Below are 57671 nucleotides of genomic sequence, written 5' to 3' on the forward strand. Positions count from 1 at the left end.
GCGGTGCTGGCGATGTGGTACACCGGCACGCATAACCAGGAGGCTATCGAACTGGCCGAGGCCTGGGGTTTTACCGTTCGCACGATGAAGGGCTTCACCTGGGTGAAACTGAATCAGAACGCCGAGTTGCGCATCAACAAGGCGCTGGCCGAGGGTGAAATCACTGACTTTTACGACTTCCTAGATTTGCTGAATGCCGAGACGCGGATGAACGGCGGCAACCACACCCGGGCCAATACCGAAGATCTGCTAATTGCCACCCGCGGCGCCGGGCTGGAGCGAAAGCATGCCGGGATTAAGCAGGTGGTATACAGCCCGCTCGGCGCGCACAGCGAAAAGCCGTGGGAAGTTCGCCACCGGCTGGAGCTCCTTTACGGGGATGTGCCGCGGATTGAACTGTTTAGTCGCAGCGCGGCGCCAGGCTGGCATCACTGGGGAAATCAGTGCGCCACCGCCGCGGTGGAACTGCTGCCCGGCTGCGCCATCAATGTTGTTAAGACGGAGGCTGCATGACGCCAGCAAATGAAAACGCCATCCGAGCAGCCTGCCGCCGCTGCACAGAAGAAATCCAGCAGGCCATGCGCAAGAAGCCAAAGCCAAACTGGAACGAAACGGTGCCTCCCATCATCAACAAGCATCACAAGAAAATTGAAGCTCTGGGAGTTAGCCTCCTGGAGTTCGTCGTCAAAACTGGCCGCCTTAACGGGCGGTTTGGAGCTGAACAATGAATATGAACACTGAAAAAATCGTGATGATGGACAGCGATGAAGCGGCCAGCATCCAGACCGTAACTGGTTGGGTAGACCGTCAAGGTCGTTTCTGGGGCGGTGACGAGCACCAGGCGCGTTGGTGCGGTGCCACTCATCGTAAGTGCAAGAACAAACCTGACGAACATCCTATTCATAGCACTCATGGCTATTGCGAAGAATGCCACCGCGAAAGCCGCCAGGCGAAGTTCGCCACCTTTGAGCGCGCGGTATGGACCGGAGAGCCGCTCGTTATCTTTGATGATGACCAGTACTTTTTCGACGCTGAGTCGCTGGCCGACTATTGCTATGAGCACTCCCTGCTGCCGAGCGAGTTGCAGTTAATGATCTGCGAACCTAACTACCCGACGGAGTTCGATCTGGAGCAGCACTGCGAAGAGATAATGCCTGATGGTGATGACTATTACTGCTTGCCGCAAGCTGTGCGTGATGCTGCTGAGGCGCTGAATAAGGCGCTGAAAGAAAGTGCGCCAGTATCGTGGAGCGCCAGCAATCGCGTGGCGATCGTCTCTGACGACATGCTCAACGATGAGCAGAAGGCCGAAATAATGGCGGAGCGCGCTGCATGAACAGAGCCTCGCCCGTTGATTTGAGGAAAAGCCTCGAAATTGCCAACCACCTGGCGCACATCGGGATTCGCTTTGTGCCGATCCCGGTGGCGACCGAGGAAGAATTCCAGACGCTGGCCGCCGAGTTATCGCGACGGCTTGAGCAGATGGCGGTCGAAGCCGAGAAGAATGAAGGCGGTGCAGCATGAAGGCACTAATAACCAGGTCGCTAATGCGGCCTTTTTTATTGCTGGCGTTCACCTTCAACCGAATTAACCGACAGTTCCGGGAGCATTGACCATGGACATCATCGACACCGCAGCAGAGATTGAAGAGCTTCAGCGTAACGCTGCCCTTTCCGCTCACCGCATCGATCGTAACGCCGTATCAGCTGAGCGTTGTGAAGAATGCGACGAACCAATTCCCGAGCCGCGGCGAGCTGCCGTTCCCGGATGCCAGACGTGTTCCAGTTGCCAGGAAGAGATCGAACTGAAGAATAAGCAGAGTGGACTGTCATGAATAACCGACAAGCGCGTAGGCTGCTTGGTGCTCACATCAATAACACATATCGAATCAGCAATAGACGCTGGTTGGTATGGGGTAGCAATTGGCCTTTTGTTTGGGAGCACGCAAAGCCATCACCAAGGCAGAAAAGGAAAGCTAAAGAGGTTGCTGCATACCGCGAGGAATTAAAACGCAGTCAGGAGCTTACCAATGTTTCAGCTAATTCAACGGGGTCAGATTTACGCTGACCAGCACGGTTGGCCCGTCATCATCCACAGCTGCACTTCACAGATAGTCCGCTACTGGCGACAGGGCCGGATCAACACCGCTTCAATCGACCGATTCAACAATGATTTTGAGCATCTCGATCACCGTGAGTCGGCACAGATACGCACCGAGCTGGAGACGAGCGAGCACATTAAATCGCTCCGCGCCCAGCGCGCGGCATGAGGAGGGATTATGGGAAAGATGACGTTCGTCTTTGAGTATGAGGACGGTAAAGAACCGTCGGTTAACGCAGGAATGGAATTTATGGGCGGGAAAATTGTAGCGGTTGCGTTTCGCGATGCTCTCGAAGAGCCAGAAGTATGTGATGAGATCGTGCCTGACCCTGATTATCTGAAGAATACCCGTAGTCAACTATGACGCAGCTGATAGCCAGTTATGAGCTGGCTATTGGGTGCGAAAGCACTGCCACGTTATCCCTTTTGCCCGGCCCCGAGCCGGGTTCTTTTTGCCTGGAGACACTCATGAGCGATACGATCCAACTGGTGCCCAACAAATGGGTATCAGAAGAACTACTGATTGCATTAACCGGGCTGACAAAGCATGCAATCAAGTCGGCCCGTGAAAAAAGCTGGCTTGAGGGGCGCGAGTATAAGCACTATTCCGGAGACCTTCAGCCTAAAGACAACTCACCTATCCTCTACAACCGTTTCGAAGTCGATAACTGGGTTGAAAAGCAACGCCCGGCGATCCCGCGCCAGAAATCTGCTTAAATAGCCCTGCGTTTAACAACGAGGAAAAGGCATGTCTAAATATCCAACCGGGGTTGAGAATCACGGGGGCTCATTGCGCCTGTGGTTCATGTACCAGGGTGAGCGGGTGCGCGAAAGTCTTGGCGTTCCCGACACCCCCAAAAACAGAAAGATAGCTGGAGAGTTGAGGACTTCTATTTGCTACGCCATCAGGACCGGCACCTTCGACTATACCGCCCAGTTTCCTAACTCACCGCGAGCTAAGGTTAATGACGATCGTAAACTTAAGACGTCCGTTTCGGAACTGGCTTACAAATGGCTGGCCCTGAAGCAAACGGTTTTGGCGCGGAACACCCATATGCGGTATACGTCATACGTAAAAATGTGCCTTCGAATTTTGGATGATGAGAAGCCAGTATGTGCGCTTTCCCATGAGGATCTTATGTCACTCAGGCATGAGCTCCTAACTGGCTATCAGCTCATAGGGAAAACGCTTGAGCGCTCACACAAAAAAGGCAGAACTGTACGTACGGTAAACGGCTATATGGCAGTGATGCTCGAAATGCTTAAATTCGCGGAGCGTAACGGATACACAAATGGATCGGTCATATCTGATATTCGCCCACTCAGGAAATCAAAGTCAGAGCCAGACCCGCTCACCAAAGAAGAGTTTATACGTTTGCTTAATGCCGCTAATCACCAGCAGATCAGAAATCTTTGGATTCTGGCGGTGAGTACCGGCATGCGGCATGGTGAAATTTGTGCCTTAGCCTGGGAGGATGTAGACACCGTCAACTGGACGATAAACGTAAACAGAAACCTGGCGATCTCTGATCACTTTACTCCACCAAAAACGGAAAGCGGCATTAGGACAATTAACCTCACCCAGCCAGCTATAGAGGCACTGAAAAGTCAGATGCAGTTTACCCGCATGAAAGAGCAGCACGAAATTGTTGTTCATCTGAGGGAGTACGGTAAACAAAGAACTGACATATGTACCTTTGTTTTCAATCCAAACGTATCTGGTCGTTACCCATCAAAAAGCATTTGCTATATACCAGGATCGATAGCCTCGGCATGGAATCACCTGTTGAAAAGAGCAGGTATCAGGCACAGGAAAGCGTATGAATCTCGCCATACGTTTGCCTGCTGGGCATTGAGTGCGGGCGCGAACCCGAGCTTCATTGCTAACCAGATGGGGCATACAAATGCCCAGATGGTTTTCAACGTCTATGGTAAATGGATGGCGGAACAAAACGGCGACCAGGTAGCTCTGCTGAACTCAGATTTTGACTTTAATGCCCCACAGATGCCCCACAATAAAGTGGCCGGAATATAATCTATTTATATTACAGCCACTTAGTCACACATCAGTGTTTTAACATGACATGTCGGACTACCGTGTAATCCTCAAGTCCGTAGACCGACATATCTTTTCCGTAACCGGATAACTTCATCCCGCCGTGCGGCATTTCGCTCACCAGCATAAAATGGGTATTGACCCAGGTGCAGCCATACTGCAACCGTGCGCTGAGGCGATGGGCGCGTCCGACGTCTTTTGTCCAGACGGACGAGGCCAGGCCGTATTGCGAATCGTTAGCCCAGTTCAGCACCTGCGCTTCATCCTCAAATTCTGTCACGCTGACCACCGGGCCAAACACTTCTCGCTGGACGATCGCATCTTCCTGCTTCGCCCCGGCCAGCAGCGTTGGCTGGAAGTAATATCCTGCCCCCTCTTTTTTACTGCCACCGGTGACGACGCGGATATGTCCAAGGGTTTTGGCTTCGTCCACGGCAGCACAAACGCGGGAAAGATGCGCTGCGGAGCTGAGCGGGCCCAGCTCGGTTGAAGCATCGTCCGGCGCGCCCATTTTCAGGTTGGCAACGGCTGCGCCCAGCTTTTCGACCAGCGCGGGGTAAATCCCCTTCTGGGCATAGATACGACAGGCTGCGGTACAATCCTGACCAGCATTGTAGAAACCAAACGTACGCACGCCTTCAACCACGGCATCCAAATCTGCATCGTCAAAGACAATGACCGGCGCTTTTCCGCCCAATTCCATATGGGTACGTTTAACTGAAGATGCGGTATGCCCGATAATATGTTCTCCGGTAGCAATAGAGCCGGTGAGAGAAACCATACGGACTTTTTCGTGACCGGTCAGCGGATCTCCTACGGTTTTGCCGCGACCAAACAGCACGTTCAACACGCCTGGCGGGAAGATATCTTTCGCCAGTTCCGCCAGCTTCAGCGCCGTCAACGGGGTGATTTCAGACGGCTTGATGACGACACAGTTTCCCGCCGCCAGCGCGGGCGCCAGCTTCCATGCGGCCATCATCAGAGGATAGTTCCAGGGCGCAATAGAGGCGACAACGCCAACCGGGTCGCGGCGGATCATCGAAGTATGTCCTTCGAGGTATTCTCCGGCAGCCAGCCCGTTCAGGCAGCGGGCGGCCCCGGCAAAGAAGCGAAACACATCGACCACGGCCGGGATCTCGTCCCCCCGGACACAGTGCAGCGGTTTCCCGCAGTTAAGGGATTCCAGATTTGCGAACGCGTCAGCGTTGGCTTCTATCACATCAGCCAGTTTCAACAGACATTCGGCGCGCGTTTTCGGCGTCGTTTGTCCCCACTCTGTGAACGCGCGATCGGCAGCCTGGACGGCAGCGTCCACCTGTGCTTCCGACGCTTCAGCAATCTCCAGCAGCCCTTCACCCGTGGCAGGATCATAAACCGCCTGCTTCTCACCTTCGCCGGCCACCAGTTCACCATTAATCAGCAATTGATTTTGCATAGCATCGTCCTGTTGAAATCGACATTGTTTTCGCTGTCAGCACACGTTCTGGCGGACATGTACGTGACAACGTCACGTCACCAATCCGCACTCCCTTACTAAAGGTAGACCGCGCGTCATGTCGCTTCAGGAATTTTCATCAAGGTGTGACTGGGTGCAGCATCATTTCGCGGATTACCCCCGCCAGCTGGACGACCGCCTGCTCTTCCCGCTCGCCCCATCCCCATGAGGTATTGAAACGGAAAAACGGTGTCCAGATATTGGAGGTGGAAAACATCTTGCCGGGCGCAATGCTGATTTGATGGGTTAACGCCTTCTCACTCAACCGCCCCGCATCCAGCTGTTCAGGCAGTTCCAGCCATAAAAAGTAGCCGCTGTCGTTATGATGGATTTTGACGCCGGCAGGCATATGGCGCAAAAGCGATTGCCAGGCCTGCTGTTTGCGTTCAGCAAGCGTGCGTCGCAGGCGGCGAAGGTGGGCGTCGTAACGTTTTGTCGCCAGGTAATCCACCAGCGCCAGCTGCATGGGAGAACTGGTGGATAACGTACTCATCAGCTGCAACTGCTGAATACGGCGCGCATGTTTTCCCGCCGCCACCCAGCCAATACGAAAACCAGCCACCAGACACTTGGAGAATGAGGAGCAGTGCAACGTCATATCCTGCTTATCCCAGGCCTTTGCCGGAAGCGGCTTTTCGCGGCCAAAGTAGAGTTCGCTGTAAACATCGTCTTCAATCAGCGTGACGTTATGCCGGGTGAGTAAGGCCACCAGCTGAGCTTTCTTCTCTGCACTCAGCGTGAAGCCGAGCGGGTTCTGACTGTTGGTCATCAGCCAGCAGGCTTTCACCGGATAATCATTTAATGCCTGCTCAAGGGCACTGAGATCGATGCCCTCACGCACGTCAGTGGCAACCGACAGCGCTTTCAGTTTCAGACGTTCAAGCGCCTGGAGTGCGCCATAAAAACAGGGATTTTCAACGATAACCCAGTCCCCTGGTTCAGTCACAGCCTGCAAACTGAGGTTGAGCGCCTCAAGCGCACCCGCGGTGATCACAATTTCATCCGGGGAGATATTCATTCCCTGCTGAGCGTAGCGACGGGCAATGGCATGACGTAAGTCGACGTTACCCGGCGGCAGGTTTTCAATCACGCTCATGGCGGTAGCCGTTTTGCTGACGTTAGCCAGCGATCGGTTGAGTTGCTGAAGCGGGAAAAGGCGCGGATCGGGAAACGCCGAGGCAAAAGGGACAACGGAGGGGTCGCGGCTGGCCTGTAGCACGTCGAAGATATAGGTGTTGATGTCGACCACTTCATCGCGCATCACCTGCGCGGGCGGTGCAGGCTGGTGTGTGGTCGGGCGCGCGGCAACGTAATAGCCTGACTGCGGTCTGGCAACAATGCGCCCCTGACTTTCCAGCATCTGATACGCGTGGCCCACGGTCATAAAACTCATGCCGCTGCTTGCCACCTGCTCTCGCAGAGAAGGTAACTTATCGCCCGGCAACCATACGCCAAGCTCAATCTGCGAGATAATTTGTTGCGCCAGACGCTGGTATTTTTTCATCAGATTCTCCTTATTGCTGACAGTGTATATCAGCAGGAGAAAAAGAGAAGATTTTGCTAACTGTTATGGGAAACGCGGCAGATTACTTGCGGTACTCAGTAATGTGATTCTGAGCCGAACGCGCTGCGGCCAGGTGGTCGAGCGTGATCATTGGCGATTTGCAGAAAATGCATTTCGCGCCGAACGGATTTTTGTCAGACACATCAAAAGCTGAGGTGCGGTACTGCGAGCCATGACAGCATGGGCAGCGGAAATGGATATAAGAAGTCATAGGATTCTCCTGTAAACGTAAAAACGTAAATTACTCATGAGCCGATCAGGCAAAAAATGGTTCAATACAAAACTAATCGGAATGTAGATAAAGACCCAAGAGAGGCTGCGGAGAGGCACAACGTGATGAGAACTGCTTTATAAAACTACGTCAGATATTTATTTGGATTCAAAACCAGAAATCCATTAACGCATGTTGCTGGCGACAAAGCAAGCTGTTTAATGCGTAATAATCATAAAAAGAAATTTTTTATTCTTACTTGTTAGCTATATCAGCCAGGTAAAGTTCACCTTTTCACACAACTGTTATAGATAAATTATCAATTTCTGCTTCTGATATCTCATTCCCCCCCTCTTTATCATAACAGTACACCGTTTAACATTGAGGCAATGCATGTTTGGTCCAGATGCGTTTCATCTTGCGCGAATACAGTTCGCCTTTACCGTATCCTTTCATATTATTTTTCCGGCGATAACCATTGGCCTGGCGAGCTATCTCGCCGTGCTGGAAGGGCTGTGGCTGAGAACAAAAAATCCCGTCTGGCGATCGCTGTACCATTTCTGGTCAAAGATCTTCGCCGTCAACTTTGGGATGGGCGTGGTCTCCGGCCTGGTGATGGCTTATCAGTTTGGCACCAACTGGAGCGGGTTTTCGCAGTTCGCGGGCAGTATTACCGGCCCCCTGCTGACCTATGAAGTGCTTACCGCGTTCTTCCTTGAGGCGGGGTTCCTCGGGGTGATGTTGTTTGGCTGGAATAAGGTCGGGCCGGGGCTGCACTTCTTTTCGACCTGCATGGTCGCACTGGGGACCCTCATGTCTACGTTCTGGATCCTCTCGTCAAACAGCTGGATGCAGACACCGCAAGGGTATGAAATCATCAACGGTCAGGTCGTTCCGGTGGACTGGTTTGCCGTGGTGTTTAACCCCTCCTTCCCTTACCGCCTGCTGCACATGTCGATAGCGGCATTTCTCAGCAGCGCACTGTTTGTTGGTGCCTCCGCGGCCTGGCATTTGCTGCGCGGAAACAATACCCCCGCTATTCGCACTATGTTCTCCATGGCGTTGTGGATGACGTTAATCGTGGCCCCAGTCCAGGCGCTGGTGGGGGATATGCACGGGCTTAATACCTTAAAACACCAGCCAGCGAAAATAGCCGCCATCGAAGGTCACTGGGAGAATCCGCCGGGTAAGCCTACTCCACTGCTGCTGTTTGGCTGGCCGGATATGGAGCAGGAACGGACCCGTTTTGGCCTGGAAATTCCCGCTCTCGGCAGCCTGATCCTGACCCACAGTCTCGATAAACAGGTTCCGGCATTGAAGGAGTTCCCAAAAGAAGATCGCCCGAACGCCACCATTGTCTTCTGGTCTTTCCGCATCATGGCCGGCCTGGGGATGTTGATGCTGCTCCTGGGCGTGACGGCAATCTGGCTGCGTTACAAACAGCGCCTTTATACATCACGTTCCTTCCTGTGGTTTGCCCTGCTGATGGGACCGTCCGGGCTGATCGCGATCCTCGCCGGATGGGTAACAACGGAGGTCGGCCGCCAGCCGTGGGTCGTCTATGGACTACAGCGTACGAAGGATGCGGTTTCCGCGCATGGCGATCTGCACATGAGCGTCAGTTTGCTGGCCTTCTTCGTGGTTTATACCGCGGTATTCGGCGTGGGTTACAGCTATATGGTGCGTCTGATTAAAAAAGGGCCGCAGCCCCATGAATCCTTCGCGACTGAATCCGATGGCCGCCCTGCTCGTCCGCTTTCTGCCGTCACCACTGAATTTAAGGAGTAACCGTAATGGGTATCGATCTTTCCATTATCTGGTTCGTGATTATCGTTTTCGCCACGTTGATGTATATCGTGATGGACGGTTTTGATCTGGGGATAGGCATCCTGTTTCCGGCAACGCCGAATGCGGACGACCGCGACGTGATGGTCAACAGTGTGGCTCCCGTCTGGGATGGCAACGAAACCTGGCTGGTGCTTGGCGGTGCGGCCCTGTTTGGCGCCTTTCCTCTCGCCTATGCGGTTATCATCGACGCGCTAACCATTCCACTGACAATAATGCTGATCGGGCTTATATTTCGTGGGGTCGCCTTCGAATTTCGCTTCAAGGCCACTCCGGCGCACCGCCCGTTCTGGGATAAGGCCTTTATTGGCGGGTCAATTGTGGCGACCTTCAGCCAGGGCATCACCGTCGGTGCGGTCATCCAGGGGTTCAGCGTCACCGGTCGAGCTTACAGCGGTGGTCCGTTTGACTGGTTTACCGCGTTCAATTTTTTCTGCGGTGCGGGTCTTGTAGTGGCTTACGCGCTGCTAGGTTCAACGTGGCTGGTAATGAAAAGCGAAAATGCCCTGCAAAAGCGGATGCGTCAGGTATCGAAAGTGCTTCTGCTCCTGCTTCTGGTATTCATTGCAGTAATCAGTATCTGGACCCCTCTCGCCCAACCAGCTATTGCTGCGCGCTGGTTTACTCTGCCGAATCTGTTTTATCTGCTGCCCGTTCCTGCGCTGGTTGCGATCCTGAGTCTGTGCCAGTGGCGCTGCCTGCAAGATCCTGCGAGCCATACCCTGCCGTTTATCATGACGTTAGGGCTGGTTTTTCTTGGCTTTAGCGGGCTTGGGATCAGCATCTGGCCGCATATCATCCCGCCGGACATTACCCTCTGGCAGGCCGCTGCGCCAGCCCAAAGCCAGGGCTTTATGTTAGTGGGTGCACTGTTGATCATTCCCGTGATTCTGGTCTACACCTTCTGGAGTTATTACGTTTTTCGCGGAAAAGTACAGCATGGGGAGGGTTATCACTGATGCAACAACCTGTATGGAAACGTTTGATGTGGCTTGCCATCATCTGGGGCGGCAGCGTCCTGGCGCTGGCCTGCGTAAGTATGCTCTTTAAAATGCTGATGGCCGCAGCTGGATTTAAATCGCACTAACTCGCTGACCGGGCGCGCCGCCGCCCGGTCCCTTCCCGCACTTTCAGATAAACCCCATTAACACCCAGGAGGGTATGGTTACACTGAAAAAATATTTACAGCATTGATAGTTTGAGAAGAAAAATGAAAAAGCTCGCGGCAGTAAGTTTAATCAGCCTTGTACTGGCTGGATGCGTTAATCCTGGTAAAGCCTCCGTTCAGACCGATCAGTTAGAGAATCACCGTTTCGTTCTTGAAAATGTGGATGGCAAAGCAGTCAAAGGCGGGAAAACGCAGCCTGAAATTCGCTTCAGTGCGCAACCCAATATCAGCCTGATTAACAACATTGTCGTCTCCGGCACAATGTGCAACGGCTTCAACGGCCAGGGTAAACTGTCCGAAGGAGAGTTGACGGTCAAAACGCTGGCAATGACGCGGAAACTCTGCACCGAGCCGCAGCTAAATGAACTGGATCAGACCATCGCCGATATGCTACGCACAGGCGCACAGGTAGACCTGACCGAAGACCAGTTAACGCTGGCGACAGCCAATAAGACATTGATGTTTAAGCGAGTTGAATAACTCAGTAGCTTCCGCACGAACCAACGGCAAGCGACTGCTCACTACAGCGTTTGCCATTTGGCAACGCGCACATGCCGATGGCTGAGCCGTCGAGCTGACGGGCAACGGAGAGTGAACCGCCGATCATTGCGCAGTTGGCCTGACCTGAACTGGACATAGCCGCTCGCATACCCGGCGTAACGTGTGCCGCTGTCGCCTGCTGTACTGGTTCATTGCTGCATGCCGACAACAGTAACGCGGCACATCCGACCCAAAATGCTGAACGCATACCTTCCTCCCCATAATTAACGCGAAACCTATGCATAATAGGCATCACGCGCCGCATCGTCGAGAGCGGATGTGCGTATTTATGCGCCCTGGTAACAATTTCTCGCAATTTTTTAACGCGAATAGCCTTCGAGTCATTGATACAGCGCATACCAAGGACACAAAAGCGAAAATCGTAAAACCTGAGCTTTGCTAAAATACACAGATAATATTCAGGGTCTGTCGTCGTTTTACAGACCCCTCTTTTTGCGCAATGTAAGGGTGTTGTCCTATGCAAACTATTGACGGCAATGGTGCAGTCGCGTCTGTTGCGTTTCGTACCAGCGAAGTGATCGCCATCTACCCCATCACTCCCAGCTCCACGATGGCTGAACAGGCTGACGCCTGGGCTGGTAATGGGATAAAAAACGTCTGGGGCGATGTCCCGCGGGTTGTTGAGATGCAGTCCGAAGCCGGGGCCATTGCCACCGTGCATGGTGCGTTGCAGACCGGTGCCCTGTCGACCTCGTTTACGTCGTCTCAGGGGCTGCTGTTGATGATCCCCACGCTTTACAAGCTGGCAGGGCAATTAACGCCGTTTGTGTTGCACGTTGCCGCACGCACCGTAGCCACTCACGCTCTCTCTATTTTTGGCGACCACTCAGACGTGATGGCCGTGCGTCAGACCGGCTGCGCTATGCTCTGCGCCAGCAGCGTACAGGAAGCACAGGACTTCGCGCTGATATCGCATATCGCTACGCTGAAAAGCCGAGTGCCATTTATTCATTTCTTCGATGGTTTTCGCACGTCCCACGAGATCAACAAAATCGTTCCACTGCCGGACGACACCATTCTGAATCTGCTGCCGCAGGCTGACATCGATACGCATCGCGCTCGCGCCCTCAATCCGGAACATCCGGTGATCCGGGGTACCTCTGCGAACCCGGATACCTATTTCCAGTCCCGCGAGGCGACAAACCCGTGGTACAACGCGGTGTATGAGCACGTTGAACAGGCGATGGACGATTTTGCCGCTGCGACGGGCCGCGAATATAAGCCGTTTGAATATTACGGTCATCCGCAGGCCGAGCGCGTGATCGTCCTGATGGGCTCTGCCATCGGCACCTGCGAAGAGGTGGTCGATGAGCTGCTGACGCGTGGTGAAAAAGTTGGCGTGCTCAAAGTTCGCCTCTACCGTCCCTTCTCAGCGAAACACCTGCTCGCAGCCCTGCCGGACAGCGCGCGTGCCGTGGCAGTACTGGACCGCACCAAAGAACCTGGCGCACAGGCTGAGCCACTTTATCTGGATGTGATGACCGCACTGGCTGAGGCGTTTAACCGCGGTGAGCGCGAAACGCTGCCACGCGTCATTGGCGGGCGTTATGGATTGTCTTCAAAAGAGTTCGGGCCGGAGTGCGTCCTTGCGGTATTTGCTGAACTGCGCGAGGCAAAACCGAAGCCGCGCTTTACGGTCGGCATTTATGATGACGTGACTAACCTTTCTCTCCCTTTGCCGGAAAACACCCTGCCCTCGAATGCGAAACTGGAAGCGCTGTTCTACGGTCTGGGCAGCGACGGCAGCGTCTCGGCGACCAAGAACAACATCAAAATTATCGGCAACTCTACGCCGTGGTATGCGCAAGGATATTTCGTCTACGACTCCAAAAAAGCGGGCGGACTGACCGTCTCCCACCTGCGCGTCAGCGAACACCCGATCCGCTCGGCATACCTGATTTCTCAGGCGGATTTTGTTGGCTGTCACCAGCTCCAGTTCATTGATAAATATCAGATGGCCGAGCGCCTGAAGCCCGGTGGTATTTTCCTGATCAACACCCCTTACAGCGCCGACGAGGTCTGGACACGCCTGCCCCAGGAAGTGCAGGCAGTGCTTAACCAGAAACAGGCGCGCCTGTATGTCATTAACGCCGCGAAGATCGCCCGCGAATGCGGCCTGGCGGCGCGCATCAATACGGTTATGCAGATGGCGTTCTTCCACCTGACCAATATTCTGCCGGGCGACAGCGCGCTGATGGAACTCCAGGGGGCGATCGCCAAAAGCTACAGCAGCAAAGGTCAGGAACTGGTTGAGCGCAACTGGCAGGCGCTGGCGCTGGCCCGCGAATCGCTGTTCGCGGTGCCGTTGCAGCCGGTCAATGCCAGCAGTCCGAACCGGCCGCCAGTGGTGTCTGACGCCGCCCCGGATTTCGTCAAAACCGTCACGGCGGCGATGCTTGCCGGACTGGGAGATACCCTTCCCGTCTCTGCGCTTCCGCCTGACGGCACCTGGCCGATGGGCACGACCCGCTGGGAAAAACGCAACATTGCCGAAGCGATCCCTATCTGGAAAGAAGAGCTGTGCACCCAGTGCAACCACTGCGTGGCGGCCTGCCCGCACTCGGCTATTCGCGCCAAAGTGGTGTCACCAGAAGCGTTAGATGGCGCACCGGAAAGTTTGCACTCGCTGGATGTAAAATCCCGCGATATGCGTGGTCAGAAATATGTTCTTCAGGTGGCGCCGGAAGACTGTACCGGCTGTAACCTGTGCGTCGAGGTGTGCCCGGCGAAAGATCGTCAGGACCCGTCAATCAAAGCCATCAATATGATGTCGCGTCTTGAACATGTTGAAGAAGAGAAAGTGAATTATGATTTCTTCCTCGACCTGCCCGAAATCGATCGCAACAAGCTGGAACGCATTGACATTCGTACCTCGCAGCTCATCACCCCGCTCTTCGAGTACTCCGGGGCGTGCTCCGGCTGCGGCGAAACACCGTATATCAAACTGCTTACCCAGCTTTACGGCGACCGGATGCTGATTGCCAACGCGACGGGCTGCTCGTCGATCTACGGAGGTAACCTGCCGTCCACGCCGTACACTACCGACGCAAACGGTCGCGGCCCGGCGTGGGCAAACTCGCTTTTCGAGGACAACGCAGAATTTGGTCTGGGATTCCGTCTGACGGTCGATCAGCACCGCGCCCGCGTAATGCGTCTGCTGGCACAGTTTGCCGATAAGATCCCGGCAGAACTGAATGATGCCCTGCATGCGGAGGCCACACCTGACGTTCGTCGCGCGCAGGTTGCTGAACTGCGCCACGCGCTTCAGGGTGTTGAAGGGGCTGAACAACTCCTGACTGATGCTGACGCGTTGGTTGAAAAATCTATCTGGCTGATCGGCGGCGACGGGTGGGCCTACGATATTGGTTTCGGTGGTCTTGATCATGTCCTGAGCCTGACCGAAAACGTCAATATTCTGGTGCTCGATACTCAGTGTTATTCCAACACCGGCGGACAGGCCTCGAAAGCAACGCCATTGGGGGCGGTCACGAAATTTGGTGAGCACGGCAAGCGCAAGGCGCGTAAAGATTTGGGCGTCAGCATGATGATGTATGGGCACGTCTACGTCGCGCAAATTTCGCTTGGGGCGCAGCTCAACCAGACGGTGAAAGCCATTCAGGAGGCGGAAGCGTATCCAGGCCCGTCGCTGATCATCGCCTACAGTCCGTGTGAGGAGCATGGCTACGATCTGGCACTCAGCCACGACCAGATGCGTCAGCTCACCGCAACCGGCTTCTGGCCACTGTACCGCTTTGATCCGCGCCGTGCCGATGAAGGGAAATTGCCGCTGGCGCTGGATTCGCGTCCGCCGTCAGACGCCCTTGCCGAAACCTTACTTCAGGAGCAGCGTTTCCGCAGGCTGAACGCCCAGCAGCCTGAAGTAGCAGAGCAGCTATGGAAGGATGCGGCAGCGGATCTTCAGAAGCGTTATGACTTTCTGGCGCAACTGGCAGGAAAAGCCGAAAAATCGACCAGTGAATAACCTGTATGCCCGGCTTGTCCGGGCATTTTTTTGCTATAAAAAAGCCCGATGCACGTGCACCGGGCGAATCCAGAAGATCGGTGAAAATTGCCTCAATGTTCTGAACAATATTCACGTGAATTATGGATGAAATAATCTTAAAGGCATATAACGGCGTGGAGATTACCTTTTTTTCCGCGTAATTAATAATTTTTATTTTGTATTGATTATAATAATTCATTCATGACGTTTATCATTATTTCAACCGCATCATTTAGTTTAGATTTTACTTAACCCGTAACAATTATATTTTATTCATCCGCCGCCAGAGTGATTTAGCATGGGACACCTTTCCAGCCCGGAAAGTTCACTAAGCAATAAAAAAATAACTGCAAAGGAATAATCAAAATGCAAAGAAAAGTACTGGCACTGATGATCCCCGCTTTGTTAATGGCTGGAGCCGCTCACGCAGCTGAAATTTATAATAAAGACGGCAATAAACTGGATCTGTATGGCAAAGTAGATGGTCTGCATTATTTCTCTGACGACGCGTCTAAAGATGGCGATCAAACCTATATGCGTCTGGGTTTTAAAGGTGAAACCCAAATCAACGACATGATGACCGGCTTCGCCCAATGGGAATATAACATTCAGGCAAACAACACCGAAGGTTCTGACAATCAGTCCTGGACGCGTCTGGCCTTCGCGGGCGTGAAAGTGGGCGATTACGGCTCCTTCGATTACGGCCGCAACTATGGCGTCCTGTACGACGTTGAAGGCTGGACCGATATGCTGCCAGAATTTGGTGGCGACTCTTATACTTATGCCGATAACTTTATAACCGGTCGTGCAAACGGCGTGGCGACCTACCGTAACACCGACTTCTTTGGTCTGGTGCAGGGTCTGAACTTCGCGGTGCAGTATCAGGGTAATAATGAAGGTAATAACTGCGACGAGAATTTCTGCTCTACCAATGAAGGGACCAACAACGGTCGTGATACACGTCATGAAAATGGTGACGGTTACGGTATATCCGCAACCTACGATTTCGGCATGGGCTTCAGCGCAGGTGCAGCATATACTTCATCTGACCGTACCAACGATCAGGTAAATTACACTACTGCGGGCGGCGATACTGCGGATGCATGGACCGCAGGTCTGAAATACGATGCCAACAACATTTATCTGGCGGCAATGTATTCCGAAACCCGCAATATGACGCCGTACGGCGACAATGCAGATGCGGTGGCAAACAAAACCCAGAACTTCGAAGTCACCGCACAATATCAGTTCGATTTCGGTCTGCGTCCGGCCATTTCCTATTTACAGTCTAAAGGTAAAGACCTGGGCAATGGCCAGGACGATAAAGACCTGGTAAAATATGCTGACGTCGGTGCTACCTATTATTTCAACAAAAACATGTCCACCTATGTTGATTACAAAATCAACCTGCTGGATGAAGATGATTCATTCTACAAAAACAATGGCATCGGTACGGATGACATTGTAGCGTTAGGTCTGGTTTACCAGTTCTAATCCCGTTAGCCCGCAGCGATCTGCGGGCTAGTTTTCATCGCTGTTTCGTCTGTTCTTTACGGAAAGAGAGATAGCCAAATACCCCGCTGTCGCCATCCATAGGGTGATTTACTCCATCCATTACCGCCACTTCCGGGAAGTCGAATGGCGTGACATTTTCCAGACAGGCGACATTCACACCATATTCATTGGGATTGGAACGTCGTTGGTGGAACGTGTAAATACCGCAAATCGAACAGAAGAAATGGCGCGCCGTGCCGGTGTTGAAACGGTACTCTGTGAGCGTGTCCGCGCCCTGCGTCACCTTAATGCCCGTCAAAGGCGCTGAAACCACGACCGCCCCACGCATCCTGCAAAACGAGCAGCTACATCGACGTGCGGTATTCAGGCCGTCCGTCAGCTCAACCGTAAATTTCACCGCCCCACAATGACACTGTGCATGACGAATGTCAGCCATCGCTTATACCCCTTTTCTCACTAACTCAGCCGCTTTTAAAAAGACCTCATCTTCGACACCATCCCCCTTCTGCCTGCCGAGCCTTACCAGTTCATCGACAATGCTTTCACGGTTGATGATCTTCTGGGATGAAACCAGCCCGATAACGGCGGCACCAATCGCCAGCCCAACTAATCCTGTCTGCTCGTCTTTATTTTTCATAGAAGCGCTCCCTTGTCCCCCTCAAAAGCGTAGCAGGAGAACTGTAAAACGCGCTGGTACGCGGGAATGAAATCCGTGCTTTATCTCACCCGTTCATCCGGCAAAAAAGGGATGGATTCTGAGCGGTTATCAGACGACGTTGATGAGGATAACGTGAATAGCGGTGCGCGTAGAGAGGCCGTAATGGGTGTTAAAACCGCCTTCGTAAAGGCGGTTGGTCATTACTCTGGATCTTTATCGCCTGATTCAGGCGCTGAGCCAGGATCATCTTTCGGTTTTCTTCCATCCTTTTCCGGGTTATCCGGGCTGGGATTATAATCAGGATGGTCACCTTGAACGGGACGGTCAGTCATTTTCACCTCCGTTTTTACTGCGTAAGCTGTAAGTGTAGACAACCCTTCAGTCTTAACCAAACTTCTCCTGTGGGGCTCATTTGTAAATCGTGCTGGCATTCGGCGCTGCAATCCGTACCATACACGACACACTTTCGCATGCTGGTTTTTACCGGTAGCCGCAAATCCGTCTTTTATCGCTAACCAGATGGGGCACGTAAATGCGCAGATGGTGTATGAAATCTATGCTACATGGATCGAAGAGATGAAGACGAAGCTGACGCTTTGAAATCGTTTTCCTCACCCTGTGCCCCATTTGAGATCTGAGTAACGAATAGATGCAAGAAAATCAAGAGATTAACAAGAAAGAACAGTACAACCTGAATAAACTGCAAAAGCGACTGCGCCGTAACGTGGGCGAAGCCATTGCAGACTTCAACATGATTGAAGAAGGCGATCGCATCATGGTCTGCCTGTCGGGCGGTAAAGACAGCTACACCATGCTGGAGATCCTGCGTAATCTACAGCAAAGCGCACCGGTGAACTTTTCCCTGGTCGCGGTTAACCTCGATCAGAAACAACCTGGCTTCCCGGAGCATATCCTGCCGGAGTACCTTGATAACCTGGGCGTTGAGTACAAAATCGTAGAAGAGAATACCTACGGCATTGTTAAAGAGAAGATCCCAGAGGGCAAAACGACCTGCTCGCTCTGCTCACGTTTGCGTCGCGGCATTCTGTACCGCACCGCAACCGAACTGGGTGCCACCAAGATTGCGCTTGGCCATCACCGGGACGACATTCTGCAAACGCTGTTTCTGAATATGTTCTACGGCGGCAAAATGAAGGGAATGCCACCGAAGCTGATGAGCGACGACGGCAAACACATCGTGATCCGCCCACTTGCCTACTGCCGCGAGAAAGACATTGAGCGTTTCTCTCAGGCCAAAGCCTTCCCTATCATTCCGTGCAATCTGTGCGGCTCACAGCCGAACCTGCAACGTCAGGTCATTGGCGACATGCTGCGTGACTGGGATAAACGCTATCCGGGCCGCATCGAAACCATGTTCAGCGCCATGCAGAACGTGGTGCCTTCGCACCTCGCCGACGTTGAACTGTTCGATTTCAAAGGGATTAACCACGGTTCAGAGGTGGTGAATGGCGGGGATCTGGCGTTTGATCGCGAAGAGATCCCGATGCAGCCTGCTGGCTGGCAGCCAGAGGAAGAGGATGCGCAATTCGATGAACTGCGCCTGAACGTGGTAGAAGTCAAGTAACCTGGCAGCGTCTCAGATATCGTTTCTGAGACGCGTTTTAAGCTTACTTCAGCAGTCGAACGCGGCAGGTTTTCCCTTTAATCTTCCCGCCCTGCAACTGTTTCCAGGCCTTATGCGCAACCGACTGGCGAACCGCTACGTAGACATGCGCAGGGTGGACCGTGATCTTGCCAATATCTGCCCCGTCGAGACCGATATCCCCTGTTAACGCCCCCAGAACGTCACCGGGACGCATTTTGGCCTTTTTACCGCCGTCGATGCACAGGGTGGCCATTTCCGCCGCCAGCGGAGCGATGCTGATATTACCTGGGGTATTCACCCAGTTGAGTTTCAGTTGCAGCATTTCCGAAAGAATATTAGCGCGCTGCGCCTCTTCAGGTGCGCAGAAGCTGATGGCGAGACCACTGTTACCCGCACGCGCAGTACGCCCGATGCGGTGGACATGCACTTCCGGATCCCATGCCAGTTCGAAATTCACCACCAGCTCAAGCGATTTAATATCCAGGCCACGGGCCGCCACATCCGTTGCAACCAGCACGCGAGCGCTGCCGTTAGCGAAACGCACCAGCGTCTGATCGCGATCGCGCTGTTCCAGATCGCCATGCAGCGATAATGCGCTCTGTCCGGCATCATTCAGGGCATCGCACACCGCCTGACAGTCTTTTTTGGTATTACAGAACACCACGCAGGACGCTGGCTGGTGTTGGCTCAGCAATTTTTGTAGCAGTGGAATTTTGCCCTGCTGCGATGTCTCGAAGAACTGCTGCTCAATCGCCGGCAACGCATCGACAGTATTGATTTCAATGGTCAGCGGGTTCTTCTGCACGCGCCCGCTGATCGCCGCAATCGCCTCAGGCCAGGTGGCAGAAAAGAGCAGCGTCTGACGCGTGGCTGGCGCAAAGCGGATCACTTCGTCAATCGCATCGCTGAAGCCCATATCCAGCATGCGGTCAGCTTCATCCATCACCAGCGTTTGCAGTGCATCGAGTGAAACGGTGCCTTTTTGCAGGTGATCGAGCAGACGGCCCGGCGTTGCTACAATGATATGCGGCGCGTGCTGAAGGGAATCGCGCTGCGCACCAAACGGTTGCCCGCCGCAGAGCGTTAAAATTTTAGTGTTAGGCAAAAAACGCGCCAGACGACGCAGCTCACCCGCGACCTAGTCGGCCAGCTCGCGCGTCGGGCAGAGTATCAGGGACTGAGTCTGAAACAGGGTTGCATCAATGTGTTGTAACAGGCCTAGCCCGAATGCAGCCGTTTTTCCACTGCCGGTTTTCGCCTGCACGCGCACGTCACGGCCTTCAAGGATAGCCGGCAGCGCGGCGGCCTGGACAGGGGTCAGAGTGAGGTAGCCCAACTCATTCAGGTTACTCAGTTGGGCTTCAGGCAGAACGTTCAGCGTGGAAAAAGCGGTCACAATATACTCTCGTGGTAATGATTGCAGTCAGATGGCGCGTATCCTCGCAGATCTGCGCTAACGATGCGACAATTTAATCGGTTCTTCATCCGGCGGTGGATCAGGCATCGGCTGCGGACGTGGGACAGGGTCAGGTATCGGCGTCGGATCGGTGGGCACCGGATCGGACTGCCAGGTGTTCAGGCGTTGCAGGGCAAGTAGCATACTCATCTTTTCCTCCAGATTAGGGTGCTGACCCCTAAAGGGTAGACGCAGATAAACAGGAGGCAAAAAAAAGCCGACTATGAAGTCGGCGTCGTACGAATCAATTGTGCTATGCAGTAATTCAAAAAAAGGAAGTAAGACAATATGGAGCGCAACGCCCATCGCTTGACGTTGCATTCACCTGCGGGAGTAATATTGCACCTAACATGGTCGGAGTTTATTGACTTCGCTCAATTAAAATGTCGTTTTGAAGCCGACTCTGCCACAGAAAAGCGTAAATTTACAGCCATTTACTACGATGCAACCACCACGCAACACCGCCAATCAAAACCACTAACATGACGCAAAATGTCGTGAAGCCATAGTGATATTCACCGCCGGGGATCCCTCCGAGGTTTACGCCAAACAACCCCGTCAGGAAGGTACTCGGTAAAAAGACCATCGCCATCAGCGACATGGTGTACGTTCTCCTGGCTAACGACTCCTGCATTACCTGGGCTATCTCATCCGCCATGACTGCCGTTCTGGCAATACATGAGTCAATCTCGTCCAGACCACGTCCGAGCCGGTCAGCGATATCCTGCATTCTGCGGCGCTGATCGTCGTTCATCCAGCTCATGCGTTCGCTGGCCAGTCGCGCATAAACGTCGCGCTGGGGGGTCATATAGCGGCGCATCACGATAAGCTGTTTACGCAGCAACGCCAGAAAACCACGTGGGGGGATTTGCTGATCGAGCAGGTTATCTTCCAGATCGATGATTTTATCGTGAAGTTCTTCTATAAACTCGCTGGCATGATCGGTCAACGCATCACACACATCCACCAGCCAGCTGCCGCAATCCGTTGGTCCCGTGCCCTCTTTCAGATCGTTAATGACGTCATCCAGCGCCAGCACTTTTCGCTGGCGGGTGGAAACAATCAGCCGTTCATCCATATAAACACGCATGGCCACCAGCTGATCCGGACGCTCATCCGTACTGCCGTTTATACAACGCAGCGTAATTAACGTCCCCTCACCCATCCGGCTGACGCGGGGTCTGAGACTTTCTCCCGCCAGCGCATCCCGAACGTTGTTGGGCAATAGCGGCGTGGACGCGAGCCACTCGGCGCTGTCCGGGTGCGTGTAGTTGAGGTGCAGCCAGCATGGATGTTCGTTGTCGATATGATCCTGATCTTCAAGCGGCCTTGCGCCGCCACGTCCATCAAACACCCATGCAAAAACTGCGTCAGGTACGTTAACCTCAGACCCTTTGATGCTCTCCACAGCGCCTCCACCGTTTTATCTCTTTCGGTGTCAGTCTAGCTTTCGCCGAGGGTTAAGCAATAATTATGTGAGGCATCGTCCTGAATACGCTCAGGAATTCACCGCCCATTCGCGGCTTCTTAACGCATTGTCAGCCTGGAGCTCATTTTCCAGACGGAAATTACGTGTTCGTGTCTGGAGCTCAATCACCTGATTGCGCAGCACATCTGACGATCCATTGAGTTCTTCAACCATCGACACGTTGCTCTGCGTTACGCGTTCAAGCTCAGACAATGCCTGCGTAATTTGTGAAATACCTTTTTCCTGTTCTGATGTTGAGGCGGATATTTCATCCATCAGTCTGCTCACATTGCCCGAACCGGTAACAATATCATGCATATTTTTTTCGGCTTCAGAGACCACGTTAACGCCCTGTGTCACGTTATGGCTGGTAACTTCAATCAATGACTTAATATTTTTTGCCGCTTCGGCGCTACGATGCGCAAGGCTTCTCACTTCGCCCGCGACCACAGAAAACCCTTTACCATGGTCGCCCGCTCTTGCCGCTTCAACGGCGGCGTTAAGCGCCAGAATATTGGTCTGAAAAGCGATACCGTCAATCAGCGAGATAATCTCTGTCATTTGCTGGGCGCAGTCGGTAATCGACTGCATATTGTTCGCGACCTGCCCCATTAACTCTCCGCCTTTACGCGCCTGCAACGTCGCGAGATTCGCCTGTTCGCTGGCTAAACGGGTATTGTCGGCATTATTTTTTGTACTTGCAGCCATCTCTTCCATGCTGGCTGCCGTTTGCACCAGCGAAGCTGACTGCTGTTCTGTTTTGACGGAAAGCTGCGCGCTGCGTGAAGAGAGTTGATCTGACAGGGTCATCGCGGTTTGCGAGGAGGCGCGGATCTCACGGACCAGCGTTGCAATGTTGCTGGAGAGACTATTAATCCCCGGGATCAGACGTCCCGCACAGTTGTTGCCAAATTCAGGTATCGACACGCCAAGTTTGCCTGACGTCACTTCTTCAATACTTTTTTTCACAGTATTGATCGGCGTCACAAGATATTTTGTCATGTACGCCCAGAGTAAAAATAATGCGATGAATTGTACAATTATGACTGCAATAAAAAGCGAAGAATTCCGTGAAAATAGCGCTATAACTCCATCACTTACCAAAAATACACATAAAAGGAAATAGACAATGAACGTTCTGACACTAATATTTCTTAGCATACGTTTTCCTGGGGCATTATATTTTGGTTGGCATTAAGGGTTATAGCATTGTCATACGAATTTGTCCTCACGTTCGTCGCTGGTTTGTTGTTTTGCAGTTTGATTTGTGCAGTTTTACTTAAGGCGGATAAAAAGCATGTGTTACGGTAAATATCTGGCTTGTCGTTTGGTTACTGATACTCCTTCAATAACGGTAATTATATATTTAAGGAGAGATACTGTAGAGTGCCGATGTTTAGTGGTGCTTAATAAGTTAACGTAGTTAATATATATTAACTACGTTATTGCACGCCCCTTCCGTTAGGGTGGCTGACGTTCAGGCCAGACAGTCGATAGACTGGAAAAAACAGTCCTCAGTCATGAGAATATTCTCTTTTGCACTTTGATGCCCGCGACGAATATACCAGCCTGTTTCAGGCGCCATGCTTAAATGGAATATCCTCGCCCCCGACAGACTATCGGGGACATTAATACTCATCGTCACACACCCCTTCTCCGGCCCCCTGATCACCTGTTCTGGCATAATGGTGACGCTGCGATCTCCATTTTGCAAAATGATCGTCGTAATGGCATAACGACATATACCGCTACTGAGGCTGTAGCCAACCGTACTTAAATCGGTGATATGTTTTTTAGATAAAAATATTTCAATACCAGAACCTTCAAACCATGTAATGATTTGCTGTGCAAGATCCTCCATCCGCTCACAAAACGCCCTGACTTCGGCCTCAGCCGTATTAACATAGATCGGTTTGTCCCCGATGCTCTGCTGCACTTTCTTAAAAAAACGCTCTCTTGCTGACATGTCAACTCCGTGTTTTTCGCCAGTCTCATTATTCTTTTTGGTGCTTCAGCAGGGCATAGCTGGCAATCAACTGCTGAAGATGCTGTTCGGTCTGGTTTAGCTGCGCTGCTGACAGGGGTTGCCCGGCAGGTAAAATGGAAAGCAGACGAAGCTGCTCCTCAAGCGGAACGGTATGGCTGAAGGACTGCGACATGGCAAACACGGCTGATTTCAGTTCGCTGACCGTCATGTACTTCCCCTTCTGTTCATCCAGCGCGTTTAGCCTGTTCGTCAACTGCTGTAACTGCGTCATCCCCTGATGCCAGCCATTCAGATCTGACTCTGCAAGTCCGGCAACGCTAATCTGCTTGTGCCACCGCTGCGCCAGGGGTTTGGCCTCTTCAGGCCACAGCGTCAGCGCCTGCTGCACCAGACGGTCGCCGTAGCTTACTGCCCAGTCTGGTTTCAGGTGTAAAAGCTGCGCTAACAACTGCTGTGTCTTGCTGATCCCCGGTTCAGGTGGCGGTGACGTTTGTTGCAGCGCCTGCAACTGTGCTGTAGAGAGTCCTTCAGGTAAAGGAGTCAGGGATGCGGCCAGCTGGGTTTGTACTGAATCTGGCGCATGCATCGTCTGCCATCCCACTGCGACAATGCTGGCTGCCACCAGCATGAACAATATACCCGCAGCAAATGGCTTCCACTGCTTCACGGGTACAGGAGGCTCTTTATTCGGCAACGGCTCGGGCTGAACCACATAAACCCATTTACAACGCTCTGTCGGTTCTGTGAGGTGGAGTTCCGCGGCCCCTACCGCGTTACCCGGCAGACTTACGCCCGTATTTTCGCTGTTTTCCAGACGCACTGCTGCGTTCTGCATCATCGTGCGCAGAGCATCAAGCTGAGCAGCATGCTTAAGTTCGAGGCGCTGCAACATGTCACTCAGCGCGTTCAGATTCTCCTCAGCCTGATAAAGTTGTCCTAAATCGGCATACGTCAACGTCAGCGTTCGCACCACCTGTTGCAGGCGTTTGCTCAGTGCGCTGAGGATTTCAACTCGCGCATGAACAGGCTGTGGCCAGAGGCTACCCCACTGGCGGACGACCAGGGCAGCCAGTAGCGCCAGCCCTTCATTCATGCCGTAGAGTCCGGCGAGATGCGTGCGGGCGAGCGTATACCAGGCAGCCGTTTGTAGCTCCACACCGTTATGCTCGAACAGTGACAGACAGAGCGTTTCCGCATGTTGCCAGTTAACATCCGGGCGTGCCGGATGGGTGAGCTTGTTCATTTCGTCGCGCAAGGCAGCGTAATCCGCAAGCGTGCGCGGATCCCCGCCGGTTTTAAGTTGGCGTTCAGAATTTATTGTCATAACTGTTTTAACCTGAGTAATAACTAGATGGCGGCTCGTGCATCGAGGTATTGCTGTTGTTTCAGATGACGGATTAATACCGTGCCCTCGGGCATAAATTCCGTGCCGTAGCGCACCAGCCCGACCCCCTTCAGCTCCGCATCAATGGCGTAGCGGAGTTCACCGGGCTGAATCTGTTCCTGCATCACCACGTTAATCCGGCTCAGGCGCGGCTCGTATTTCAGCAACACGGCCGACAGTATGGTAATCAACTGGTGGGCGGTCCCGGGCATTCCCTGGAGGATTTTTGTCATATCCGGCAGGCCGTAGTCCGGCAAGTGAGCCAGCGTACCGGCGCGGCAGTTGAGGATGCGCTGCATGTTATCGAGTACTGATAAAATCACCTGATTCTGTTCGCTGACCTGGCTGAGGCTCAGGCCTCCTGAGAAATTACCGCTCAGCATTTCATAAAGCGATGGCGTGTTGTGTCCCTTTGGCATCAGTCATCCTTCAATGGCTGTAACGTCAGGTGGTTATTCCCGGCCTCCAGAATGCGCGGCTTATCCGGATCGAGATCTTCACGTTTTAGAACCTGCTTCCAGGTATTGTTGACCAGGTCTGGGTGACGAAACAGGCCGACTACCGCGACAAACTGCGTTTCTTCTTCCATTGGCATATCAAGATTTGTATCACCGCCCGGTTTTACGACCACATCGCGGGTCGCCATCAGGTCGGTTTTCAGAATAGTTTCGCCATCGTTCAGTAGTTGCTGGTAAACCGTTTTATCGAAGATTTTACGGTCTTTCAGCTGATAGACACGGACTACCACCGGCTCGGAGAGTGAGTTACTTTCGCGGGAATCGGTGTTTAGCGCTTCACGCGCCGTGAAATCCAGGTGCAGCATCTTAATTTTTTTGTAGAACACGGCGTTAAATGCCGATTTGGTGCCATCGGTGATACCCTGCGTCATCCCGCACCCCGTCAGGCTGAACGCCAGCAGTGCAGGCAACCAGCCTGCGGATTTAATCAAACTTGTACGTAACACGTCGGTTTCCTTGTTGTGGTATTGCCGGCTTCAGACCAGTGTAATAGCCCAGTTCCGTCGTAAAGGTCGGTGGGATATCGTCTTTAAGTTCCCCCTCATCAGCACCCAGCACGCCGTTCATCCCGAGCCAGAAAGGGCCTTCGCCAAGCGGCGGAACGGCCAGCAGTCGGGTCCGTGTGGTCAGGGTGATCTTTGCTTTAAAACGCCAGCCGAGCCAGACACGAAGCATCACCAGAAAGTCCTGATACAGCAGACCGTCCGGCTTCCAGCCCTGTGCCTCCTGTTTATTATCCGTTGTAAGCGCAACCAGCAGTTGGCTACCCGCATCCATCGCTTCGTCACCCAGTGGCGTGTTGCCGTCCAGCAGAAAATCGTCATCACCGTAAAAGCCCAGCGGCTGACCCATTTCCACCGGCCGCAGGCAGTATGGACTGACCTTCACGGTGGTATCCGGGGCCAGCAACGTCACCAGCGCCTGCATTCCCTCCTGAGTTTTGCCCGGTTGCTGTAGAACACCCAGCAGAGCCAGAAAACGGGATACCGGTGTGGCGATGTGGTCTGCTGTGCCGGGAATACCCAATCCCACCAGGCCCAGCAGTGACTGCGAGATGCTGTCCGTACCACCGGGTTCAAAGGTGGCCGGATAAGAGTATTTACGCCAGATACGGTAAAACTGCGTCAGAATGCGATGGCTGAAAATATCCAGAAAACCCTGTAGTGCGTCATGCCCTTCCCGACGCTGAGCGATGTCATCGAGATACGCCATCGGCAGGGGTGAGTCGACACCGTACATTCCCATAAAGGTCGTGCGGATAAGTGGTGACCGGCTGTCATCATCCTCATCATACTCCACGGCCTTCAGCTCACTGGCCGGAAATCCCATCCCCGGATGCGGGGCAAAGCGTACCGGGTCATCGCCCGGGTGACTGGTCGAGCCCATCAGCGGCCTGCCCGGGTTACGCTTCTCCAGCAACTGGCATAAACGGTAAAAGTTAATACGATGCAGGTCGGCTTCCAGCCGTGGGCTCAGCCGGGAATGCGGCGGTTGTGCTTCTCTTCCCATTCCAGGCGTTCTCCGGTCGGTTGCAGAATGATAATCAGGCGGTTAAACAAATAGATGTCAGTGTATAGCGCAAAGAATCGGCTCATCATCTCGCCAAATAAGCAGATGTCGCCGCGTCCGGCAAAGCCATTGCTGTCCAGCGTGACTTCAATCTGCACGCCACGGACCAGGTAGCCCTGTTCAAAGCGCTCCGTTTCACTGTGCTTCACCTCGAGGATGGCTTCCAGACGGCGACGGTTCATCTCGCTGTCGGTCCATTCATACAGCGCCAGGGTACCGCGCAGCACGTCGGCATTATCCATCATCGACAGAAATCCGCTGCCAAGGTGACTCAGTACGCGCCAGTGAAAACGGTCCTGCGCAGGTGGGTAACAAGGCAGCGTCGGCGCACACAGGTTGCGCACGGCAATGCTGACCGAAGTGGTTTTCATCACCGTATCAAGCACGGTGCTTTGCAGCGCACGTCGTGGCAGTTGACCATTGGTGCCGGTGAGCGTCAGCGACAGGCTTTCGTCTTCCGGGACGGTATGATTATCAAATGCTTCGCCGCCAAGGATGAGCCAGGTGTTATGCAGGCCGGACGGACCGCGGCGCACGCGGGTGTGGTAGTAATATTCCGGTGCTTCATGACGCATCATTCCTCCCTTATGACGGAAGCTCGAAAACGGCACGTAGGTATGCTGGCTCGATGACATCACCGAATCCACGGTATATATCTCGGTATGGCCATCCTGCACGCGCATCGGGCGCAGCATGTATTCGGTTTGCAGAGAATTGAGCGTCAGCGGATCGGATTCCAGCGGGAACAGATTAATGACCGGCACACAATTCAGGCGCAGGTGCTTTTCGGTAAAGCTGAAGTCATGCTCCCAGCGTTCCGCCAGCACCACGTCGATTTCAAACCACGGGATCTCAGCCGGAAAGACCACGCTGTCAAGCCCGCGCAGCCCCGTAAACATGAATTTTTCGCGAAAGGTGAAGTACTCCAGCAGCAACTGGTAACCGCTGAAACTACTGTCCCCCTTCGGCCACAGTCTGTCATCATCACCAAATCCCAGTGCGGTGAAATACCCGTCCATCGGCCTTCTGTCCGCGTCACCCGGCATGCGTAGCCACAGGCGCGCAGTATTCATGGTAAAGGCTTCATGCATGGCGCAGGCCAGCGGCGCGTCAGCGTTGAAATAGAACGGGATCTGGCTGAGATCGACACGGCTCCAGTCAGCAAGATGGCTACAACTGAAGCGCAGGCTGATGACAGAGCGCCCGTCAGGATCAGTCGACAGGCGGGCATGATCCAACGCCAGTGGCTGAAGGGTTATCTCTTTAGTTGTAGTGTAGCGACAACGCGTGCCTTTTTCACCGATCGGCCGCGAATTGACCTCGAAACCTCTGGCAATACGCATCGGTTCTTTCATCTCACGCCAGACAGGAGTGAACTCCACCACCGACATCGAGGGAATGGTGCGCAGGTAATGCGGCCACAGCAGACTGACCAGCCCTTCGGTCAGTTCAGGCAGGTCGTCGTCAAGCTTCTCGCGAAGACGCCCCATGAGGAAGGCAAAGCCCTCGAACAGGCGTTCCACGTACGGGTCGCGCGCGCCCGCTTTATCGAGATTGAGCATAGCCGCCTGCTCGGGGTGAGCACGGGCAAATTCTTCGCCGGCTTCCAGCAGATAGCGCATTTCAGCGTCGTAGTAACGTAGGGTTAAATCATCCATAGATAACCAATATGATTGAGTGTTTGATTGTATTCAGGGATAAAGCGAAGCCATGACAATCTGCAACTTATTGAGAGGGCACCAACTAATTTTTCCTGCTTAATCGCTTAAAAACCAGAAGAAAGACGGTATAGATAACAACAAAAGTAATATTCAATGCACCATAGAATAACCAGGCCATGGAGTAGGTTTCGTCAACCAGATAATCCAGCTGCGTTCCGACTAACGCGGGTTCATACGTATATTTGATATCCATAAATGAAAGAGAGAGAATTGTTGTACTGACCAGTAAAAATAAAGCTACAGGTGCACAAACAAGCAACAGACGCTTAATCATTCTCAACTCCCCGGGGTTGTTTTTCAGGATTATCAGTGATTTAGTACTTTATTTCGTGATTTCAAACGCAATCTCATACAACCTGTTTCTCCTTTGCATCTTTGCCAATTAATGATTTATTTTTCTGGCGATGTATTTATTTTATTAAAACATAGAATGTTCTTCAGTGGTTTAATCGTTTCCCTCTCTTGTCCAATATACACATTGTATGAACAATAACCAACATTTTTGGTAATATCAAAAATCGCCCCGCCGCTCAAATTAGTTAATGAATCCGTCTGGCTATTGGTCTTCCACCCAAGGTATAACCGACCATTGTTTAAATTAACATCCTGCCATGAAAGGATGATTTTCTCAATTTCATCGTTGTTTATCACAATAGGCCTCATGGAACTCTCAGCCTGTTCAATATCAGGTTCAATATTTTTCACTCCTGTGCTTTTATATAAATAAATAACACCGCCTGATTTATTATATATACTTACGGAAGGTTTTAGATGATAAGTGAACATCCAAAATAAACTCAACACAAAAAGAATAATAACAGTATTTTTTATAATTGAAACTCCGCAGGCATATTTATGTGCTTGGGATTCTTTTCATTCCAGCACCAATGGTCGGTTCTGGATTCGGAAAAACCTTTCGTTGATGTATTTACGAGCGCATCAAGAATATGCTGAGAAGTAAGCTTTTCGGCATACTTACCAAAACGATGGTATAACTTAAAACCAATCTTCATACTTGTAATATCATCTAGGGTATCATCACCCATTGCGCCCGGGGTCATATTTTACTTCCATATAGAGCCTTTCAATTATAGCTCCTCAGAAAACCCAACAATTAGCCCAATATATCCATAATGGATATTTGACCAGACATCAAGGTAAAAATCATACTCTTTATATTTATAATAAAAACTTTCTGACATTTGCATTATTTAAATCAAGATCATGCCATGAAAGGATGATTTGCTCATGCTCATCGTTACTTATCACAACAGGTCTCATTGAAATCTCAGCCTGCTCAGGTTGAGCGAGGGCAAAAATCTTCGCCAGCTTCCAGCAGGTAGCGCATTTCAGTATGCGTAATAACGCAGAGTTAGATTATCTATATATTTATACAGATTTTTTATTATTTATTAAACCCTGGACATTTTGACTTTCCATATTCATTTCCAATGAAAAATAGGTTGTGGGTCAATATTTGTACTTGAATGCTTTTATTTTTTTAAAACACAAATTTCCAGGATCATCCTCTAGAATCTCATTATTGAATCCATCGTTTATTTTAATCGACACAGAACACGCACCTGCTGTTGAGGAAAGAATGAAATTCTGACTTCCACCACCAACTGAATTATATTCGTATTGGCCACCGATCCTCCAACCAATATCGATTGCTGCATCTCTTCTAATCAGAGATATAAATGAAGCAGTAAATTCGCTTTTCTCTCCTGGAGCTATGACGTCAGGTTTTGACCTTACAATTCGCTCAACTTCTTCAGGCTCGGGGTCGACGCCGTAGATGCTCTCACCAGCATATATGAAAAGAGGTTTGTTAGTATTATTTGTAATAGTAACGAAAGGTCGCACCGGGAATATGTGAACAATTAGCACCAACAGTCCCGAAAAGAATACAATGTAACCCAGAATTATTTTCTTTTTCATAATCATTTCTCAATCTTATCTGGATTATCTGTATTCCAGCACCAGTGTTTTTCTTTTGAGTGCGGTAGTAGCACATTAGGTGTTTGCTCAAGCGCGTCAAGTATATTAATCACAGTCAAACTGTCTGCATATTTCCCGTGTTGATGGAATAGAGCAAAACCGATCTTCATGCTCGTAACGTCGTCCACCGTATCGTCACCAATCGCTCCAGGTGTCATGTTTTGTTCCCAGGTAGAACCCTTTAAGAGCAATGATTCTGAAAAACCGACACTAAGGCCAACGTAGCCATAATGTATGTTTGACCAAACATCATAAAAGTAATCATGCTGTTTGAACTTGTGGTAATAAGACCTTGACGGTTTCCCTTTTCTGGGTAATGGTCGCGCAACTGCAACCGACGAAAATCTATCGCGAATCTTCGGTTTGTGATCCCAGGTAGAACCCGTTTTCACGGTCTGATACCAGACAGCCATTGCAGCAGGCAAATCCGGTTTTGGAAATGTGCGCAACTTTGCATAAAAAGGGAGTTTATTCCACTCGGCACGCCTTTGTTTTAAAGTATCCTCGTCGATTAAATATCTGATTGTTTCTGCAGTCTGGCTTCTGACATTTGTCTTAATTTCTTTGAGTATGTAGTCTGCAACCTTTATCGCGCCATCAGTATGCTGACAATGCGGTTGATTCTTAAGATTCGACGACTGCCCGGCAGTCGTTACTGGTGGAGTAGTTGCCGGTGAAGTAGCTGTAGATGTAGATGTGGCTGTAGGTGTGGCTGTAGGTGTGGCTGCCGTTGCCCCCCCTGCAGAATTAGCACTCCCTCCACTCTTCTCGTACGTATCCTCCAGCATCGACGGAATAAACTTTGCCCTGCAGGGACATGAGCTGAAGCTGTCGAGAGTCCCGGCCATTCGCCTGCCATGAATGATATCGTTGTCGATGCCTCCGGCTACCTTGTAAATCCCCGGAAATTTACCGCAGGTCACGCCGTCCTGTTCCCGGGCAACAGGTTTACCAAACAGAGTGTGATCTTCTGCACCCGTGATAATTCTCCCGCCACAGGTCGTTTTGTCGCCCTGCACCAGATAAAAGCCTTTTGCTGGCATGCGTTTTTCCTTTTCGCTGAATTCAGTCCTGGTTACCCGCAAAGCACCGCATTGCCTGCCGGGTCAAGCGCAATCAGGCCCGCCAGAAGCTGGTTCATCTCTGGCTGTCACCGCGGTTTATCGGTTTCACTACGAGCGGCTTTCATGCGCAGCATCCTGAGGCAGCGCGATTTCACTTCAAACAACAATGCTGGCGTCCACTATGAACAATAGTTTATTAATATTATCTGTGATGCCTGACCAGTAAAAATGAAGCTACAGGCGCAAAAAAAAGCAACAGATACTTAATTATTCTCAACGTCCTGTGACTGGCTGAATGTAGTGGGAGCATAACTGCTCGATCCTTTTCCGGCGAGCCTACTTCCTCCACATACTGATGGTGGGAGTACGTATTCGGTGGCCATTTCCGGCATCCATCCATCAGGGCGGCCGACGCACTTCACATAGCCTTTACTCTCAAGAATCGAAGTATACGCAAAGGAAAAGATGACAGAACTTATGATAAAAACACCAACCAGACCTATAAATACTCTGTTTGTTTTTTTGCATTTGATAATTGCCTGCTCTTCTCCGTGCCTCATTGCCAAATACCAGTATATGCATGGGAAGAGAAGAATTATCGGAATCATTAGCAGAGCGGAAACAATCGGTGAAAACACTATATCATTTCCAAATTCAAATAGCTCACTAAATGCATCATTTGCAAACCACAGAGAACCTAATGATGAAACACACCAAATAATAATATTTACAAAAAACCTGCGTTTCGCACTCATAAGTCAATTACCTGCGGAGCCAGAACGCCAATAAATTTTTTAATATATTGCTTTATTTCGGATTCTATTACTTGCCGCCCTTTTCTGAGCTTTCCATCTATATACATGGCTCCCAAATCAAGTAAATCATTTGAGATTTCCCTGGATCTTTCAACAAACTCTTGCTGTGCGGATTCGATGTAAGGTGCCATGAACTCAACCAGACTATCCGTAATATGATATTTCCTGTCCAGAGTGTTTAACACCCAAGCTAAACCAGCTCCAAAAACAAGAACAACAGCGATATTCAGGACTATATACGCAGACATTGTATATAATCCAACAGCATAAAGCGCTGCTGAAGTAATTCCTACTTTGACGATATCGGTAGCAAGCGAGCCCAGGAACTTTGCGAGTGTTGTTTCATCATTCAATATAAAATCAATTGTATCTATAACCGACACATATATAAAACCGAGAATCGCACCTTGAATGATGGATTTCTTTAATCCAAACTTCCCTATTCCAGCCTCGATGATTTTGGGGTTCATCTCTGCGAAGACAGGGGCATTGAGCGTTTTCCTGATTGCGGCATAACCACTAATTTTTATCAGGCGTGTTCCTTTGTGGTTAATAAACACCGTTGCGGTTATACCGATGCTTCCCAGTTTGTAAATCATCGCTGAAGCACTGGCTGCATCATCGATATTCGTTGCATATGTTTTGACAGTATTACCAACGGGATTTGTCACGGCATCTTTCCATGTTTTTTTTACAAAATCCCAGCCGTCAATAATCCGTTGACATTCCTCCAGCGTCAGTAAGAGGAAATCATGTCTGTTAGCTCTGAGCATCCCTCGAACGTTGTCATCCGGTACGGTATGAGTGTTGATTAACACAGGATATCCCGGCGCTAACATTGTATCAGTCTGTGAGCCAGCCAGAAACGCCTGAGAAACCGCATTCGCCAGGGATGTCTTTCCAGATTCTTCTGCTGCTGAAATTGCTCCGGCTGAACTCTTTTCGTACGTATCATCCCACATCGAGGGAATAAACTTTGCCTTACAGGGACATGAACTGTAGCTGTCGAGAGTGCCGGCCATTCGCCTGCCGTGAATGATATCGTTGTCGATGCCTCCGGCTACCTTGTAAATCCCCGGAAATTTACCGCAGGTCACGCCGTCCTGTTCCCGGGCAACCGGTTTACCAAACAGAGTGTGATCTTCTGCGCCAGTGATAATTCTTCCGCCGCAGGTCGTTTTGTCGCCCTGCAACAGATAAAAGCCTTTTGCTGGCATACATTTTTCCTTTTCGCTGAATTCAGTCCTGGTTATCCGCAAAGCACCGCACTGCCCGCCGGGTCAAGCGCAATCAGACCAGCCAGAAGCTGGTCCATCTCTGGCTGAAGCCGTGACTTATCGGTTTCACTGCGGGCAGCTTTCATGCGCAGCAGCCTGAGGCGCCGCGATTTCACTTCAAACAACAGCGCTGGCGTCCACTGAGTGAGGGTGATGGCCTGTGCCGCACCGTCAAGCTCACCCAGCAGATGCAGCGCCAGTTCATTCCTGCCTTTCTGCTCCGCCACACGGGCCATCAGCAGGCGCAGCAGCCATTTGTCTTTCGTTGAGTCCGTACCCGGGCGCGTCTGCAGCCAGTGGAGTGTGGCATCCAGACCATCCGTGTCCGCTTTCTCCAGCGCTTCCGGCTCGAGGGCCAGAATATCGTTGTCCGTCTCACTGACAGCAGTGACCGGCTCATCCCGCCAGCCGGACATCTCGTCCAGCACGTTCTGGTGTATCCAGTTCAGCGTGACCTCATCAGCAAAGGGTGTGCCGTCATTGAAGGCCAGCGTTTCAAGTCCGGGAAGGCGCCGCAGCAGCCCTTTCAGGTCAGCGGTAATGATATCGGCCAGCACATCCTGGCCTGATTTAATCAGGGCCTGATGGATGTACCACTGCAAATCCAGCCAGAGATGATTGGCGCCACGCGAGAAAGTGCTGTCCGCTTGCTCCAGTATCTCCAGCCAGCTCTGTTGCAAATACAGCCGTTTGAGCATTGCCCGCTGGTCAGCCCGCGGCGGTTCGATGCGCGTTTTCCCTTCGGCATCCGGTGCCGGGATCGCTATCAGCGTGTCGTGACGCAGACTTTTCATCAGCCGGTGTGCGGCAAGCCAGCCATCAGGTTGCTCACGCAAATATCCCGTCAGGGTTCGGGCCTGAGCCAGCAAATCCTGACCGGACGTGATGCGGCTCAGCACTGGCGCGTCCTGTTCTGCCGTTTGAGATGCTGTATGCGCGCGTGTCTGACTGCTGGCGTTCTGGGGTATTACCGCATCCACGCCACCGGCTTTCATCAGGCGGGATCCCAGCGCGCTGTACAGAGCATTCAGATCTGGACGTGACGCTTCCGGCTCAGTTTCAAGACTGTCACGGATGAGCAGCAACGCACCGGTCGTACGCTGGGCATCGTCGCGTACCACTTCTGGCCAGAGCAACAGGCTGTCAAGTAGACGAGAGCCTGCGAGCCACTCCAGCGCCGGTTTACGGCTTCGCTCGCGCTGAGGGTGGAGCTGTGTTCCATACTGGGTTAGTAATCCCGCCAGTAACTCAAGCCCTTCAGCAAACCCGGTTTCACCGTCCTGGTGCAAGCGCGCCCAACAATAGTAAGTAGCAACCCGGACATCTTTGGCCACAGTGATCAGCACCTTTTCAGCCAGCTGGCAAATCAGCCCGGTATCAATGCCGGAAAGTTTATTGACCTCCTCCCGGATACGCTGGAAATCATCGTCATAACCCGGGTCTTCTCCTGTAGGATTGATCTCACTGATAGGAGTAAGCCAGCTCTGCCAGCTTTCCATACGTGACTGCGCCTGCTGTCGCAGCAAGGTTTCATCCGCCTGGCAGGCAACAACCAGATTCTGCAAAGCGTCCATTATTCGACTCCGTCCATGTCACTGTTATCTGTGTTGGTCATCAGCGCCTGCGCCATAGCCGCGCTGTCGACGCTGAATATTTGATCTGGCAGCGTAAAACCCCGGAGTGCCAGTAACGCCAGCGGCCCACTGCCCAGTTGTGAACGCAGTACCCACTGTAGGGTACGACCATCCGGGGCGGTAAAACTCATCATCCACTGACTGCGGTCAAGCTGCTCTCTCTTACTTTCATCCAGCCAGCGAATAAAGCCCCAGGTTCCGCTGTAATCACCAAACAGACGTGCACCCGCATTGACGGTAGTCCATGTCAGCATGGTTCCGGGCTTGTAGGTGTCACCAGGCCAGCGGAAGCTCTGCCAGTCTGCCATCTGGTTGAAGTAGTGCAGCTTTTGTCCATCAATAGTCAGTTGCGTTTCTACCACCTGCGGTACCGGACGCGCCTGTAGCTCAAAGCTGATGCCCTGACTGCCGTCGGTAAATAAGATATCCGATAGCTGGCTGAGCTGATTAATCGCCCGCAGGAAGGCTGGATTAAAGCTCAGCCCCTGGCTATTAACCTTATCCGGCACCCACTGGCTGCCCTCCTTATGCAGCACACCGCCGAGTTCCGTGGTCAGGAAGCGCTCAATGCGTCCGCTGTCCTTACGCACAAACTCAGCCAGCATTGGCAGAGAGGAATCACTCTTGCTGATAGCGAATGGGAAACGTCCGTCAAATGCCGTATGCCAGTTCGCCACCACGGAGCGACTCCATTTGTCATTCAGGCTCGCTGCCAATGGCTGAAGCACAGTTTCCCAGGCCTGGGTCAGTGGTTGAACAAACATGGTGCTGCCAAAACCACTCCACTCTTCGCCCAGGCTTGCAGCAATCAGGCTGCCGTACTGCTGGGTGTCGGTCAGGTCCACGCTTTTACCCTGGAATACGGTCTGCGCCAGGCTCTGCATCATTTCCTGAGGGTCAGAGGCGCTGGCGACCTGTTGCAGACGCAGACGCACACGGGTGATACGGGTAAGATACGTTTGCAGACTCAGTGAATTGTCAGCCGACATAACGTTGCTGCCTTTGTTTTTACCCATAAGTGTCAGCAACGGTCCAAAGGTTTCATCCAGTGGGCCCTGCGGGCCTGAGGCTGACTGGTCAATTACCGGTTTGTCTTTCCCGCCTACCAGGTCTTTAGCCGATTTGATGATGGAGTCCGACAGGCCTTCACTCTTCTGGCCGGTCTGCCCCTGCCAGGCGAGGGTGTTCATCAGGGCAATCAGCGGTGACTGGCGAACATCACTCATCAGCGTCAGCTGGTCGGTGACGTCTGCAATATTGTTTGCCGGATTAAGTTGCAGGCTGTTGAGGAAGCTCAGCCAGCTACCGGCAAAGTCGGTGAAGTAGCGTTCCGTCAGACGTGCTTTCAGTGCTTCCGGCGACAGGTCTGAGGAGACGGCTTTCCGGCTGTCGCTCAGCACCCAGTCAATTTCATCGCGGCGGGAGTTTGCCGCTTTCTCAATGGCCTGCTGAATACCACCCTCCCAGGCCTGACGGGTGAACATGCCCGGCACCACCTCATCGGTGGTAAACAGGCGACGGGCATCGGTACCGCCGGTCATGTCCTCCAGAGACACATCGGCGAAGTTACGACGCACGGATTTGAGCATGTTCTCGTAAAGCGTACTTTCCGCGTTGCGCCGTCCAATTTGCTGCAACAGCACCTGGCGGCTCTGGCTGGCCAGTTGCGCATCCGGTGTGGTTTTCCACTGTGGCTGCGCTGGCAGTTCGGTGATGTAGAAAGCCCATAAATCCGGTGACAGGCTTTGCCACAGGCCAGCTGAGATGCCTAAACGCGTCGGCTGCACGGTTTTCATGGTTTGCGCGTAGAATGCACCATCAGCTTTATCCGGACGGGACATCATCAGCCAGGCTTTCAGCTGATCATAACCCGGTTTCGCCATCTGTGTCCGCTGGTCGCTGTTGGGTGCCGAATTGACCAGCGCAATGAGCTTCTGCTTAAGCGCTTCATTTGCCGGGTCACGTATCAGACGGTTGTTCGCCACCCCGTACCAGGGCAGCATTGCGTCAAGCACCTGCTGATCATGGTCCAGACCAAAGCGCTGATACCATGGCGCGCCGTCCTGAATATGGTGCAGCAGGCGACCGGCATCATTACGCAGAGCATGCAGGGCCGTCAGTTGGTAATCCGATACAGAAGGGTGCTCCACCAGAGCATGAGCCTGCTGTGCAACAGAAACTATTTGTGACCGGTTGACCGCAAACGACAGCAGCGTCCCTGCCCCCCAGACACTGATGATGGCCATCAGTGCCCAAGCCAGCGCTCGTTCCCACGGCATACCGACACGACGGCCACGTACGCGGGTGCAGTCGTCGACAATACCCTGCCAGGTTGCTGGCAGAGTCAGGGCATGACGCTGTGATCCATAATTCTCAGCGTCGGCTGTTCCCGCTGACATTTCGGCAGGTTTCTTCTCCGACAGGCTGAACATCAGACCACGCAGCGGGACGCGCTGCTGAGAAACAAAGAGCCATGGCTGCAACTGCTGAGCCCAGCGGGCAATAGCACCGTCGTTCAGGTGCTGGCTCAGGCGCAGCAGGAAGTCGTGGCTGCTGTTTTCCGCGACCTGACTCATCCCCTGCGCCCGCAGGGCTGGCAGCATCAGTTCCAGCTGGCGGATTACATCGTCTTCTTTTGCGCGTGGTGGAAAGCTTGCACCTACCACCTGCTCAGGACGCGTACCCTGCGACCAGTGACTGCTGCACAGTTGCCACAGCCAGACCGGAGCGGAATAACGCAGCAGTTCGCTGATTTTTTCCAGGCCGCGTAAATCGCTGTCGCTGATATGTGGGGTAAGATTAAGCGACTCAGGCAGTACACGGATAATCCCGTCCAGCGGGCGCCCGCGGCGTAGTTTACGCAGCGCTATGTATTTTTCGCGGTCAGGCTCCGATGCCAGGCTGCCGCCATAAATCAGCACGGTGCGGTTGCCTTCGAGCCACTGCTGCTGTTGCAGGCCGGGTACCAGTTGCTCGATCGCGGCTTCATCGCCGGTGATTAACAGCAGACGTGTTTTGCTACGCCAGTAAAAACTAATACGGGAGCGGAGATGCGCCCGAATCCTGTCACACATGACCACCGCAGGGTGAACAGGGGCGTTATCATTTTCCCGCTTCCTTTTTTCATCATCACCACTGGTATCGTCGACAAGCGCATTAAACTCCTGCTTACCGGCATTACGAACTGCCGCCAGGAGCAACATGGATAGGATAAGGGTGCAGCCTGAAATACATCCGCCAGCGATAAGCCAGTAAATTTGCTGCTGACTACCGTCTTGAATCCCGGCAATATCCGGATGCTTCCAGATCATGAACGTCATAACGGCTAACAACAAAAAGAAAAGCAATGCGACAGCAAGATAGCGGCCTTCCGTAGTCTTTGGTGCAATAGCAAAAGGTAGCTTCACGGATCCATCTCCTGTCGGGAAGCAATCGGGGTAATGAGCGTGCTCCACAGCACATTCTTTGTGGTATCGCCACAGATAATCATCTGTGGTGACTGTGTTTGTTGGGCGATTTCAGTGGCGGCAGCGATGGCAAGCCAGGGGGCTGCGGCACCGGCACGTCCCATAGACCTGTCGAGTGAAATGACGGAGTCGTCCGCTACAGACTGCGCAGGATGTACATTCTGACACGTGATCACTTCTGCGTGCTGCTCACCCGTCAGTCCGGCAAGCCATAAATTTTTAACGATATGTCCTTTGAGCGGGACGTTCCAGGCGGCCATGTTCATCCCCTCGCTCAATTCACCAGGAGAGGAAGCATCTGGCCGGTGCAGCAGCGCGAGAGGTTCGAGTGCCTCCTGTGTCAGGCGATTGCCGAGAAGCAGTGCAACAGCGGCTTCTGCGGTATTGTTTGAGTCAACCGGGTCAATCTGGAGGCCAACGATCAATAACATCGTTTCATCTTTAATGCGGTAATCCAGCCAGTGGCTAACTACTCCCGGCCCATTGCTGTCCACATACTCAACCGCGCAGGTTATTCCACTTTCCTTCCAGGCTTCCTGCCAAATTTCCTGAACCGCAGGGAATGACAAAGTTGACGAGATATCAAGGATGACAGCCAGTGAGGCATTTTCCGGGAACTGGCCAACTGGCAGATCCGCAATGAGTTCAGAAAACAGACGTGAGACAACCAGCTCAGGAGTCTCTCCCGGCTCTGTCGTAATACGGCTCAGCCTCTTGCCTTTTTCGCCTTTCCAGTCCGACTGAGAAATAATAATGCTGTGATTCTTGAGCATCTCAACAGCGACAGAACCCTGTTTGTCTTCCTTATGGGCAGTTATAAATGTCATATTCAGTATCTGAAGCGCGCGGCGTGCTTTACGGGTCTCACTTAAGATCCAGCGTTCCCGATGCCGGTCAAAACTATTCGCTTTACTGTCCTGTAATGACCAGTGCCACATACGAAAACCGAAACTTATAATCCAAACAACAACGGGCGTACCAATAGCGACCAACCAGAAGTGGTTGTTATCGATGTATCGCCCGAATATCCGCATGAGGATCACACTGATGACCAGCATTGCCGCCAGGACAGCAAACCAGCGGGATGTTTTTGGCGGAACTGGTCGTGGATAACATTCAGGAAGATGTTTAAGGGAATACCGCATTCACACACTCATGATTCAAAATTTCTAAGCATTAGCTAAAAGGGAAAAATGTTTGGCTCTCTCGGGATATCTGTCAAAGATCATTTCATATTTTTTATGGCCTCTGTTTTTAATTTCAATTAGCGTTACCTCCCCGTTTGAATCATATGAAATGCGCTTACCCTCCTCAATATAATTACCTTGTATGTCAATGTAATTTGTTTATATTCTGAGGCGGCCAATTTCAGGGCCTGATGTATAATACCCACGGCAATGCATTGTTTTTTTGAGTACATACTTCGGAATTCACATAAAGCGGCCCATGTTTTTCGAAGATATAAAATATAGTCATTTCATTATGAAAAAAGAAAAACCTGTTCTCTCTGTTGGGTATGTAGTTGTAAGCAAGATACGCTTTATTATCTTTATCTGCATTCAATTTACCTGGTCTTTTTCCGTAAGCATAATCGGAAGCATATACATTACCGATTTTTTATGTCTCTAGCTACTACCTTTGTAGTTGAATGAAACATTATTGATATATTGGATATTATTATCATCCCCACGATAAGAAATGCAAGAACATGAGTGGGATTTTGTCATTAATTTTTTACCTTTCCCATTCAAAAATAATTCTGGTACACTGAATTTATTTAATGTCTAATCAAAATATGTTTACTCCAGAACAACTGTTGATGCTTTACACCAATTGTTGAGCATGTATTTATGCAAAAGAATATTATTTTTTAAATTAGTATCTGGTAATGGTCTAATATTATTATCAATTACCCCATCAGGCGTAATCATCCGTTCTTCTCCTCGAAGAGAATGCTTAATACCATTTTCATAAGCAAAATATTTTACAGCAACTGGATCAAGGCCGCCTACACAACCTATGGTATAAGCAAACAATACTGTATCTAATGAGTCATTAATTTTCTTAACCTCGAATGAGCCCTTAATCAAGACCATATTTATATCAAGCGGACATTTATTTACAAAATCGACAAGACTCCATATTTTTTTGTTTTTCACATACTCCGAAGCGGTTATTGTTGAATTTTTAATATCCCCAAGATTTTCTTCTTGAATATCAATCCTCACCTTATGGACACCATCAATCCTAACAAACTCCTTAGTAAAAGAAGATGCAAAACTACTCATAACAGGCAAAGTCACCAGAAATAATGCTAGTTTTATCTTGTTTGTTAGAATCATCTTGTGCTCTCGTGTCCAGTTGTTTTAGAATGAATACCAATCATTTCATTCAGTTCATTTACATCAAAGATGTCTAATTCTTTTTGTGCATTTGACTCATAGTATCCTTTATATGCCACTGGTAAAAAAAATCTAAAATCTTTAAAAAGTGAAAATTTTATTGTGTCACCCTGATTACCGCCCAAACAAATTAATTCTCCAGACTTCGATTGACCATATACAAAGGTTGCATGCTTTCCTGATGATGCGGCACATCCATAGATAGGTTTTTTGATTTCAAAAAAGTTATTGCTATCTTTAAAAAACCAAATAGCACAATATGGATCTGGCACTGTTTTATGATATCCACTTTCTTGAAAACAATAATTTACAAAAGACGAACACCAAGCATTTGATGTCCCAACTAGATTTTTTATCCATTTATGACCTATTAATGCATGATAATTGCTGGTAATAGAGTCTTCTTTAGTTCCATGCCATTTGTTTGCCTCACTCAGTGCAATATTCATCCACGGAGCTTCTCTCTGGTCGTGAAGGAGTATAGCTATTGGTTTTCCAGAATTTTTTCCCCCAATCGATTCCAGCGTTTTTTTATTCACTGATTTTGATGCTGGAGGGCTAACTGCTGGTTTTTCTGTTTCGCCAACAGCATTACTACCACTTTTGCTTATGGAAAATGATTGCCCTGGGTAAATTTTATTAGGATCGGATATGTTGTTCTGTCGTGCGATTTCGTCTAAACTAACATCGTATTTATCCGCGATCTCCGCAAGAGTATCACCCGGTGAAACGATATACATTGAAGGGTCACTAGTATTGACACCATAAATCGTCAAGTGCTGACCGGGGAAGATCTTACTTACATCTTTTATATTATTATTTTTAGCAATTTCATCAGTACTTGTCTTATAACGTTCGGCAATTTTCGAGAGGGAGTCTCCTGACATGACTATGTACTCTATCGTTTTTCGCTGTCGACCAAGAGGTCGAGATTCAGCTGGCTCTTGCTTTTTTGGTACTAATTACTCTCTCCCCACCGGAAACATGCAAGGAATATTGCCCATACTTATTAAAACCAATTCTGCCAGAAGATTGAGTGCAATATTTATTCAGTAATTTAATGTATTCCTCTTTTGCCTGAAAACCCGTATCTTCGCTTAAATTTTGCGTAGCAAATTGATTCCACGCCTCATAGTCACTAATAAAATCAATGACTGTTTGTTGAGGAGTAAGTTTTGCATTTGATCTCATTGCAAAAGCTGAGAAGATCATTAACACAAATAATATAATTAACAACTTAAGAAATTTCATTTTCATTACGTAATAGCATAATAATCGGATTCTTGTTCTGTAGAATCGTTAGGCACATACCAGGAATACTTAAACGGAGGCCATCTGACATCCTCAAATGTCATTCTTCCAATTAATCCATTTATCCCTTGACGATTTTGTTTGCTGATAGTTCCAGACAAATTCATTGTTGCACTAGCCCTCCAGAATGCTGATTTTCTAAGCCATCATCTTCACTAGTTTTTACAATCAAAGGTGATTTTTCACAACTATTACCAATTTTCACTTCCTTATATTGATACTTATTTCACTTAAGAGCGTCAATTGGCATAGCGCATGATTTCGGAGTGTTACCATCATAAAACGTGTTAATTAAATTGTCACCATCAATCCGAATATTAACAAAGTCATCGCCGCATCCAGGCTTTATCTCTTTGAATTTTCTCTCAGGTGGAGAAAAGATAAATAATCTATAAATTTTATACGTACCCATTCCTTCATCTAAATGCCATACACTGAAGTCTTTATAACCATCACGATTATAATCTTCGAGTGTAACATGATTTTTTTCTCAGATGAAACATCTATTTCTTCTGTGCTAATAATCTTACCATGATTTAAAATCGACATTAACAACGAATCATTATTTTTCAGCAAAACCTTCGCAGAAATACCTTCTGCAAAGTTAACATCTAAAAGTTTATTATCACAACCTAATGCAGTATTTGTAAAAATGTAAAAAAGAAAAATAATATACCTCATTATAACACCTTAGGATTTTGTTAAGTCCACAACAATGCGAGATTTTCCAGTAAGGCTTACAGTAACAGTTGCTTAACGCCGGGTAAAACTATTCGCTTTACTGTCCTGTAATGGCCAGGGCCATATGCGAAAACCGAAACTTACAATCCACACAACGACAGGTGTGCCAATAGCAAGCAACCAGAAGTGTCTGGTATCGATGTAGCGTCAGAATATACGCATAAGGGTCACGCTAATAACCAACATTGCCGCCAGAACGACAAACCAGCGGGATGTTTTTGGTGAAACTGGTCGTGGATAACATTCAGGAGGATGTTTCAGTGAGTACGACATTCATACTTCATACTTCATAATTTATAATTTATAATTTATAATTTATAATTTATAAATATTAACTAAGGTTAGTTATCATCAAATGAAATACTCTCAAGCAGTTTCAACGCATCTTTAGAGAGCTCTTCATTTTTATCATCAGGGGAATTAATGCCAGAGCCACATAGAGCATTATTTTTATGTATCAAACAGAAATAAATGCTCTCACCTAGAGTTCCATCTATGAGTTTCGCCATACTGTTAACAGCCATAAAACCAGATGCATTTTTACTTTTTACCTGCACTAGGGATAGATGATTTATCTTTCCATTTTTTACATAAGCTGTATCTGGTATTAGTTTCCATATCTTATTCTTATAATCATAAACAATTTTATTATCAGTACTACTAACACTAATTCCTTTAGTGTTTACTTGCTGTGTATCATATCCCGCTTCAAATGCCTCACCAGAATATAAACAACTCCACTCTGATATTGGCGATTTTTTTTTAAAGTACTCATCCTCTGACAATGTAGGGAATTTGTAATCCCTGAAATGCACATTACATGCATCAAAACTGGATGACGAAGAGATTTCTGCGTTAGAATCTGAAGTCAATGCTCTGGTTACTGAAGTATTTTCAACTTTAGCTTCAGGAGCAGAGGCCATAGCGAAGGAACTAATACTGAGAAAAACCACTATATATAACAATTTCATATAATTTACGTCCTATGATTATATCCTTCTGGAAAGTCCAAAACAAAACTTCCAGAAGCATTCGGGAATTTATTTTCAGTTAAAATAGCAATGGCAACTCCGTAGGCACAGCATCTTGAATCGAATCCATTTAGTGAGCGATGGTAAAGTGAACCGATCCTTCCAGGTAAATTAACTGCGGCACTTGCTTTCCAAAAACTAGGACTTCGGTAGTAATACTTAATTCCTAAGTTTGAATTAACAGAAACCCTCTCTAAAACATGCTCCTCATCGGCATATTTAGCCATCTTATTTTTTACCCAATAAAACCCAGCGCTATCTGCAGCTAATGTACCTTGTGAATCACTAATCTCGCTCCTTAGTCCTATAAACTCTGTTGGAAGCGTAGGGAAGTGGCGATCTTGCAATGTCGCATTAGATCTATTCGCAGGTGGTTGTGCTGCAATTAATGCATATGAGTTAACCAAACTACGTTTTAATTGATCCTGAACTACCTTGCCAATATATTTAAAATAATTTAGATAGTTTTCTGGATTAGTTAATTGCAAAAAACCGCGTCCGTACCACGGGGCGTACCAGAGGTTACTGCCATTTCCTTCATGAAGGGTACTTAACCAGCCTGTTTCTTGTATTGCATTACCTAAAAAGCAAGAAATCCTAAAGGGCGTATTAATACAATACTTTCTCATCGAGGAATTTAAATTTGAAATCTGGTTACTTAAAATTGAGCCCGGCGTTCTTAAATTCGTATTAATTGCCTCCCAAACAAACCGGTCTCTGCCAGATTGCCGCAGTGCATGGCTAGGTACTATTTGTTTCATTTCACAGAAACTTAACCATCCACAGTTTCTCAAATGTTTAATGAATGTTTTTGGCTCAAAATGCCACAGCCTTCCATTACTCAATGCTCCGGAATCAAAGCACAACGCTTCTGCATGAGCCTTAAATTTTGCATAATCTCCTTCCGTCATCGGAGCACGCTTGTCATTCCCCGTTTTCAGCCATGAAAAACGGGTATCGAACGTACTTTTTTCCCATTCGAACGGGAAATGACAGATTAACTTTCCACACTGATTATTGTACTCACCGTCCTCCTGCAGTTTCCTGATTATGGCTGAGCTACACTGACTATTACTGTCAGTATCGTCATCAACCAGCTGCCAGCCCGTCCAGTGAGGAAAATCAGCGTCACTGAATTTTTTAATATTCGGATCAGCGAGATTGACCACCCCTTTGCCACCCGGATAACTGACCGTCATCCATAATGGCGCATCTGCCGGTACCAGCGTTTCATGCTCCGTATTGATCACCCGGCCAAAACGAAGCAGCTCAAACCCGGCGCTGGGGCTTTCCTTATAATTCCGCATCGCGGTGTTATAGAGATTATATTCGTAGTCCTCTCCGTCAGCATTCACCAGAGGGTCGCCCAGCAGGTCATACTTCCCGTCAGTCTGCGTATTTTTCTGCCGGGTCACCATCGTGCAGCTGCCCTGTGCCAGCGTCATACTGGCATACAGAGGCGCACTGCTGGTATACAGCTCAGAAAGCCCGGTTATGGAAGTACTGTTATTTGCGGGTGCCTTATCATAAAACTTCGTTCCGGCCGGAAGATAAAAGTGAATATCTCCGTAAACGGCATCAGTCCGGCCATCTTTCGACACGTCCAGTTCACGGGTCGTTCTGCCCGTCAGCTTGCTGATATTGTTGTCATCACAGAAAATCTGGAAATGGAATTCATTCCGTCCACTGCACGTGCCTGAAGAGCCCAGGGGGGCTTTACGGTATATTTTTGCATCCTGCTTTATTTCTGCCTCCAGAAATTTCATATGCATGCACAGTGAATAGAATACGACCTTCCCGTCATCTCCGCTTCCTGTCTCCGTTTCATGCTTCAGCAACACATAGCCGTCATCTGTCGGTCCGAGATAATTGAGTGGTTCTGCATCTTTAGACGGCGATGGCTGGCGGAACGAAACAACCACGCCATCAGCAATTGCCCGTATTTTTTCATTAGGCATTCCTTCGTCTGTATGTGTGATGTGAACACCTCCATGCCAGGATTCTGCTCCGTTCAACGGGAATCCCTGGTCTGGATTAACCGGCATCATTGCGCCAGTCCAGTCGGCATCAGACTGGGATGCAGTTCTGTTTCTCAGAAACGGTGGGCTGATAATCATGTTATGACTCCGTGTCAGTAAAAAAGGAAATAACTGGCTGGCTCTGCTGCTTCCGGAGCAGCAGGACCAGTACCCGGGACATCTTCGTCTTTGTCTGGTTTTTCTTGCTGGTTGTTACCGGAGCTGGCAGGTTCTGCTGCTATCGGGGCAATACTCGGGAAATCTTCTGGTTTATTTGCCTTCTGCTGCCGGTCATAAAATCCCGCCCGTGTCCGGTAATCCCCGAGCGTCGCCGCCTCAATCGCATTCGCATCCAGTGTGATATAGCTCCCGCCACCATTCAGCGTGATCTTCTTCTTCGCAAGGATTTTGATTTCATCTTCCGTGCTGACGATGCTGATTTCCTTGCGGGCCAGTAATTCCATCAGGTCGTTCTGTGCCTGTACCTGCACCGGCCCCTGGTTCGCGATAAGCTTTATTCCCAGCTTGCGCACAAACACGCACAGGGCACTGCCCACCCCGATGAACAGATTTTTCACCACGCTGACGTCCGCATTTTTACCGGCTGTGGCAATCAGGTTCTGCCCGGCCGAGACCTGCAGGTGTTGTCCGCTGGTCAGCGCCATACCGTCCGGTGCACTCATCAGCAGTACCGATTTTTTAAGGTCCGTCAGATGCTGCTCCAGCAGGGCGATTTGCGCCTGAAGGTCTGCCGGGTTCGCGGTCGCCTGCTGCGCATCACCGGAGATGGATGTCATCTGCTCCCGGGCATCGCCGAGATTGCTGACCGCCGGCGCCATCTCCAGCACCTGGCCCTGCGCCTTCGCCTGGCCGTCAGCACTGATAAAAATCCCTTTCTGCGCCCGGATGGCGCCCCAGCTGTCCGTCCTGAGCTCAAACCCCTCACCGCGCTGCTGTTTCTCGCTGTCGACCAGGTGGCCGAGATTGAGCTGGCTCTTGCCGCCGTACTCCGTACTGACCTTGATATGCTCTTTCCCGCGCTCGTCGTCGAGGCGGATTTTGTTGTTCGCCGGCGTGCGCAGGACGTTACGTTTGTAGTTGCGGATGGTGACGTGGTCACCGTGCGCCGAGTCGTGCAGCACGCCGGCAATGTACGGCCGGTCCGGGTTGCCGTCCTCAAAACCAATCGCCACCTCGGTACCCGCCAGCAGCGGCAGGTGCAGGCCGTACGTGTCCCCTGCGTACGGCCGGGACTGACGGACCCACAGGCTCTCGAACCCGGTCTCCCAGTTCTCACGGTCAAACAGCATGTTGACGCGGTAGCGGCCGTCTTTATCGATATGCCCGTAGATGTCATTTTCAGTGGTACTGGTGACGCGGGCCGGTAAGGTACCGGCCATCACCGGACGTGAACCAGGCTCAGGGCGGAAACTGAAATCCGGGCTGTCCGGAATACCGTCAAACCTGACGCAAAAGTCCGCATCACGCTGCGCATGGCTGTGCATCGCCGTGACAACCACGCCCTGCGCAAACACTTCTGCCACTTCGTACCCGCCTTTGACTTTCAGCAGCATACCCGGAGAGAGCTCCGGGCAGCTGGTGAAGGCAACGGTTTGCGTCTGGCCATTCAGGTAGCGTTCGTGACGAATGCGGGCATAAAACGCCCCGGACTCCGCTGCCGGGTTGCGGTCATATGCGCTGCCCGGCGTCAGGTAGTTATCCGCCCAGTGATAGGCCTCACCGTAGGTGGTGGTATCCCCGCGGGTTGCGTCAACCCGGGTGTTCATATCCCCCGAGGCCTGACGGTAGTTGTAGTCGCGGGTGCTGACCTCCTTCTGTACCACGTTATGGTGGCACTCCATATCCCACACCGAGTCCACCCCCTGCGAGTGCTGCCCTGACGGCGGCACCGACGGCAGCGTCAGGCCTTTCTCATATCCCTGCCGGCTGTCGTAAAACTCCACCACGTCAATGTTGAGGCGCGTGTCGGTGGTGAAGCGGAACCAGATACCGACCTCACCCAGCAGGCGGGTGATAAAGTGCAGGTCGTCCTCAGCGTACTGCATCACCTGCTCACGGCGCGGATACTCTTTACTCAGTGAGAACAGGAAGTCCTGGCCGCGCATGCCGTGGCGCTCGCGCAGGATTTTCTCCACAATCTGCGGGACGGACATGTCCTGGTAGACGGCGTTCTGGTGCGAACGGCTGAGCAGGGCCAGACGCGGCTCAAGCGTCACTGCGTAACGGGTTTCATCCTTTGAGGTACCCAGACGTTCAAAACCCGTGACCACGCCCTGAATCACCCGCACCGGCTGCTGTATTTTGATGCCGTAACCTTGGTCAACCGGGGCCTGAAGCGTCAGGGAAGCCGCTTTCATCAGCATCATCTCTTTGCTGATGGCATGGTCCGCGCTGGTGAATTCAGTACGGTAGCTGAACGGTGTGCTCAGGGCTTCATCACCCTCAAACGCCAGTACATCAAGCCCTGCATCGCAGCCCTTCACCGACAGCAGGTGATGGCTGTGGCTGAATCGTAAGGGAAGATTACTGCTCATGCATGCTCACCTTCTGTCCGGTCAAACTCGAGCACTATGCCCTCTTCCTCATCCCAGCCCAGCGTCAGGGTATGCGGCTTCTGCCCCGCTGCCATATGGCTCAGCAGCTGCTGGCTCAGCACAGGCAGAATCTGCTGGTTCAGCAGGCTGTCGATATTGCGCGCACCGGTATCCGGCAGCAGGCAGGCGGCAGTCAGTGCGTCGTACAGGCTTTCGCTGATATGGGTAGTCATACCGTAGTGACGGTTGAGGCGTCTGCTCACCTGATTCAGCTTCATCTCCACAATGGTACGCATCGCTGCCTTTGCCAACGGACGGTAAATCACCGTCTGGAAGCGCGCCAGCAGCGCGGGCTGGAAGTGGTCCCGCAGGACAGGACGCAGCAGTTCATGCAGGTCCGGCTCTGTCGCCTCCGGCTGTTCATCCAGCAGCTGCATGATGAGGTCGCTGCCGAGGTTGGAGGTCATCAGAATCACCGTGTTGCGGAAGTCAATTTCCCGCCCCTCGCCGTCGCGCATGAAGCCCCGGTCAAAGACCTGGTAGAACAGGTTCATCACATCCCGGTGCGCCTTTTCCACTTCATCCAGCAGCACCACGCTGTACGGGCGCTTACGGACGGCTTCGGTCAGAATGCCGCCCTGGCCGTAACCCACGTAGCCCGGAGGTGAGCCCTTGAGCTGCGAGACGGTGTGTGGCTCCTGGTATTCCGAAAGGTTGATGGTGATAAGGGACTTCTCGCCGCCGAACAGTTCATCGGCCAGCGCCAGGGCGGTTTCGGTCTTGCCGGTGCCGCTCGGCCCCACAAGCAGGAACACGCCCTGCGGGCCGTTCTCCGGCGCCAGACCGGTTTTGCTGGCGCGCAGGCGCTGCGCAATGGCATTCAGTGCACTGTCCTGACCGACAACGCGTTTCGCCAGACTGTGCTCAAGGCTCAGCAGTTCCGTCTGCTCGTCCTTCATCAGGGAAGAGAGCGGTACGCCCGTCCAGTCGGCGATAACGGTGGCGACGGTACGCGCGTCCACATCCAGCCCCAGCAGCGGGGTATTCTGCTGCACGGCAGTAAGCTGCATCTGAAGGTCCGCAATCTCCCCCTGACGGGAGATATCCGTGCGGCAGGCAAGCAGTTCTTCCGTGAGTTTCAGCTCCTGGCCGTACCGGGTTTCCCGTTCGTCGAGCTGCAAAATGATGGCGACTTCTTCCTCTCCGATGGCAGCCAGACGTTCGCCGTGGGCGGTATTGCCCACCGCGATATCCTCCAGCAGCGCCTGCTTTTCCATAGCCAGTGCCGTGAGCTGCGCCTTCATGCGGGTCAGCGGCTCCGGAATAGTGTCGAGGCTCATACGGACACGGGCAGAGGCGGTATCCAGCAAATCCACCGCCTTGTCCGGAAGCTGGCGTCCGGTCAGATAGCGTCTGGACAACGTGACGGCGGCTTTAACCGCTTCATCGGTAATATGCACGCCATGGTGCTCCGCGTAGCGTGACTTGAGTCCGCGCAGCATCAGGCAGGCGGTGTCGTCGTCCGGTTCATCAACTTTAACCATCTGGAAACGACGCTCCAGCGCGGCGTCGCGCTCAAAGTACTGTTTGTACTCGCTCCAGGTGGTGGCGGCGATGGTTCTGAGCTCACCCCGGGCGAGCGCCGGTTTCAGCAGGTTGGCCGCATCGGCGCCGCCCGCCTGGTTGCCCGCGCCGATAATGGTGTGCGCCTCGTCAATAAAGAGCAGAACCGGCAGGGGTGACTGCTGCACCGCGTCGATGATGTTTTTCAGGCGCTGCTCGAATTCCCCCTTCACACCCGCCCCGGACTGTAACAGGCCGAGGTCAAGGGTGCGCACCGAGACCGGCTTCAGCGCGTCCGGCACATTGCCCTCATGAATGCGCAGCGCCAGTCCCTCCACGAGCGCGGTCTTGCCGACTCCCGGTTCGCCGACCAGAATCGGGTTGTTCTTGCGGCGCCGGGAAAGAATGTCCACCATCTGGCGGATTTCATTGTCGCGGCCACAGACCGGGTCGATTCTGCCCTCACGGGCGCGGGCGGTGACGTCGAGGGTGAACCTGTCCAGCGCATTCTGCAACGCCGGGTTCAGCTCTCCTTTTATATCCGCATTCACCGGACGGCCGACAAACTCCACCTCATCACCCTGCGTAAGCTCCGCTTCCTGCTGCACCTCCGGGCGTTCATCCGACTGCGCATCCAGAAGTCCACGCAGGCGCTCAAGCTGGCTCTGCGCCAGCGTCAGCAGCGGCCACAGGCCGTCGCAGCGCAGCAGTTTCGGTTTTTCCACCAGCGCCATCAGGAGGTGAATGCTGCGGATATGCTCTTCCCCCGCCAGCGAGGCGTGCAGCCAGGCGTCCTGCATCAGTGACTGCACGCCCTCCGAAAGCTGCGGACGGCTGCGCACTGACCGTGGCAGGCTGTCCAGAAAACCCAGCATATCCTGCCATATCGTATCCATATCCCATTCGTAGCGCCGCGCCAGCACCGTCAGGTCGCCCTCACCCTGCTCCAGCAGTTTCAGCAGCCAGTGCTCAGGCAGTATTTCCGCATGGGCGCGGGTCTGGCACAGGGAAGCGGCCCCTTCCATCGCGCGGGCACAGTAAGGGTTAAGACGGCGTAACAGGATGGCTGGATTTTCCATGAGACTCTCTCTTTATCAGTTCCGGACACGCTACCGCCCGTCGCTGTTCCCTGTTATTCAGGAACCCAAAGCGCATCAGGTCGGGCAGGCAGATTGTGTTTTTCTTTGCTGACCACCCGTCAGTGCAGGCGCTCAGCAAAAAAAGCAGACGGCTGACCGTCTGCTCAGGGCTCTTACGCAGTGGCGCGTTCGTTCCAGGAATCGGAATGAATGATGTTGCCGTCCTTGTAGGTCCAGGTGATTTTTTCGTAGCGCAGTTCAATCTGCTCGAGGTGGTTGTGCTTCTCGAAAGCAGGATCCTTGATGTCATGCATCTTCGGATTCACTTTCACCAGCTTCACGTTCTCAAGCTTCGTGTTGAAGTACTCCACTTCCTGGCCTGCGTCATTGATTCTGTACCATTTGAACTCGGCCGATTTCAGGGTCTGGCCGGTCGTCACCGCCTTGTACAGGTACGGGCTGGAGGAGTCGATTTCCTTGGTGAACAGGAAAGGCGTGTGGATACGGGTGCCGGTCAGCTTGCCGGTATTGTTATCGGTCGGGATGTACAGGTTGTGCTCCTGGGCCACCACTTCGATACTGCCTTCACGATCCTGAACGTCCACGGACCCTTTGATGTCCGCGCCGCCGTCGTCCTTCAGCCACAGATAGACTGGAATTGCCATGTTAATTACTCCGTTACATTGTTATCAGCGCCATCATCCTGCGATGACGCATGGGTCTTGCCCGGCGCCTGACAGGCATTCGCCTGCGGTACCAGACTGATTTCGACACGGCGGTTCAGCGCCCGGCCTTCAGCCGTGTCGTTGGTGGCGACAGGACGGCTTTCACCATAGCCCTGCACCGCAAAACAGCTCTCCGGCACGTCGCCGGTATCCCGCATCCAGTCGCGCACCGACTCCGCGCGCTTAAGCGACAGCACCTGGTTGGACGGGTCATCCCCGGTGCTGTCGGTATGGCCCGCCACCACAATCAGCCAGCCGGGCTTCGCCTTGATCCCCACCAGTGAGTTCACCAGCAGCTTTGTTGAGGCGGGTTTAAGCGCCCACTTTCCGGTATCGAACAGCGACATGCTGTCGAGGCGGACAATTTTCGGTGCCGGTTTGAGTTCCGGTTCAGGCGGCGGAGGCGGAGGCACATAAGAGCGAATCGCATTCAGCACTGGCATACGCAGACGTCCGCCCTGATACAGACCCAAACTCAGCCGGGCCGGTACACCGTTACGTGCATGGTCGTCCAGCAATGCCGCATCCTCGCGCAGCACGGCAACGGCGTCAGCTTTCGGCCCGGAGTCATTCATCGGTATACGTTCATAGCGTGCAATATCGAAGCTCACGCGTTGCAACAGCTGGCGATTATTCCAGCCACTGCTGAGTAGCGCAGCAATGGTCGCCAGCGTGAAGATTCCGAGCGCACCGCGCCAGGTTCGACCATGCGGTGTCAGGCCTCGTCCTTCTGGCAGTAAAGGGAGGACAAAATTCGGGAACAGGGAAATAACCGTACTGTCCGTTCCCGCCGGCTGCCAGCCAGACACCTGCTGCATCGCAGTATGGCGGGACAACCACGCTGTCCAGACAGAGGTGGCCATGCTTCCGGTCAGGATCGGGCCCAATCCCCACAGAACCGCAACAGGTTCAATGACAGGAATATCGGGGTTTTCATCCATAAGGACAGCCTGGACGTGCTGTTGGAACCAGCTCATCAGACTGTTCATCAGCACCTGTTGCTGCATCGCAGGCGTTCCGCCAGTATTAACCCATTCAGCAACTGAGCCAGGCGCTGAAGTCCCACTCCAGACCTTTACCCCTTCCCCCAGGATCGCCGTCTGCCAGAGCATGTCATTCATCATCGCACTGCCGACCTGTCCATTCAGAACCAGTGGCACAGAATGGCCGGTTGCTTTACGCAACCGGCTAATCTGCCAGCGCAAGGCAAGCAAACGACTGGTAAGGCGCTCACTGTCAGGTTGCTGCTGCGGACAAACACTGACCATCACTGACAGCTGACGTCCCCAGTCGGGGCGCAACCACAGTACCTGACGGGCGGCCTGCTCCAGTTCCAGATGATCCTCCACACGGATCCAGCAGCCCTGCGTGACGGTAAGCACAGGTGACTGATGCGGCCAGGCAAGCGGCAGATCGCCACAGACCAGTACCACGGGCTGGCAATAATTGGCTTCAGGCAGGTCCTCCAGACACAGGGTGAAATCGTGCTGCACGCGACGGCAGGAGACAGCCCAGAACGCTATGATGAGTCCCAATACCGCCAGCAGGACGAGAATGGAAACCAGACGGGATGCTGGCAGAAACCACAGGCAGACCACTGCACTCAGCAGGGCAGCCCAGAGCGCAAGCCCGCGCTGTTGTGCAGGGCTCATTTCACAGCTCCCGGCAGCAGGGTAAGCAGTGTCTTATCCAGCCAGCAATCCAGTCCCCACCATAATGCGGTGACCACCACCACACTCAGGCCAATGCGCATAGGCCATGATGCCAGCCACCCCCCTATCCCCCGTCCGGCATGGCTTTCCGCCAGAATGGGATGGGGTTGTGAATAGCTAAACGGCGCAACATATTCATTCAGTGCATTCATGAGCTTCTGCCGCTCAGGATCGTTCAGGGAGCGGAAGTTGCCGAGGAATCCGAGCATCATGACTCGCTGGAAGCAGGTCACAACGGCGTGGTCAGGAGCCGGTTCACGCAGCACATCACGCATCCGATCGCATAACGTGTCACCGGCGTCCATGGTGCCAAGAAAGTATCCCTGTAAGGGAATGTCATACCACTGTACACAGGCGTCATCCTCTACACCGCGACCTTTGACCGCCTCATCAAGCAGCGCACACTGTGCCGTAAGAATATGCTGGCAGCTGGCTTCATCGAGTTCGCTCGCTTTCAGTTCTCGCTGCACACGCCCGACATCATCAATGCAGCGCTCCCAAAGCGTACGACCTTCCCCGTCCTGGAATGTCGGGCCGTGACGCAGACTGATCACCTGTAGCCAGGTGTCCTGTAACAGGGCATCAATATCAATGAACGCGGCGGTAGCGCGTTTACGATCATTCATGTTCTCAGTACCGCAAAGAGTTCAAGTTCAGGCTCGGCGAGCATTCCCGGAACGTAAAACATACAGGTGCCGCTCTGGAACATTTCGATGGCCAGAGGATGAGAGACATCAAGGCTGAAATACTGATTTTCCAGACGTAGTGGAATGGCTGCCGGCACATGGCGCAGCGGCATCAGAGGGACGCCCACCCGCGATGAATTGACGATACTCCTGACATGATCGGGACTGCCGACCTTGCACTGGCGCGGGAACTGCTCCTGCAATTGTGCCACCGGCATCGGTGAACGCACGGAGAGGTAATAATCAGCCCCTTCGCGCAGACGTGGATCATGCAGACGGGCCTGCCAGAAGTGAAGCCGGTCATCATGCTCAAGCTCAATTGCCACCACCCGCGACGGCAGGCTGGCTTCCAGAAGATCGCCAAGTAAATCAAACAGCGGCGGGAAGACGTTATTCAGCTGCTCATGCTGCCATGCCGGGATCGCACTGACCTGATGCTCCAGCGAGAATGTCAACAGGCTGCCTGCAAGCCTTGCCAGCTCCGGATAGAGACGCTCAGGCGGGCTTTGCGGGTGGCGCTGAAACTGACCCAGCACGGGCTCAGCACTGTTCAGGGCATTGAGCAGCCAGAACAATGAAACATCGGCTACGGCAAAATCCGCCATGCGCTCATTACTTTCCCGGCGCATGTCCATCAGGCGGCCCAGACGGGCGCGCAGTTGCGTCAACAGTTGCTCCAGCTGGGTCATCAGCCAGCGACTGCCCAGTAACGCCAACAGCGGCGGAAGGTATGTCTCATCAAGTGCCTAGTTCCCCTGCGAATCTTGTTGCAGGCGGGCAACCGGACAGGTCAGGTAATCGCTGTTGTTCTGATGGGCAAATCGCAACGTCAGCTCTGGCCGCATCACTGCAATCTGGCGGGTATCATCGCCAAAAAGGTTGCGGACATCCCGCCAGCGCTGGCGATAGCGAACAGGACGCGCGGCCACCTCATCGGGCTTAAGGCAGTTGCCACCATTCGCGCGCAGCAGCGGAAGAGCCAGAACCACCACCACGTCCTGTGTTTCACTCTCAAGCGCCAGCACCGGTGGCAGGTCGTCAGCATTATCCGTATCGATTAATGTCCCGTCAGGGAACCGGAGGTGCAGATGACGGGCCTGTAGACGGCCCAACTTCAGTACATCCGATTCGAAAGTGGCATTAATCACCCCCCAGGGATGGGAGAGACCCAGTCGGGCGATACATTCCGCAGACCAGGCCGCATAGGCGGCCTGTTGCTGGAAGTGCTGGGGAGAGACCATCTGGCCCCTGCCCCATAACGGTTGTTCCGTTTTCATGCTTCCTGCCTTACGTTACGCTTTCGCTTTCGGCATCTGGCTCACCAGAGACAGGTTCACATCCATGCCTTCCACCTGGAAGTGCGGCACCGCAAACAGCTTCACGCGGAAGAAACCCGGGTTGTCTTCGATATCTTCCACCACCACTTTCGCCTCACGCAGCGGATGAGAAGCCTGCAACTCATCGCCCGGATCGGTCATTTCCGTCACCAGACTACGCACCCAGGTGTTGAGCTCCAGCTCCAGCAGACGGCGGTCCTTGGTGGTGCCGATGTTCTCGCGCTGAATGAGCTTCAGGTAGTGCGCAATACGCGACAGCAGGAAGATGTACGGCAGACGGGCGTTAATGCGGCTGTTGGCCGTGGCATCTGCGGTGTCGTAAAGCGCCGGTTTCTGCGCGGAGTTCGCCGAGAAGAAGCAGGCATAGTCGCGGTTTTTGTAATACGAGAGCGGGATAAAGCCGAGGTTGGCAAACTCAAACTCGCGGGTCTCCGGGATCATCACCTCAGACGGGATTTTCACCTGGTTGCCGGTGCCCAGATCGTACAGATGAATAGGCAGGTCTTTCACCGCCCCGCCCGCCTGCGGGCCACGGATCTGCACGCACCAGCCGTTATTGATGAAGCTCTTCACCATGTTTGACGCGAAGGAGAACGACGCGCTGGTCCACAGGTATTTCTCGTGATCCGGGCCTTTCACCTGCTCAACGTAGTTAAAGCTGCGTACAGGTACGGTGTCCGGGCCATACGGCAGACGCCCCAGCACGCGCGGCATCACGAGGCCGATGTAGCGGGCGTCGTCGGTGTCGCGGAAGGATTTCCACTTGATGTACTCCGCGCGGTCGAAGTAGTTGCCGATATCCTTAATTGCAGCCACCTCTTCCATGGAGTCTTTCAGAAAGAATTTCGGACCGACAGAGCCAATAAACGGCATATGTGCGGCAGCTGACACTTTAGAGATGTTGCGCAGTAGCGCCACATCCTGCGGGCTGGCGTCAAATTCATAGGATGAAATCACGGAGCCAATCGGCTCGCCGCCCGGGGTGTCGTATTCGGCGGTATAGGTGTGCCAGTAGAGGCCGCTCTGGATAAGTTCCGGCGCGTCTTCAAAGTCCTGACGCAGATCTTCTTTCGACACATCCAGAATTTCGGTTTTCACGTTCTGGCGGTAGTCGGTGCTGTCCACCAGCTGCTTCAGGCCGCGCCACAGGGACTCCACCTTCTGGAACTCCTGGTGATGCATTACGGCATCCAGCTGACGGCTAATCTGGAAATCCAGTTCGGCGATATGGTGGTCAATCAGCGTTTTGTCGAGCTTCTCCACCGGCTGACCGGATTTGCGGATGCAGTCCATAAACACCTGCATCGCCGCCGTCAGGCGTTCACCCGCCGGAGCGTCAGAAAGCGCGGCGTCATCCAGAAACGCATT

At 52.0% G+C, this 57671-nt stretch carries 54 protein-coding genes and 5 pseudogenes (1 of these 59 running past the window's edge); 17 read left to right on the forward strand and 42 right to left on the reverse strand.

Going from position 1 to position 57671, the window contains the following annotated elements:
• The 9 genes from ACOTX4_RS11715 to ACOTX4_RS11755 form a co-directional block, all read left to right on the forward strand.
• A partial coding sequence (locus ACOTX4_RS11715; RefSeq protein ID WP_421635382.1) for an MT-A70 family methyltransferase occupies positions 1–513 on the forward strand: 513 nt, incomplete at its 5' end.
• On the forward strand, positions 510–728 hold the full coding sequence (locus ACOTX4_RS11720) for a hypothetical protein (protein WP_032680689.1): 219 nt from the start codon (positions 510–512) through the stop codon (positions 726–728). The genes ACOTX4_RS11715 and ACOTX4_RS11720, both read left to right, overlap by 4 nt.
• Complete coding sequence (locus ACOTX4_RS11725) at positions 725–1336, forward strand: hypothetical protein (protein ID WP_150324683.1); 612 nt, start codon at positions 725–727, stop codon at positions 1334–1336. Before ACOTX4_RS11720 ends, ACOTX4_RS11725 begins: the two co-directional genes overlap by 4 nt.
• Entirely contained in the window at positions 1333–1524 is a 192-nt protein-coding gene (locus tag ACOTX4_RS11730) for a DUF1382 family protein (protein ID WP_022650956.1), read from the forward strand. Before ACOTX4_RS11725 ends, ACOTX4_RS11730 begins: the two co-directional genes overlap by 4 nt.
• 91 nt (positions 1525–1615) lie before the next feature.
• Complete coding sequence (locus ACOTX4_RS11735) at positions 1616–1834, forward strand: TraR/DksA family transcriptional regulator (protein ID WP_150324682.1); 219 nt, start codon at positions 1616–1618, stop codon at positions 1832–1834.
• Positions 1835–2029: 195 nt separating this feature from the next.
• A complete protein-coding gene (locus ACOTX4_RS11740; RefSeq protein ID WP_150324681.1) occupies positions 2030–2269 on the forward strand; it encodes a DUF4222 domain-containing protein in 240 nt (79 codons plus the stop codon).
• A 9-nt stretch (positions 2270–2278) separates the two neighbouring features.
• Positions 2279–2464: a hypothetical protein gene (locus tag ACOTX4_RS11745; RefSeq protein WP_137042102.1), complete on the forward strand. Its 186-nt coding sequence runs from the start codon at positions 2279–2281 to the stop codon at positions 2462–2464.
• Positions 2465–2568: 104 nt separating this feature from the next.
• On the forward strand, positions 2569–2817 hold the full coding sequence (locus tag ACOTX4_RS11750) for an excisionase family protein (RefSeq protein ID WP_023306353.1): 249 nt from the start codon (positions 2569–2571) through the stop codon (positions 2815–2817).
• 31 nt (positions 2818–2848) lie between these two features.
• The gene (locus ACOTX4_RS11755) at positions 2849–4135 is read left to right on the forward strand and encodes a site-specific integrase (protein ID WP_126525351.1); all 1287 of its coding nucleotides are present in this window, start codon (positions 2849–2851) and stop codon (positions 4133–4135) included.
• Between the two features lie 31 nt (positions 4136–4166).
• Here the strand turns inward: ACOTX4_RS11755 and patD are convergent, their stop codons facing one another.
• The 3 genes from patD to ACOTX4_RS11770 form a co-directional block, all read right to left on the reverse strand.
• Positions 4167–5591: an aminobutyraldehyde dehydrogenase gene (patD, locus tag ACOTX4_RS11760; RefSeq protein ID WP_421635383.1), complete on the reverse strand. Its 1425-nt coding sequence runs from the start codon at positions 5589–5591 to the stop codon at positions 4167–4169.
• A gap of 139 nt (positions 5592–5730) precedes the next feature.
• Entirely contained in the window at positions 5731–7155 is a 1425-nt protein-coding gene (locus tag ACOTX4_RS11765) for a PLP-dependent aminotransferase family protein (protein WP_003856948.1), read from the reverse strand.
• Between the two features lie 82 nt (positions 7156–7237).
• Positions 7238–7426 carry a hypothetical protein gene (locus tag ACOTX4_RS11770; protein ID WP_003856945.1) on the reverse strand — a complete coding sequence of 63 codons (189 nt, stop codon included), beginning with the start codon at positions 7424–7426 and terminating at the stop codon, positions 7238–7240.
• Positions 7427–7819: 393 nt separating this feature from the next.
• Here ACOTX4_RS11770 and ACOTX4_RS11775 point away from each other — a divergent pair, with 393 nt between their 5' ends.
• From ACOTX4_RS11775 to hslJ, 4 genes are all read left to right on the forward strand, one after another.
• On the forward strand, positions 7820–9214 hold the full coding sequence (locus ACOTX4_RS11775; protein WP_063937611.1) for a cytochrome ubiquinol oxidase subunit I: 1395 nt from the start codon (positions 7820–7822) through the stop codon (positions 9212–9214).
• 5 nt (positions 9215–9219) lie between these two features.
• On the forward strand, positions 9220–10230 hold the full coding sequence (gene cydB, locus ACOTX4_RS11780; RefSeq protein WP_045333087.1) for a cytochrome d ubiquinol oxidase subunit II: 1011 nt from the start codon (positions 9220–9222) through the stop codon (positions 10228–10230).
• Positions 10230–10358 (forward strand): DUF2474 domain-containing protein, encoded by a 129-nt coding sequence (locus ACOTX4_RS11785; protein WP_017693358.1) that lies wholly within the window; start codon positions 10230–10232, stop codon positions 10356–10358. Before cydB ends, ACOTX4_RS11785 begins: the two co-directional genes overlap by 1 nt.
• A gap of 123 nt (positions 10359–10481) precedes the next feature.
• A complete protein-coding gene (gene hslJ / locus ACOTX4_RS11790) occupies positions 10482–10919 on the forward strand; it encodes a heat shock protein HslJ (protein ID WP_023314216.1) in 438 nt (145 codons plus the stop codon).
• A 1-nt stretch (position 10920) separates the two neighbouring features.
• On the opposite strand, the gene ACOTX4_RS11795 is transcribed toward hslJ, so the two are convergent.
• Complete coding sequence (locus tag ACOTX4_RS11795) at positions 10921–11187, reverse strand: DUF333 domain-containing protein (protein WP_003856935.1); 267 nt, start codon at positions 11185–11187, stop codon at positions 10921–10923.
• A gap of 270 nt (positions 11188–11457) precedes the next feature.
• Here ACOTX4_RS11795 and nifJ point away from each other — a divergent pair, with 270 nt between their 5' ends.
• Both nifJ and ompC read left to right on the forward strand, forming a co-directional pair.
• Positions 11458–14982 (forward strand): pyruvate:ferredoxin (flavodoxin) oxidoreductase, encoded by a 3525-nt coding sequence (gene nifJ / locus ACOTX4_RS11800; RefSeq protein WP_045333088.1) that lies wholly within the window; start codon positions 11458–11460, stop codon positions 14980–14982.
• Positions 14983–15369: 387 nt separating this feature from the next.
• Positions 15370–16497 carry a porin OmpC gene (gene ompC / locus ACOTX4_RS11805; protein ID WP_063937613.1) on the forward strand — a complete coding sequence of 376 codons (1128 nt, stop codon included), beginning with the start codon at positions 15370–15372 and terminating at the stop codon, positions 16495–16497.
• A gap of 34 nt (positions 16498–16531) precedes the next feature.
• Here the strand turns inward: ompC and ACOTX4_RS11810 are convergent, their stop codons facing one another.
• The 3 genes from ACOTX4_RS11810 to ACOTX4_RS11820 all read right to left on the reverse strand — a co-directional run bounded on the left by ACOTX4_RS11810 (position 16532) and on the right by ACOTX4_RS11820 (position 17508).
• Complete coding sequence (locus ACOTX4_RS11810; protein ID WP_022651250.1) at positions 16532–16954, reverse strand: GFA family protein; 423 nt, start codon at positions 16952–16954, stop codon at positions 16532–16534.
• A gap of 3 nt (positions 16955–16957) precedes the next feature.
• Entirely contained in the window at positions 16958–17155 is a 198-nt protein-coding gene (locus ACOTX4_RS11815; RefSeq protein ID WP_003856931.1) for a hypothetical protein, read from the reverse strand.
• Between the two features lie 221 nt (positions 17156–17376).
• Entirely contained in the window at positions 17377–17508 is a 132-nt protein-coding gene (locus ACOTX4_RS11820) for a hypothetical protein (protein WP_255353996.1), read from the reverse strand.
• Positions 17509–17578: 70 nt separating this feature from the next.
• Here ACOTX4_RS11820 and ACOTX4_RS11825 point away from each other — a divergent pair.
• Positions 17579–17776, forward strand: a pseudogene (locus ACOTX4_RS11825) (tyrosine-type recombinase/integrase); the annotation flags it as partial.
• A 49-nt stretch (positions 17777–17825) separates the two neighbouring features.
• Positions 17826–18761 (forward strand): tRNA 2-thiocytidine(32) synthetase TtcA, encoded by a 936-nt coding sequence (gene ttcA / locus ACOTX4_RS11830; protein ID WP_045333089.1) that lies wholly within the window; start codon positions 17826–17828, stop codon positions 18759–18761.
• Positions 18762–18804: 43 nt separating this feature from the next.
• On the opposite strand, the pseudogene dbpA reads toward ttcA, so the two are convergent.
• The 35 genes and pseudogenes from dbpA to tssC all read right to left on the reverse strand — a co-directional run.
• Positions 18805–20178: pseudogene (gene dbpA / locus ACOTX4_RS11835) on the reverse strand (ATP-dependent RNA helicase DbpA).
• A gap of 57 nt (positions 20179–20235) precedes the next feature.
• Positions 20236–20382, reverse strand: a complete 147-nt coding sequence (locus ACOTX4_RS11840; protein ID WP_275427718.1) for a hypothetical protein — start codon at positions 20380–20382, stop codon at positions 20236–20238.
• Positions 20383–20662: 280 nt separating this feature from the next.
• A complete protein-coding gene (zntB, locus tag ACOTX4_RS11845; protein ID WP_023314230.1) occupies positions 20663–21646 on the reverse strand; it encodes a zinc transporter ZntB in 984 nt (327 codons plus the stop codon).
• A 90-nt stretch (positions 21647–21736) separates the two neighbouring features.
• Complete coding sequence (locus ACOTX4_RS11850) at positions 21737–22867, reverse strand: methyl-accepting chemotaxis protein (protein ID WP_022651306.1); 1131 nt, start codon at positions 22865–22867, stop codon at positions 21737–21739.
• Between the two features lie 316 nt (positions 22868–23183).
• A complete protein-coding gene (locus ACOTX4_RS11855) occupies positions 23184–23672 on the reverse strand; it encodes a hypothetical protein (RefSeq protein WP_045333092.1) in 489 nt (162 codons plus the stop codon).
• Positions 23673–23700: 28 nt separating this feature from the next.
• Positions 23701–25017 carry a VasL domain-containing protein gene (locus ACOTX4_RS11860; protein WP_045333093.1) on the reverse strand — a complete coding sequence of 439 codons (1317 nt, stop codon included), beginning with the start codon at positions 25015–25017 and terminating at the stop codon, positions 23701–23703.
• A 23-nt stretch (positions 25018–25040) separates the two neighbouring features.
• A complete protein-coding gene (tssE, locus tag ACOTX4_RS11865) occupies positions 25041–25496 on the reverse strand; it encodes a type VI secretion system baseplate subunit TssE (protein WP_045333094.1) in 456 nt (151 codons plus the stop codon).
• Positions 25496–26041, reverse strand: a complete 546-nt coding sequence (tssJ, locus tag ACOTX4_RS11870) for a type VI secretion system lipoprotein TssJ (RefSeq protein ID WP_045333095.1) — start codon at positions 26039–26041, stop codon at positions 25496–25498. Before tssJ ends, tssE begins: the two co-directional genes overlap by 1 nt.
• Positions 26019–27104, reverse strand: a complete 1086-nt coding sequence (gene tssG / locus ACOTX4_RS11875) for a type VI secretion system baseplate subunit TssG (RefSeq protein ID WP_045333096.1) — start codon at positions 27102–27104, stop codon at positions 26019–26021. Before tssG ends, tssJ begins: the two co-directional genes overlap by 23 nt.
• The gene (tssF, locus tag ACOTX4_RS11880) at positions 27068–28822 is read right to left on the reverse strand and encodes a type VI secretion system baseplate subunit TssF (RefSeq protein ID WP_045333097.1); all 1755 of its coding nucleotides are present in this window, start codon (positions 28820–28822) and stop codon (positions 27068–27070) included. Before tssF ends, tssG begins: the two co-directional genes overlap by 37 nt.
• 85 nt (positions 28823–28907) lie before the next feature.
• A complete protein-coding gene (locus ACOTX4_RS11885) occupies positions 28908–29159 on the reverse strand; it encodes a hypothetical protein (protein WP_063937615.1) in 252 nt (83 codons plus the stop codon).
• A 116-nt stretch (positions 29160–29275) separates the two neighbouring features.
• On the reverse strand, positions 29276–29590 hold the full coding sequence (locus ACOTX4_RS11890) for a hypothetical protein (protein ID WP_421635384.1): 315 nt from the start codon (positions 29588–29590) through the stop codon (positions 29276–29278).
• Positions 29591–29712: 122 nt separating this feature from the next.
• The gene (locus ACOTX4_RS11895; RefSeq protein WP_045333099.1) at positions 29713–29946 is read right to left on the reverse strand and encodes a hypothetical protein; all 234 of its coding nucleotides are present in this window, start codon (positions 29944–29946) and stop codon (positions 29713–29715) included.
• Positions 29947–29973: 27 nt separating this feature from the next.
• Entirely contained in the window at positions 29974–30093 is a 120-nt protein-coding gene (locus ACOTX4_RS11900) for a polymorphic toxin type 44 domain-containing protein (protein WP_080336089.1), read from the reverse strand.
• Between the two features lie 262 nt (positions 30094–30355).
• Entirely contained in the window at positions 30356–30826 is a 471-nt protein-coding gene (locus ACOTX4_RS11905) for a hypothetical protein (RefSeq protein ID WP_045333100.1), read from the reverse strand.
• A gap of 2 nt (positions 30827–30828) precedes the next feature.
• The gene (locus tag ACOTX4_RS11910) at positions 30829–31929 is read right to left on the reverse strand and encodes a polymorphic toxin type 44 domain-containing protein (RefSeq protein ID WP_045333101.1); all 1101 of its coding nucleotides are present in this window, start codon (positions 31927–31929) and stop codon (positions 30829–30831) included.
• Between the two features lie 32 nt (positions 31930–31961).
• Positions 31962–32129: pseudogene (locus tag ACOTX4_RS11915) on the reverse strand (type VI secretion system protein TssA); the annotation flags it as partial.
• An 84-nt stretch (positions 32130–32213) separates the two neighbouring features.
• Positions 32214–32705, reverse strand: coding sequence for a hypothetical protein (locus ACOTX4_RS11920; RefSeq protein WP_045333102.1), 492 nt, complete (start codon positions 32703–32705; stop codon positions 32214–32216).
• Positions 32702–33982, reverse strand: a complete 1281-nt coding sequence (locus tag ACOTX4_RS11925) for a PAAR domain-containing protein (protein WP_063937617.1) — start codon at positions 33980–33982, stop codon at positions 32702–32704. Before ACOTX4_RS11925 ends, ACOTX4_RS11920 begins: the two co-directional genes overlap by 4 nt.
• A 32-nt stretch (positions 33983–34014) precedes the next feature.
• On the reverse strand, positions 34015–35616 hold the full coding sequence (gene tssA, locus ACOTX4_RS11930) for a type VI secretion system protein TssA (protein WP_045333104.1): 1602 nt from the start codon (positions 35614–35616) through the stop codon (positions 34015–34017).
• Positions 35616–39083: an ImcF-related family protein gene (locus ACOTX4_RS11935; protein WP_045333105.1), complete on the reverse strand. Its 3468-nt coding sequence runs from the start codon at positions 39081–39083 to the stop codon at positions 35616–35618. The genes tssA and ACOTX4_RS11935 overlap by 1 nt, the downstream gene beginning before the upstream one ends.
• Positions 39080–40288 carry a hypothetical protein gene (locus ACOTX4_RS11940; protein WP_045333106.1) on the reverse strand — a complete coding sequence of 403 codons (1209 nt, stop codon included), beginning with the start codon at positions 40286–40288 and terminating at the stop codon, positions 39080–39082. Before ACOTX4_RS11940 ends, ACOTX4_RS11935 begins: the two co-directional genes overlap by 4 nt.
• A gap of 654 nt (positions 40289–40942) precedes the next feature.
• On the reverse strand, positions 40943–41485 hold the full coding sequence (locus ACOTX4_RS11945; RefSeq protein WP_063937619.1) for a M949_RS01915 family surface polysaccharide biosynthesis protein: 543 nt from the start codon (positions 41483–41485) through the stop codon (positions 40943–40945).
• Positions 41482–42432, reverse strand: coding sequence for a TIGR02594 family protein (locus ACOTX4_RS11950; RefSeq protein WP_421635385.1), 951 nt, complete (start codon positions 42430–42432; stop codon positions 41482–41484). The genes ACOTX4_RS11945 and ACOTX4_RS11950 overlap by 4 nt, the downstream gene beginning before the upstream one ends.
• Positions 42433–42478: 46 nt before the next feature.
• The gene (locus ACOTX4_RS11955; RefSeq protein WP_421635386.1) at positions 42479–42796 is read right to left on the reverse strand and encodes a hypothetical protein; all 318 of its coding nucleotides are present in this window, start codon (positions 42794–42796) and stop codon (positions 42479–42481) included.
• Between the two features lie 286 nt (positions 42797–43082).
• A pseudogene (locus tag ACOTX4_RS11960) lies at positions 43083–43319 on the reverse strand (hypothetical protein); the annotation flags it as partial.
• Positions 43320–43938: 619 nt separating this feature from the next.
• On the reverse strand, positions 43939–44568 hold the full coding sequence (locus tag ACOTX4_RS11965) for a hypothetical protein (protein ID WP_228463670.1): 630 nt from the start codon (positions 44566–44568) through the stop codon (positions 43939–43941).
• 5 nt (positions 44569–44573) lie between these two features.
• Entirely contained in the window at positions 44574–46745 is a 2172-nt protein-coding gene (locus ACOTX4_RS11970) for a hypothetical protein (protein WP_045333110.1), read from the reverse strand.
• A 14-nt stretch (positions 46746–46759) separates the two neighbouring features.
• Entirely contained in the window at positions 46760–49201 is a 2442-nt protein-coding gene (locus tag ACOTX4_RS11975; RefSeq protein WP_080472477.1) for a type VI secretion system Vgr family protein, read from the reverse strand.
• Positions 49198–51843 (reverse strand): type VI secretion system ATPase TssH, encoded by a 2646-nt coding sequence (gene tssH / locus ACOTX4_RS11980; RefSeq protein WP_063937623.1) that lies wholly within the window; start codon positions 51841–51843, stop codon positions 49198–49200. Before tssH ends, ACOTX4_RS11975 begins: the two co-directional genes overlap by 4 nt.
• Before the next feature lie 173 nt (positions 51844–52016).
• Positions 52017–52508 carry a type VI secretion system effector Hcp gene (hcp, locus tag ACOTX4_RS11985; RefSeq protein WP_009653685.1) on the reverse strand — a complete coding sequence of 164 codons (492 nt, stop codon included), beginning with the start codon at positions 52506–52508 and terminating at the stop codon, positions 52017–52019.
• 5 nt (positions 52509–52513) lie between these two features.
• On the reverse strand, positions 52514–54220 hold the full coding sequence (locus tag ACOTX4_RS11990; protein ID WP_045333112.1) for an OmpA family protein: 1707 nt from the start codon (positions 54218–54220) through the stop codon (positions 52514–52516).
• On the reverse strand, positions 54217–54906 hold the full coding sequence (gene tssL, locus ACOTX4_RS11995; RefSeq protein ID WP_045333113.1) for a type VI secretion system protein TssL, short form: 690 nt from the start codon (positions 54904–54906) through the stop codon (positions 54217–54219). The genes ACOTX4_RS11990 and tssL overlap by 4 nt, the downstream gene beginning before the upstream one ends.
• Positions 54903–56243, reverse strand: a pseudogene (gene tssK / locus ACOTX4_RS12000) (type VI secretion system baseplate subunit TssK). Before tssK ends, tssL begins: the two are co-directional and overlap by 4 nt.
• Before the next feature lie 15 nt (positions 56244–56258).
• Positions 56259–57671, reverse strand: the 3' portion of a protein-coding gene (tssC, locus tag ACOTX4_RS12005; protein WP_045333152.1) for a type VI secretion system contractile sheath large subunit. The gene runs 123 nt beyond the window's last position; 1413 of the gene's 1536 nt are visible here — the last part of the coding sequence; its start codon lies off the right edge, out of view; the stop codon is at positions 56259–56261.

It is taken from the genome of Enterobacter cloacae complex sp. IR5459 (genome assembly GCF_049238005.1).
GTDB classification, from domain to species: Bacteria; Pseudomonadota; Gammaproteobacteria; order Enterobacterales; family Enterobacteriaceae; genus Enterobacter; species Enterobacter hormaechei_C.

Bases quoted from the DNA above. Each gene is read 5' to 3' on its own strand.
- ACOTX4_RS11720 (WP_032680689.1), top strand. From the start codon at position 510: ATGACGCCAGCAAATGAAAACGCCATCCGAGCAGCCTGCCGCCGCTGC.
- ACOTX4_RS11725 (WP_150324683.1), top strand. From the start codon at position 725: ATGAATATGAACACTGAAAAAATCGTGATGATGGACAGCGATGAAGCG.
- ACOTX4_RS11730 (WP_022650956.1), top strand. From the start codon at position 1,333: ATGAACAGAGCCTCGCCCGTTGATTTGAGGAAAAGCCTCGAAATTGCC.
- ACOTX4_RS11735 (WP_150324682.1), top strand. From the start codon at position 1,616: ATGGACATCATCGACACCGCAGCAGAGATTGAAGAGCTTCAGCGTAAC.
- ACOTX4_RS11740 (WP_150324681.1), top strand. From the start codon at position 2,030: ATGTTTCAGCTAATTCAACGGGGTCAGATTTACGCTGACCAGCACGGT.
- ACOTX4_RS11745 (WP_137042102.1), top strand. From the start codon at position 2,279: ATGGGAAAGATGACGTTCGTCTTTGAGTATGAGGACGGTAAAGAACCG.
- ACOTX4_RS11750 (WP_023306353.1), top strand. From the start codon at position 2,569: ATGAGCGATACGATCCAACTGGTGCCCAACAAATGGGTATCAGAAGAA.
- ACOTX4_RS11755 (WP_126525351.1), top strand. From the start codon at position 2,849: ATGTCTAAATATCCAACCGGGGTTGAGAATCACGGGGGCTCATTGCGC.
- patD (WP_421635383.1), bottom strand. From the start codon at position 5,591: ATGCAAAATCAATTGCTGATTAATGGTGAACTGGTGGCCGGCGAAGGT.
- ACOTX4_RS11765 (WP_003856948.1), bottom strand. From the start codon at position 7,155: ATGAAAAAATACCAGCGTCTGGCGCAACAAATTATCTCGCAGATTGAG.
- ACOTX4_RS11770 (WP_003856945.1), bottom strand. From the start codon at position 7,426: ATGACTTCTTATATCCATTTCCGCTGCCCATGCTGTCATGGCTCGCAG.
- ACOTX4_RS11775 (WP_063937611.1), top strand. From the start codon at position 7,820: ATGTTTGGTCCAGATGCGTTTCATCTTGCGCGAATACAGTTCGCCTTT.
- cydB (WP_045333087.1), top strand. From the start codon at position 9,220: ATGGGTATCGATCTTTCCATTATCTGGTTCGTGATTATCGTTTTCGCC.
- ACOTX4_RS11785 (WP_017693358.1), top strand. From the start codon at position 10,230: ATGCAACAACCTGTATGGAAACGTTTGATGTGGCTTGCCATCATCTGG.
- hslJ (WP_023314216.1), top strand. From the start codon at position 10,482: ATGAAAAAGCTCGCGGCAGTAAGTTTAATCAGCCTTGTACTGGCTGGA.
- ACOTX4_RS11795 (WP_003856935.1), bottom strand. From the start codon at position 11,187: ATGCGTTCAGCATTTTGGGTCGGATGTGCCGCGTTACTGTTGTCGGCA.
- nifJ (WP_045333088.1), top strand. From the start codon at position 11,458: ATGCAAACTATTGACGGCAATGGTGCAGTCGCGTCTGTTGCGTTTCGT.
- ompC (WP_063937613.1), top strand. From the start codon at position 15,370: ATGCAAAGAAAAGTACTGGCACTGATGATCCCCGCTTTGTTAATGGCT.
- ACOTX4_RS11810 (WP_022651250.1), bottom strand. From the start codon at position 16,954: ATGGCTGACATTCGTCATGCACAGTGTCATTGTGGGGCGGTGAAATTT.
- ACOTX4_RS11815 (WP_003856931.1), bottom strand. From the start codon at position 17,155: ATGAAAAATAAAGACGAGCAGACAGGATTAGTTGGGCTGGCGATTGGT.
- ACOTX4_RS11820 (WP_255353996.1), bottom strand. From the start codon at position 17,508: ATGACTGACCGTCCCGTTCAAGGTGACCATCCTGATTATAATCCCAGC.
- ttcA (WP_045333089.1), top strand. From the start codon at position 17,826: ATGCAAGAAAATCAAGAGATTAACAAGAAAGAACAGTACAACCTGAAT.
- ACOTX4_RS11840 (WP_275427718.1), bottom strand. From the start codon at position 20,382: ATGCTACTTGCCCTGCAACGCCTGAACACCTGGCAGTCCGATCCGGTG.
- ACOTX4_RS11850 (WP_022651306.1), bottom strand. From the start codon at position 22,867: ATGCTAAGAAATATTAGTGTCAGAACGTTCATTGTCTATTTCCTTTTA.
- ACOTX4_RS11855 (WP_045333092.1), bottom strand. From the start codon at position 23,672: ATGTCAGCAAGAGAGCGTTTTTTTAAGAAAGTGCAGCAGAGCATCGGG.
- ACOTX4_RS11860 (WP_045333093.1), bottom strand. From the start codon at position 25,017: ATGACAATAAATTCTGAACGCCAACTTAAAACCGGCGGGGATCCGCGC.
- tssE (WP_045333094.1), bottom strand. From the start codon at position 25,496: ATGCCAAAGGGACACAACACGCCATCGCTTTATGAAATGCTGAGCGGT.
- tssG (WP_045333096.1), bottom strand. From the start codon at position 27,104: ATGGGAAGAGAAGCACAACCGCCGCATTCCCGGCTGAGCCCACGGCTG.
- tssF (WP_045333097.1), bottom strand. From the start codon at position 28,822: ATGGATGATTTAACCCTACGTTACTACGACGCTGAAATGCGCTATCTG.
- ACOTX4_RS11885 (WP_063937615.1), bottom strand. From the start codon at position 29,159: ATGATTAAGCGTCTGTTGCTTGTTTGTGCACCTGTAGCTTTATTTTTA.
- ACOTX4_RS11895 (WP_045333099.1), bottom strand. From the start codon at position 29,946: ATGACCCCGGGCGCAATGGGTGATGATACCCTAGATGATATTACAAGT.
- ACOTX4_RS11900 (WP_080336089.1), bottom strand. From the start codon at position 30,093: ATGCAAATGTCAGAAAGTTTTTATTATAAATATAAAGAGTATGATTTT.
- ACOTX4_RS11905 (WP_045333100.1), bottom strand. From the start codon at position 30,826: ATGAAAAAGAAAATAATTCTGGGTTACATTGTATTCTTTTCGGGACTG.
- ACOTX4_RS11910 (WP_045333101.1), bottom strand. From the start codon at position 31,929: ATGCCAGCAAAAGGCTTTTATCTGGTGCAGGGCGACAAAACGACCTGT.
- ACOTX4_RS11920 (WP_045333102.1), bottom strand. From the start codon at position 32,705: ATGAGTGCGAAACGCAGGTTTTTTGTAAATATTATTATTTGGTGTGTT.
- ACOTX4_RS11925 (WP_063937617.1), bottom strand. From the start codon at position 33,982: ATGCCAGCAAAAGGCTTTTATCTGTTGCAGGGCGACAAAACGACCTGC.
- tssA (WP_045333104.1), bottom strand. From the start codon at position 35,616: ATGGACGCTTTGCAGAATCTGGTTGTTGCCTGCCAGGCGGATGAAACC.
- ACOTX4_RS11940 (WP_045333106.1), bottom strand. From the start codon at position 40,288: ATGCGGTATTCCCTTAAACATCTTCCTGAATGTTATCCACGACCAGTT.
- ACOTX4_RS11945 (WP_063937619.1), bottom strand. From the start codon at position 41,485: ATGATTCTAACAAACAAGATAAAACTAGCATTATTTCTGGTGACTTTG.
- ACOTX4_RS11950 (WP_421635385.1), bottom strand. From the start codon at position 42,432: ATGTCAGGAGACTCCCTCTCGAAAATTGCCGAACGTTATAAGACAAGT.
- ACOTX4_RS11955 (WP_421635386.1), bottom strand. From the start codon at position 42,796: ATGAAATTTCTTAAGTTGTTAATTATATTATTTGTGTTAATGATCTTC.
- ACOTX4_RS11965 (WP_228463670.1), bottom strand. From the start codon at position 44,568: ATGAAATTGTTATATATAGTGGTTTTTCTCAGTATTAGTTCCTTCGCT.
- ACOTX4_RS11970 (WP_045333110.1), bottom strand. From the start codon at position 46,745: ATGATTATCAGCCCACCGTTTCTGAGAAACAGAACTGCATCCCAGTCT.
- ACOTX4_RS11975 (WP_080472477.1), bottom strand. From the start codon at position 49,201: ATGAGCAGTAATCTTCCCTTACGATTCAGCCACAGCCATCACCTGCTG.
- tssH (WP_063937623.1), bottom strand. From the start codon at position 51,843: ATGGAAAATCCAGCCATCCTGTTACGCCGTCTTAACCCTTACTGTGCC.
- hcp (WP_009653685.1), bottom strand. From the start codon at position 52,508: ATGGCAATTCCAGTCTATCTGTGGCTGAAGGACGACGGCGGCGCGGAC.
- ACOTX4_RS11990 (WP_045333112.1), bottom strand. From the start codon at position 54,220: ATGAGCCCTGCACAACAGCGCGGGCTTGCGCTCTGGGCTGCCCTGCTG.
- tssL (WP_045333113.1), bottom strand. From the start codon at position 54,906: ATGAATGATCGTAAACGCGCTACCGCCGCGTTCATTGATATTGATGCC.